Origin of the sequence: Bacteriovorax sp. BAL6_X (genome assembly GCF_000443995.1) — a bacterium.
Lineage (GTDB): Bacteria > Bdellovibrionota > Bacteriovoracia > Bacteriovoracales > Bacteriovoracaceae > Halobacteriovorax_A.
On record NZ_AUMC01000003.1, the window covers coordinates 461,371 to 519,041 of the forward strand.

Consider the following 57,671-nt stretch of genomic DNA (forward strand, 5'->3'; position numbering starts at 1 on the left):
ATCATTTAAAGGCAAAAGAAGAGGGGCGTACCAAAGATATGCTAGATGTTATCGTTCTCACTCGTGGTGGTGGTTCGATGGAAGACCTTTGGGCATTCAACGATGAGGCCCTGGCCTGGGATATCTATAATTGTCCAATTCCAACTATTAGTGCCGTTGGACACCAAGTGGACTTCACGATTTCTGATTATGTGGCCGATCTTAGAATGGAGACACCTTCGGCAGCAGCTGAAGTTCTAACTCAAAAATTTATGGCGTTAGATTCTGACATGAATCGCATTCGTAAGGATTTAAAAGGTGCCATGAATATGGAACTTCGTCGTCGCTATGATATTCTTTCTGAAACGTCACCGAAGAGTTTCCTCATTGCTCTTAAATCGAAAATTTCAGATTATAAACATGAGCTTGAAAAGCTAAATCTAATTAAGAGAAAAGAACAGATCCTTTCTCTTTATGAATATACATTTGAGCTAGATCGCCTAAGCCGTGATCTTGTGAAAGCTATTCAAAATAAAATTGTGAATTATAAAAATAAGAATATGGAATTTGAGAAGATCCTAGGGGCCTTAAATCCAAAAAACGTTCTGACTCGAGGCTATGCTTACACGCAGATTGGTGACAAGGTCATTAGCTCTGCCAAAGACATGGCAAAGCTTGAAAATGTCGATGTGGATATTCACTACGCTGACGGTAAGGTGACTCTTCACAAGGGAGCTAACTAGTGAGTGCATCTCTTGGGTTTCAAGATAGTGAAGTAAATTCACCTAAGCAAAATTTTTACTATCACTCAAATATCGAAATTGATGAAGAGCTAGAGCGCAATTTAAATTATTCTGGATTTAGCTCTAGTGATTATGATTTCGATTTTTCAATTGAATCGAGTATCCCTCTGATTGTTAAATTAGATGATCACATTATTGAAATTGAGACGATTGAAAATCTTAAAGAGCTTCTGCACTTTAAAAGAGAGCTTGCTAGAGTTTTTAAACTAAACTCAAGTATGGCCAGTGCTGATCTCGATGAAATGGAAGTTGCGGGCCTTTATCTTGAGAAGGTATACCAAGACAACGACGAAAATTTCATTCCTGAACTTTTTAAAATTTCAGAAGTAAAAAATGAATTCAATATCAAGGTAATCGATAAGGCCGATTCACATCTTTACCCTGTTAAAGAAGACTACTGCTTTGAAGATACAGCTTCTTATTATCTACTTACGATAAAAGGGGAGAAGGAAGAGGCCCAGAAGGCAGCTCTGGCCATTGCTAATGTGATCCAACTAATTAATGCAAATGAAGAAGAACTCTCAAGTGAACAGCTTGGTGTGACTGACTTGATTAACAAGCTAACTTATCCAGTTGTTATCATTAGTGATGATGGTATCGTACACTATCATAATGACCACTTTCTAAAGCTTGGAATCACACCAAATAATCTCATCAAAAATCTTGAGTCCGGTTGGATTGATATTGATGATCAAAAATATAAGATCCTCTCAAGTACGACTTCAAATCTAAGAACGATCTGCCTTGTAAAGCAGGAATTCAATTATACAAAGTCTCACTCTGAACTTGGCATTATCACAAGCTCCATTGCCCACGAACTCAATAATCCTCTTGCGGGAATTCTTGCGGCCATTAACATGCTTGAGCTTGAAGAGTGGGAAGAAGATGATTTAACAATTTTAAATGAAATGAAGGCGTCAGCAAATCGTTGCAAGAGCCTAATCAATACTTTTCTTGGTTTTGCCAAGGTCAATGATCAGCTAAGTCGTCAAAGTACATTTGAGAGTATCCTTCAACAGGCAATCTCTCTACTGAGCAATCGAAAAATCGAATCGGGAATATCAATTCAAACAAAAATTTCAAATGATCTCAAAGAACATGCCATCAGTGGTGCGAGTCTTCCAATCATTCTCTACTTAATCCTAAGTGAGATGATGACGCTTAAAAATCACGAACTCTTAATTGATGCTAGCTCTAACTCAATCGATTGTAACTTCTATCGTAGTGAACACGACATCATTCTTACGGTAAAGAATCTCAATATCGAAGGACAAAAGAGCAAGATCTTAAACCGCTTAATTATCCACTTACTTGCACTTGAAAATTCACGGGTTGAAATTCATGGGCAGGATATTGTGATTTATAATTTGGTCTAATTAAATAAACGCTTCCGGATAATTATACTTATTCGGATTGGTCTCAATGAATTTATCAAGTTGAGTAAAGAAGAAGTCCTTATTTTTTAGGGCAAAAGAATCCTTAAAAATCATAAGTTCGCGCTCTTGGCGTAGGTTCTTTGCCATATAAAGATTAACAAGGTCTTGTAGCAATTCAGGGAAGTGAATTTCTTTAAGCTTCTGCGCTTTCTTGCGATTAGACTTTGAATTGATATATTGAATTAGTTTCTTGTCGTGACCAGGGTAGCGAAAGATTAGTCCTTGTCTAATGCCTAGGGCGCCAAGAGGGTAGATTGTAAATTGCTCTGGCACAAGGTGATTCATAAGAACGAAGTCAGCTTGCTTGATTTTTTGAAGCTCTTCTTTGTACTCGGCCTTTAGTTCTTCTTTCGTACCGTCTCCAATCAAATTTTGACGAAGCATTGTGATGGCCTCTTCTTGATCGGCTTCATCCATTTTATTAAATGAATGATTAAAGCGAATTAGGGCCTCAAGAATTGGTCCACTAAGTTTAATGGAAATAGTTTGCCATTCGAGATCTTTGATACGCTCGCTAATGAATTGAATTTCATTTTCTTTATTCGTGCACGGAAAAGAGAAGAGGATGATTCCGTTTTGTCCTTTTACTGTAATAACAAAAGGAGCAAAAATCTTTTTCATCTTTGCCACAATCTCATCGTGCTCACTTGTATCTTTTTTAAAGTTACAAAGATCAAGCTCGTAGCGATTCTTAGGGTAGTAAAGATGATTGATCTTCTTAATGTCTTTTTCAATAAAGATATTGAGATAGTTTAAGAAGAGTTGCGCCGTCGCGATAGCATCATCAAGGGCACGGTGTGCCTTTTGGTGAGAGATATTAAAAATACGCGACATATAGTTTAGATTCGAGTTCATTAGAGTTGGAATAAGATACTTTGTCATAAGGTTTGTACATAGACCTTTATTCTCAAGTTGCTTTCTTCCAAGCCTTTCTAACACTGAATTTAAAAATGGAATATCAAATGAAGAGTTGTGAGCGATAAGAACTCGGTCACCAATAAACTCTAGAACTTCATCAATAACTGCATCAATTGTTGGAGCGTCTTCAACTTCATCTTGTGTAATAGAAGTTAGCTTTTGAATAAAGTCTGGGATTTTTCTTTCTGGATTGATGAGGAAGCTTTTCTTCGCTCCTACTTCCAGGTTATCAATTTGGACGAGGCCAATTTCAATGATTTTATCTTTTTTCTGGTTTCCACCAGTTGTCTCTAAATCGAAGACGCAGAAGCTCATGTCTGCTAGCATTTTCTTTGAAGAATATGTTTCCATCAATAATCCATGAAAGCCGAGTATTCACTCGTGGTTAGGTATTGAATAGATTATAGCAAAGATCTCCCCACCGAGGTAGGGAGAAAATATGATTTTTTTATTTGATATTTGAGATAACTTCTTCAAGAAGCTCTAGGAACTTCTTCATAACACGTGCGGCCTCGTGCTTAATATCATCGTGATTTAGTTTAGTATTCTCAATTCCTGCGGCCATATTTGTCACACAAGAGATACCAAGAACATCAAGTCCCATGTGGTTTGCAGCAATACACTCTTGTACTGTCGACATTCCAACAAGGTCTCCACCGAAGTTACGATACATGCGAATTTCAGCAGGCGTTTCATAAGTTGGCCCCATAACACCAACGTAAACACCTTCTTTAAGATCATATGAAATATTCTTTGCCGAAGCATAAGCGATCTCTTGAAGAGCAGGTGACCATGCATATGTCATATCTGGAAAACGAGTTCCTAGTTCTTCAATATTTTCACCAACTAGACAATTTTCGCCTGTTAGGTTTAGGTGATCCTTAATTAGAACAAGCGAGCCAGAGCTGTAGTCTAAATTGATTCCACCAGCAGCATTTGTGATGATTAGATTTTTGATTCCAAGAGTTTTTAAAACGCGAACAGGGAAAACAACTTCATCAAGAGAGTGGCCTTCATAGCGGTGGATACGTCCTTGCATAACTGCAACAACTTTTCCTCCAAGTTCACCCATAACAAGCTGACCTTTGTGGCCAATAACTTTTGTCCTCTTAAAACCTGGAATTTCTTCGTATGGAATTTCAACTTTGTTTTCCAAAAGGTTTGCAAATTCACCAAGTCCTGAACCTAGGATCACTCCAATTTCAGGTGCTTTGTCATACTTGCTTTGAATATAGCTCTTTGATTCTTCTAGTCTCTTAAATATCGCGTGCATTAGATTTCCTTTACATCAAAGATTAACTTGCTTGCTTTAGGCTTAGCAGTTGTTACTTTGATATCTTTCTTTAAGTCAGCAAGGATAGCTTCAACTTGTTTCTTCTGGTTTTTATTGTGATAGATCTCAACAAGAGCTTCACCTTTAGAAACCTTGTCACCAACTTTCTTATTAAGAACAAATCCAACACCAAAATCGATTTTATCAGTTGCCTTTGCACGTCCACCACCAAGGCTTACACAGTGAAGGCCCATATTCTTACAAGCGATAGCTGAAACATAACCATTCTTAGTTGCGCTAAATACAGTCTTCTCTTTTGCTAGTGGTAGGCGAGAGTAGTCATCACATACTTTCTCATCTCCGCCTTGAACCTTTATAAGGTTTTTGAAAACTTTGAGAGCTTTTCCATTATCAATTACAGCTTGAGCTTTCTTTTCACCTTCTTTAAGTGAGTCTGCTTTTCCTGCAATATAGATCATGGCACCAGCAAGCTTAACACTGATATCAGTTAAGTCTTTTGGGCCATTACCTTTTAGTGTTTCAATTGATTCAATAATCTCAAGTGAGTTACCAATATACTGACCAAGTGGTTGGTTCATATCTGTAATCATTGTGATCATACGCTTATCAAAACGTTTTGAAGTATCACGAAGACTCTTTGCTAGTGCTTTTGCATCCTTGATATTATCCATGAATGCACCGTCACCAACTTTAATATCCATAACGATTCCATTAGCACCTTCTGCTAATTTCTTACTCATGATTGAAGCTGTAATTAATGGGATTGATTCAACTGTACCCGTAACATCTCTTAGGCCGTAGATGATCTTGTCAGCAGGAGCGATGTCCTTTGTTTGACCGATAAGTACGATTTTTTCTTTATTAAGTTGTTTCTTAAATTGTTCAAGCGTTAGTGATGTCTTAAACCCTTTAATCGATTCAACTTTATCAACTGTTCCGCCTGTGTGGCCTAGACCACGTCCGGCCATCATTGGAACCTTTACTCCACATGCCGTTGCAATTGGTCCAAGAATGAACGATGCCTTATCTCCAACACCACCAGTTGAGTGCTTGTCGATCACGTTCACGCCTTTGAATTTTAGCGTTTTTCCAGAGTAGAGCATGGCATCTGTTAGAGCTGCAGTCTCTTTCACACTCATTCCATTTAAGTAGATGGCCATAAGAAGTGCAGACATTTGATAATCGGCTACATCACCATTTGTAATTCCATTAATGAACCACTTAATCTCTTCGTCTGTTAATTTTTTACCATCTCTTTTTTTTGAGATGATCTGATATGCGCTAAAATTTTCCGACATAGTATTCCTTTTAAAAATTTAATTCCCTAATAATTTCTGTGCATTTATTGCATCAAATTACTTATGCGTATAGAATAGTAAAAGGGTCATTATAGACACGGCCATTAGAGGTGGCAATGATGAAACTTAATGCGTAGCGCAGGGATTTTAAGGTTTTAGAAATGTTCAAAAAAATTATCATTATATGTTTAGCTCTTACATTTTCATTCTCTTCAGTTGCACAAACAAATTTTAAAGAAGAGGGATTACGCGACTTAACTACAGTTGCGGGACTTGGTCTTGGTGGTGCTATTCTTGGTCTTTCAACATTATCATTTGTTGAGGAGCCAAAAGATCACCTAAAAAATATCCTTGTTGGTGCTGCTCTAGGGATCGTCGTTGGTGTTGGTGTTGTGGCCTATAACCAAGCGGCAAAGTCTCAGGCAACAATTCGCCAAACTGGCTTCCGCGACTTTGATACGACTAGTCGTTTAAATTGGCATGCGTCAAATACGGCACAAGATATCAAAGAGTTTAATGCTGCAAACCCAAATGTTGGTTGGTCGTTTAACTTCTAATTATTCTTTTTTATTGTCCATTTATGCTCAAAGCTATACCCTAAGGCTGTTTTAGAATCTATTTATTTTAGTTATAGGGTATTCCATGGAAAGAGTTATTTCGGCATTTGGTTTAATCGTTATGGTTGGTGTTGCTTTTGCACTATCAAATAACCGTAAGAAAATTAACTGGCGCTTAGTTCTATCTGGCCTAGCTCTACAGATCTTCTTTGGTCTAATTATTTTAAAAACAGACGTTGGTCAAAACTTCTTTGAAGGTGCCCGTGGATTTTTCACAGCAATTCTAAATTACACAAATGAAGGTTCTAGCTTTATATTTGGTCCACTCTCTGATGTACCAAAACTCGGTTTTATCTTCTTTGTTATGGTTCTTCCGACAATTATTTTCATGTCTTCTTTAATGAGTGTATTTTACCACTTAGGTATCATGCAGATTATTATTAAAGCTTTTGCGAAAGTTATGTCAGTTGTCATGGGGACTTCTGGTGCAGAATCTCTTGCAGCTGCAGCAAATATTTTCGCGGGTCAAACAGAGGCGCCGCTTGTTGTTAAGCCACTTGTGTCAAAAATGACGAAGTCTGAGCTTATGGCCCTTATGACTGGTGGGATGGCCACTGTTGCAGGGGGAGTTCTTGCTTCATATGTTGGGTTTGGAATTGATGCTGCTCACTTACTTTCAGCATCGGTTATGTCTGCTCCGGCGGCACTTGTTTGTGCTAAGCTTATGGTGCCTGAGACAGAAGAGTCTCTAACTCAAGGTGATTTAAAATTAGATTTAACAGATAACAGTGTAAACTTAATTGATGCTGCGGCCAATGGAGCAAGTGAAGGTGTGAAGCTTGCTATTAATGTTGGTGCAATGTTGATTGCTATCATTGCTCTTGTGGCAATGTTTAACGGCGCCCTTGGACTAGTAACTGGTTGGTTTGGTTTCGAAGGGATTACTCTTGAGCTCATTATGGGGAAATTATTTTCACCATTTGCGTGGCTTTTAGGAGTTGAATGGAAGGATGCTGAAATTGTAGGAATGCTTCTTGGTAAGAAGTTAGTACTAAATGAATTCGTGGCCTACCTAGACCTTAAAGCAAATATGGGTAACCTATCAGAGCGCTCAATTACTATTGCAACTTACGCCCTTTGTGGTTTTGCCAATTTTTCATCAATTGGAATTCAAATTGGTGGAATCGGTGGGATCGCTGAAAATCGTAAACAAGATCTTGCAAAATTAGGTGTGAAATCACTTATTGCTGGGACTCTTGCATGTTTCATGACGGCCTGTATCGCTGGAATCTTCATTTAATTCTAATTTATTTTAATGATTGATTAGTTGAGTAGGGTAACGCGGAATATTATATCTTCTAGCGCAAAACCTTGCCCACACGTACAATTATTAGTAGGTTAAAGTCTTTGGCTTGAGCGATGCTCGCCGACTTGCCTCGCGTTTTTATTTCGTATTTCGATTTAGTTTAAAAGGAATATATATGTCTAAAGATTTAATTATTAACAAAACAGTTAACGAGTGGCGTGCTGTTTTGATGGAGAATGGTGAAATTCTCGACTTTCTTATGGAGAGAACCAAACCAACTGCAACGCCACACCCACGCCTTGGAAATATCTACCGCGGAAAAGTTTTAAGAGTGTTACCTGGAATGCAGTCTGCATTCGTTGACATTGGTTACTCAAAAGCAGCTTTCCTCTATGTAGACGATGCCTATCTTCCAACTCTTGATGAGCAAAGAGAGATGGCCAAAAAGGCCGAGGTTATTAAAAAAGAAAAGAAAGAAAATGGCCTAGTGATTCCTGATGAATTAGCAACTCTATCTGAGTCAATGGATATGAAGATGCGTCCAGAATCAGCAACAATCGAATCATTTCTAAAAGAAGGGGATGAGATCATTGTTCAGGTTGCCAAAGAGCCGATCTCAACAAAAGGGCCACGTGTTACTCGTCATGTGACAATCCCAGGCCGCTATGTTGTTTATATGCCATTTATTGAGCACACTGGTGTTTCTCGTCGTATCGAAAATGAAGAAGAACGTGATCGTCTAAAAGAGATGCTAGAGACAATTCGTCCAGAAGGTAAGGGTGTTATTGCTCGTACTGTTGCTGAAGGAAGCTCATACAAAACTCTTAAGTCTGACTACGATATGCTGACAAAGATTTGGAAAGAGGTGCAAAAGAAATCTGAAAAAGAGAAAGCACCGGCCCTTTGTTATGAAGACTTAACTTTTATTCAACGAGTTTTAAGAGATATTACGGATGAAGACGTTGATAATATTATTATCGACGATAAAGACGGTGTAAAAGAAGTCGAGAAATTTGCAACGAAGTACCTTCCTCAAATTAAAGGGAAGGCAAAATTCTTTGATGAAACAAATCCGATCTTTGAAAAATTTAATGTTGATATCGAAATTGAAAGAGGACTAAGTAACAAAGTTTATCTTCGTTCAGGTGGTTCTCTAAATATCGACCAAACGGAGGCCCTGGTTTCAATTGACGTTAACACGGGAAAATTTGTAGGACGAAAAACATTAGAAGAAACTATTCTTCGCACAAACCTTGAAGCAGTTAAAGAGATCGCTTATCAGCTAAGACTTAGAAACTGTGGTGGGATTATCATTATCGACTTTATCGATATGGAAAAAGTTGAAAATCGCGAAGCTGTTTATAACTCACTTGTGGACGCTCTTAAAAAAGACCGTTCAAAAACAAAAGTACTTCCAATCTCTGAGCTTGGACTTGTTGAGATGACTCGTAAGAGAACTCGTGACACGCTAACACGTATCATGTGCGAGCCTTGTCCGTATTGTGAAGGAAATGGAATTGTAAAAACAGTTAATACGATTTGTTATGAGATTGTACGTGAACTTGGAAAGAAGATTCGCAACAATCCAGAATCGAAGAAGATATCAATTTATGCTCACCCAGAGGTGACAGCATCTCTTTGTGGTGAAGAGCTTGATATCATCGAAACGATGGAAGAAGTCTTTAGTGTCAATCTTCAGATTCGCTCGGAGAACTCTTACCACGTTGAACAATACGAAATTTTTTAGCCGCCTGGGTGCTTAAGGCACCCATGCTTGCTTTTAGGGTTTAACTGATATGAGAGCACTTCTATTCCCATTACATAAAGTTTCATATCAGGCGATCTTAAAGAAGCCCCTCAATATTTTTGAACCACGCTATATTCATATGATTCACGAAGCAGAGAAGACTAACACTCCCGTTGCTTTGGCCTATGCGACTTTGCAAGATGCTGATGATGAAGCTGATACGATTGCCATCAATCACGAAAAGTATCATGCAGTGAAGCGCATGGTAGGGCTTGGCCGTGTTCAAATTTTACAAAAATCAAAAGACGGCACCATGCTTGTTGTTCTCGAGCCGTTATTTAAGGGACTCATTATGGATGTCTATAATGAAGAGCTTCCGTATAATACCATCGAAGTTGATCCCATTACTGAATTCTTAACAGTGATGCCGGAGCATATGATTTCACTGCAAAGACTTGGCCTACTCTTTCGTCACTGGGCAAAGTCATTCTTTAAGAACCAAGTGGAGTACGATGCCTTGATGGAGGCAACTCAAGACCCCGTCGTTTTAGTTGGTGCCATCACTGAATTTGTTGTGACTTCCCCCGATCTCAAGCAGGGGATTCTCGAAATCGATGACATCAATGCCAAAATCGATGTCCTTCTCGAATGGCTCGACTAGCGGTACGCGCCACCTTTTCGAGAATTCAGTAACTTAGAAGTCTTACTCGACAAAAAATTGAAAAAAATTCGCGTATTTAGCCTATTTTGACTTGAGTTGGGGGATATTATTCCCATACTTAATATATAAGGTGTTGAAATCACGTATTGTGTATTCAGCAGTTCTTACCCAACTATTTGTAATCACGTAAAGGTGGCGCGTACCCGAACTTCCTTTACACAAAGCACAGTTACTGATAGATTAGCACCACATTTGACCGTTAATTTACTCGCTTCCCTGTGGTGGGGAGGCCAATAATAACTATTGTCCAGGAGATAAAGTATGATTTATGAGTTAGCATTAGTAGCTCACGCGGGCGCAACAGAAGATCAGCAAACAGCTCTTAAGAACCTAGTAGCTGAAGTTGCAAAAAATTACGAAGGTGAAGTCCTTTTAACTGATGATTGGGGAATGAGAACATTTGCTCAAACTGCCAAAAACGGTTCAAAAACAGGTAACTACATCTATTTCATCGTTTCAGGTAACAAAGACCTAAACACAGAACTTCAAAGACGTTTCAAAATCAACGAAGACGTTCACAAGTACCTTATCATTAAATTAGCTGATAACAACGAAGCTGCTGAAGCAGTTGTTAAAGGTTACAAAACTCCATTCTCAAAAGCTCACCCAGGTTCACAAACTGATGAACTAGAAAAAGGTGCAGAAAAAGATAAGAGAAGATTTGCTAAGAGAAAGAACTGTTGGTTCAAAGCAAACAGCATCACTGCAGACTGGAAAGATCCAAAGACTTATAACTGGCTAATCAACGAATTTGGTAAGATTCAACCATCAAGAGTTACTGGTGTTTCAACTAAGCACCACAGATGGGCACAATCTGCAATTAAGAGAGCAAGAAATATTGGTCTAGTTTCTCACGTTAGAGGTGACTTCGCTCACTAAGAGTGTTGAGAACTTAGTCTTAAGGGAATTAGAAAAAGATAATGAACGATAAGAAACCAAACACATTTACACTTATCTCAAAAGATAACTTCACAATTGGGAAGTTGCTCTTCTTATGTGTTGTGAGTTTGATCTTAAGCGTTGCTTATCCACTAGGTGTATTTTCACCGCTTCCAGTGGCATTTGCTTTCTTGATCTATGGAAACTTAAAGACGCTTGTGACTTTCGGTGTAACGATTGTTTTCTGCTTTATTGCTGCTCAATCGAGCGACTCTTTCTTAATCCTTGCTAACTCGGCGTATGTTTTATTCTACGCTGTTATCATTGGTTACTTAAGTGCTGCGACTATTTTGCGCAATGAAGATCCTGTAAAAGGACTATTAAAGAGAGGACTTATCTTACTACTCGTAATCTTCGGAATCATGGGGGCGATTGAAGTGATTTTTCCTTCAACAATCTCAACGACGATTACAACTTCAGTAAATGAAGGTTTGTCACAATTAAAGAATTCGCCAGATTATAAAGAACTTATTGCTCGCGGTGGAGAAGTCGCAGCAACTTATCAAAGTGTTTTCGAGAACCCTGATGATATCATTAAGAGAATCTATCAGTGGGGATTCGCTGTTATCTTTGTAAGTACATTCTTTATTCTATGGCTAACGGTTTTCATGCTTTTAAGAAATGCAAAGTTATGGAAAATGCTTCATGGCTACAAATATGGTCTAAAGCACTTTGTGCGCTTTCAAGTGCCTGAGTACTTTGCCCTTATAGTAGTTGTTGGGCTAGCTCTCTTCTTAGGTGGAGAGTATATCGGTGGTGAGATTATTGAGGTTATTGGCCTTAATATCTTACTTTGCTTAGGAATATTCTATTTCTTTCAAGGAATGGGTGTTTACTTAGACTTCTTAAAATATATTAAGGTGACTGGGTTTGTTCGCTCAATTCTTGCGATTATGACTATTTTCTTTGCTCATCGTTTTATTGCGATTGTTGGCCTTTTAGATTATTGGGTCAACTTTAGAAGATTTTTTAAAAATAATAAGGAGATATAAAATGAAAGTTATTCTTAAAGAAACTGTAAAGTCTCTTGGTAACGTTGGTGAGATCGTTAACGTTTCAGCTGGTTATGCAAGAAACTTCCTAATACCAAATGGTGCTGCAGTTCTTGCTGATGAATCAAACACAGCTCAAGTTAAGCACTTTGAAAAACTACTTGCTAAGCAAGTTGCTGCTGATAAAGCAGAAGCAACAAAAGTTGCTGGTACAATCAATGGTCTAAACATTGAACTAATCAAAAGAGTTGGTACTAACGGTAAACTATTTGGTTCTGTTACTACTCACGAGCTTTCTCTTGAACTAGGTAAACTAGGTCACAACGTAGAAAGAAGACACCTTCTTCTTGAAAACCCAATCCGTGCGGTTGGTAGCTACGATGTTAAAGCTAAGATCTTCAATGGTGTTGAAGCTGCTTTTACAGTAACTGTAAAAATGGATCCAGCACAAGAAGAAGAAAACAAGAAAAAAGCAGAAGAGCTAGCTGCAATGAAAGCTGCTCAAGAACTACTTGCTAAAGAGCAAGCAGAAGCTGCTGCTTCAGGTGACACTTCTGGTGAAATGACTGAAGAAGAAAAGTTAAAAATGGAAGCTAATAGAATTCTAAGAAGCTAATTTTTTTCTTATATTAAAGAGGGGGGGCCTTGAGCCTCCCTTTTTATTTCTAATCATATTATGGGGCAGAATATGGTTGAGCAAAACAACTCGAACAACGCAAGAACACTTCCAAACGATACTCTTTCTGAGAAATCTCTACTTTCATGTTTAATTCTAGATAGTATGTCTTTTGACGAAATTTCTGACTTAAAGTTAGAAGGGAAGGACTTTTATAATCCGAAGTATGGAATTGTATTCGATGCCATTAAAGATATGGTTCACTCGAATAACCCAGTTGATTACGTTACAATTTGTTCATACCTTTCAGATCACAATCGCCTGGAAGAAATTGGTGGTCAAAACTTTATTCTCGATATTACTGAAGATCAAGTATCGAGTGCCAACCTTCGCCATTACGCAAAGACTGTAAAGGATAAGGCGTCTCTTAGAGACCTCGTTCGTCAAGCTAGAAAAGTAGCGGACAAAGGTGCAACTTTCTCAGGAAATGCACAAGACTTCATTCAGGAAGTAGAATCAATCTTCTTTGGTCTTACAAACGAGGCCAAGCAAGGAAGTATGGTTAAGCTTAATGAATGTCTAAAAGAAAATATAAAAGAAATTGAAGATACATCTCGCATCGCTGGTGAGATTCATGGTGTACCAACTGGTTATGGTGCTCTTGATAAATTATTACTTGGGATGCAACCAGGTCAGCTCATTATTCTAGCGGCCCGTCCTGCCATGGGTAAGACAGCTCTTGCTCTTAACGTTGCACAAAATGCATGTGAGTTCTCAAAACTTCCTGTAGCGCTTTTCTCTCTGGAGATGATGGCCAAGGAACTTTCAATGAGACTTCTAACTCAACGTGCGAAGATCGATTCGAAAAGAATTCGTACGAAAGAGTTTCTTGAAACAGATTTAAGAAAGATTGGGCAGGGGATTCAGCAGCTTGCTGATATGCCAATTTATATTAATGATAATGCTGGGACGAACCTTCTCGATATTCAGTCTGCTTGTCGTAAGATTAAAGCTTCTGAAGGCCTAGGCTTAGTTGTTATCGACTACCTTCAGCTAATGAGTTCTCACAATAAGATGCTTCCTCGTGAACAGCAGATTGCTGAAATTTCAAGGGGCCTAAAGAATATGGCCAAAGAACTTGAGTGTCCGGTTATTGCTCTTTCACAGCTTAACCGTGGGGTTGAATCTCGACCGAATAAGCGTCCAATGACGTCTGACCTTCGTGAATCTGGTTCAATTGAGCAGGATGCGGATATTATCATGTTCGTATACCGTGATGAATACTATAACCCAGATACAAAAGATCAAGGGATTGCAGAAGTTATCGTTGGTAAAAACCGTGGTGGTGAAGTTGGAACTGCAAAACTAACATTCGTTGGTGCTCACACTAGTTTCGAAAATATCGCTTATGCACAAGACGATGGAAGAAGTTAAGCAATCTGCTTACGCAATCTTTAAACATAAAGAAGGCTTCTTAAAATTTGAGAGGCCTTCAAAATACCTTCATATAACAAATAAGAAAATTTATGACCGCTTAAATGAAACAGAACAGGACTTCTCTGTTACTGTTTTAAAAGAGCTATTAGGGCACTCCTGGCATGTGCAATCTCTTCACTATGAATTAGGCCACTATTTCTTATTAGAAGGCCCATATTTCGAAAATGAAGTTAGTCTTGCAACTCTTATTCATTTTGAAGAGAAAAGCTTTATAGGGCCATTAGAAGGCTTCAAAATGCCAACGGCAATAGTTGAGAAGATTATCTCTAAAGACGAATACGAAAATCTTTTTGATAAGACCTTTGAAAACTTACTGGCAGGAAATTGTTATCAACTTAATCTAACTTCACTTATCGAAATGAAGATCTCAAATACAGACGATCTCATTAATACATTTCTCAGCAAGAAGCTTTTCTCTAAGCTTGGCGAGTTTGCTCATATTCTTAATTTTCCATTTGAAGATCGCCTTGTCATTAGCAACTCACCAGAGTGTCTCTATGAATACGATCAAGCTACAAAGAAGTTAGTAACTAGGCCCATCAAGGGAACAGTTACACAAGAACTAGGTGAAGAATTTCTCATTAATGATGTTAAGAATACAAGTGAACTCAATATTATTACGGATCTTTTAAGGCATGACTTGTCTGCGATCGGACAGAATTACTCAAAAGTAGAGTCACTTCGTGAATTCTTTCGTGTACCAGGGCTTATTCACCAATACTCAAGAATTAGTGTCAAATTAGAAGAATACAACCTATTGTCGCTTACGCAGTCCCTGTTTCCTGGTGGAAGCATCACTGGAGCACCAAAAAAAAGAGTCGTTGAGCTAATCAAACAGACTGAAGAAAAAAACCGAGGGATTTACACAGGTTCTACCATTTTAAATTTTAACACTATCTCTAAAGCATCTATAAATATTCGTACTTTAGATATTGCATCATCTTCTAACCATGCAGTATACGGGGCCGGAGGAGGAATAACTTTACTGAGTGACGCTCAGAGTGAATTCCAAGAGCTAAAAGCCAAGGCTAATAGCTTTCTTAAGGTTTTCTTTAAGGATGTAAAAATCTAATAATTTCTTACATGTTATTTGATACTTTTGACATTCAAATCTATCGCTAGATATGATTTTTTTGTGACAAAGTGAAGCAAAGGATTGCTCCAACATGGATCGTTGAAAATTTGTCGCAGGAGAGGGAAGTCAATGGATATGACAAACAACACAACACAGACAACACAGAACAAAGATACTCACAACAAGGACGTTATGGTGCAATTAAATGATTTAGTTGAAATCTCAGGTGTACCAACTGATTTCATTAAGAAAGAGTTAATGCTTGATGATACTGTTTCAATGGATGAATTGAGATCAAAAATGCTTAAATTTCTCGACACAACTTTTCAAGAGAATGGTGTCGATACTTCTAAAGTAAAATAGTCAGTTAATCTTTTGGAAACATAGGACTTGTTTCTCAATAATCTCCTTAATGCCCTTCTTATTAAGCTTAGGTTTAGCAAGAGGGGCATTTTTATTTCTTCCTCGCTGAACATCTTCAATCGGTAGAAATTTCCACAACTATGCAATTTAAAGTGCTTACTAAATTTTTGTTAAGGTAGTCCGTCTCATTTCCGATACTTAGAATGAAATAGGAAAATTTTCATAGGAATGTTGTATGGATATAGCATCAGTCATAGGATTAGTATTAGCAGTAGGTGGAATCATGGGTTCCATTATGTCAGGTGGGGCAATCTCAATTTTCATTGATGTGCCGTCTGTACTCGTTGTTGGTCTAGGTCTAGTTGGAGTAACACTTTATCGTTGGCCAATGGAAGTCGTAAAAGGTCTTGTTGCAATTGCAATGAAATCAATCTTCTTCACACCAGTTGATCCGAAAGACAAAATTAACAAAATTAAAGAGCTAGCAGAACTTGCCAGGAGAGAATCAGTTTTTGCATTAGAAAAAGCAGAAATTGATGACGCATTTATGAAGAAGGCCATGACTCTAGCTGCAGATAACAGACCTCCTGAAGTCATTGCTTCAATTCTGCAAATGGATATTGATTCAATGGAGTCACGCCATAAGACTGGTGCTGATGTTTTTGATGGTGTTGCAGCCGATGGCCCAGCGATGGGAATGATCGGGACTCTGATTGGTCTGGTACAGATGCTTCAGAACCTTTCAGATCCTTCAGCGATTGGTCCTGCCATGGCCGTTGCCCTTTTAACAACGTTCTATGGTGCTATTATTGCCAACGTTTTTGCAGGGCCTGTTAAGAATAAAATTTCATATCGATCTCAAATGGAGCTTATGTCTATGAGTATCGTTGTTGCGGGAACACTTGGAATTGTAGCAGGTGAGAACCCACGTATGATTATTGAAAAACTTAATTCATTCCTTCCACCAAGTGAAAGATCTGCTTCAGACGAAGGTGAGGAATAAGAATTAGTTTAAACAAATTTATAAAGAGTATTTGAGGAATAAATACTAAGGGTAATCAAGGAGTAAGAAATGGCAGATGATAGTGCTGCAGTAGTTGATGAAGGTGGAAACGCGAAGTGTCCTGAGTGTGTTCCGGGCCTTCCCGGTTGGATGGCAACGTTCTCTGACCTTGTAACGCTTCTACTTACATTCTTCGTACTACTTCTTTCTTTTGCAAAGACTGAAACGGCCAAATATGAAGCGGCCCTTGGTTCAATTCGCAATGCCTTTGGTGGTAACGTTCTTCAACAGGGTGAAGTTATTCAAAAGGGGAAGTCTCCAGATAACTTTCCAACGATGATGGAATCTCAAACACCAATTAAACCTTTTCCTATTGAGTTTTTAACAATGGAAGGGATTCTTGATAAGCACGAAATCAACCGTGGTTCAGAAGAAGTTCTTAAAAATATGCGTCATGACTTAAAAGAATTTAACTTAAGTGAGAACGTAACAGTATATGAACAGGCCGAAGGTATTGTCGTTCGTGTTAAAGACAAGATTTACTTTAAGCGTGGCTCTGTTGAAATTGAATCGACGAAAATAGCTGTTTCATCATATCAACGTATGATTGATCTTCTTAAAAAGCGTAATTGGAAAGTCTTTGTTATGGGTTATGCCGCTCGCGGTGAAGTATCTAATGATGGAAAGAGTGATGCACTTGAGTTATCATCCGCCCGTGCCACTGCGGCCACTAAATCTCTTATTAGAAGAGGAATTAATCCAGAAAGAATTTCAACGGTATTCTATGGTGATACTCGTTTAACTGACCTTCCGGGACGATCTCAAATGGAGATTGATAACGAAAATCGTAAAGTTGAATTTATGATTAGAAAACGTGATCTTGAAGATAATGGCCACAAAGTTGAAGCACAATAAGAATTTTTGTAATCTCACTGAAAAAGATAGTTTAAAGGAGTTCCTTAAAGGGGAGCTCCATTTTTCTAATAAAGCAATTAAGACCTCATATATTTCAAAGGTTGCGCTACAATCTTATCTCGCTCCAAAAAGTGAACTATACCTACCGAGGGATCTTCTAAACCGTTTTCATGTCAATCCTATTTACACTGGGCCGGAAATTGAAGTGATTCATGAGGACGATATTTTTATCGTCTTAAATAAGCCGCAAGCTATTCACGGTCACCCAATGGATTATAGTGAAACAGATACTGTGTTAAATTTCATGCGCTCGCATTTTAATCTCCAAAGTCTCGGAAACTCTCGCTCTGATTATGAGAAGGGCCTTCTGTATCGTCTCGATCAATTAACGAGTGGTGTTCTTATCTATATCAAAGATGAGCTTATTCACGAAAATCTTAGAAACTCCTTTTCTCAAATCGCTAAGGAGAAAACCTACCTCGCTATTGTAAAAGGAAAGGTTAAAGAGAGTATGGATTTAATTGATCGCCTTGTCTCAAGTGGTATCAAAGGTGAGAAGATGATCGTCAATGAAATTGGAGTTGAAGCGACTTTACGAGTTGAGCCTATTTTCTATCATGAAAAGAAGAATCTCTCTTTAGTTAAGATCACTTTAAATGAAGGCCATCGTCATCAAATACGCGTTCAGCTTTCACATGCTGGTTTTCCAATTGTAGGTGACCCTCTTTATAACGATGACTACAACGAGAAAGAGGACAAGCGACTGTATCTCCACGCCTTTCAATACTGCTTAGATGTTAATGGTCATACGACTTGTTTTAAGGCCGAGAAGGCAGATTTATTCTGTGACCTCTTGGACCTGGATAGTCTGATGGATGTGGCGAGCTAGGTTATTCTTATTCTTTAGTGTCTTTAGCTTCACAACATACTTTCCTTCAGAAAGAGATGAGAGAATCATCTTTGGATGAACAAGTTTCACAACAACCATCATCGTTCGCTCAAGACTTTCTTCCATAGCATAACGAGAAATTGAAATATAAGAATTGGCCAAGGCCTTGTACATTTCACGACGTAGAATCTCTTTTTCTGTACCTTCAGGTACGATCTTTTCATCCACTGGTATTGTCACTTCTAGATTATTCTTATTACACTCAATCTTCCAAGAAGGGTGCATATACTTATCAAGACGCACTTTTACTGAACGACATGATGTCGCTAACATACGATCAGCACGCTTTTGGAAAGCTCCGTTCTCTCTTAGCTGAAAGATAAAGATTATAAATATTAATATTCCGAAGCCTAGTACCGGATTCCTAAGTAGTGATTTCAATACCATAGCATTATTATCGCATTAAATTTTATAAAAATCACTAAAGGAAATGAAGGCCATATCCGATAAATATAGTAGGTTATTTAAGGAGCTGTAATGACGTCATTTTCGTCTATGGAAGATCAAAATTTTTGGAATATTTTATTTAATTTAGAAGAAATTAGAAAGCCAATTAGTTTGGTTTCATTCCTAAGAAAAAATCATATTAATCGCGATGAATTTTATATGTTCTATGAGAAGTCTCACTTCTACGGACTATCGATTGACCTACGTCCTAAGGACGATGAGTTCTTACTGATGCCACTTTCATGGCGCAGGGACTATGGTGATATCTTACTTGAAAATACTTCACATCGTGAACTTATTAAAGATATTCAGACCGCTTGTAAAGATGGCCGTGTCTGTGAGTTTACATTCTTAGATCACTCCAAGAAGAAGGTTCGACCGTGGAGGGTTGTTCTTTCCCAAAATCTTTATAAAGTCATTAGTGAAGATGTTGTGACGAAGAAATTAATCACAATTGATATGAACGAAGTTGATGATATTGAATTTCAAGATTTTGATTACGCTTCAATGTATTCAAGATTTGAAATTGAAGAGTATATCAATGCGCTAAGGCATATTGATGGCAGCGACCAGCGTTTAGTTTTAAAGCTAAACTATGGATTTGAGTTAACGCCAATTAGTAATTTAATCTTTCTAGGTCATCCATACTCAACAACGAATCAATATGGGGAAATCATTTGGGCCGCATCTGTTGAAAAGTCTCTTTATTTATTTGATTGGCTATATTCAATGCGCGACCAAATTGAAATTCTTGAACCGAGTTGTATAAAAGAAGAATTTGAGGAGTTTTGCCAGAAAAGAAGAAATGCTGCATAATCCGACGTGAGATGAAAAAGAATAACTTATTTCTGATATCGTTTCTTCCTGCTCTGCTGTACTGGTATCTTGAAGAAACACAGACAGTGGAGATTGCCATTATCGGCGGTCTTTCGCTGGCGATTTTAGAAATCATTTTTGAAAAGGTATTCTTTAAGCATATTCATTCAATTTCTAAATTAAATTTTATCATTATTCTAATTCTTGGCCCAATCTCCTTGATTGGCCATGATGGAGTTTGGTTTAAGTTACAGCCATTCTTTACAGGACTTTTTTTAAGCGGATTCCTTATCTTTAATCTAAATCAGGGCAAGAGTCTTATGCTTACGATGATGGAAGATATGGAAAAGAAGGCCAATGTACCAGAAGAGATAATGACAAAGATTGAGTACCACTTGGCCTACTTTCTTTTATTCAATGGTATTTTTATGGGTTACTTGGCCATCTATGAATCGACTTCACGTTGGGCCTTTTTTAAGTCTATTGGATTCTATATTGTTTTTGCGGTCTTTTTAGTTTTAGAAATTATTTTAATTAGACGTGAAGTAAAGAAGATTATGCTTGAGCAAATGCAGGCCCAAGCCGATATGATTCAAACACACCACGGAGGCCAAATTGACTAAGGCAAGCGATATTGTTGAAATTGAAGAGTTTGATATTTCTCCAGGAAGAACAATTGCAAATCGCTATGTGGTTCTCGAAAAACTAGGTTCGGGATATGAAGGTGAGGTTTACCGCGTAAGGGAGAAACACACCAATATAGAAAGGGCCATTAAGATCTATTTCCCACAAAGAAATAAGAAATTTAAAGTGAGCACAAGATATGCTCTTAAACTTGAAAAACTCAGTCATAGTCCAATTGTGATGGACTGTATTTCACATGAGCTAGTGACATTAAAAGGTCAGAAAGTTGCATGTTTAACTTCTGAGTTTATTGAAGGAGAGATGCTTGGAGAGTTTATCCAAAAGCAAAAAGGTAAGCGCCTTGAGATTTTCTCTGCCATTCATTTGCTTTATTCAATTGTCGTAGGAGTTGAGTCTATTCACCTTGAAGGTGAGTATCACGGAGATCTTCATACTGAAAATATTATCATTCGCCGCTTTGGGTTAGAGTTTGATTTAAAGATTATCGATCTTCACCACTGGGGAGATTCTAAAAAAGATAATCGCGACGAAGATATTATTAAAATCATCAGAATTTTCTATGATATCCTAGGAGGACAGAAGCATTATAAGAAATTATCTCCTTCCATTAAGTACATCATATGTGGACTTAAGCGTGGGATCATTCTTAAACGATTTAAAAATATCAGTATGCTTCGTTACCACCTAGAAACCATGGATTGGTCAGATGCCGTTTAAGAAAATTATTTGTGACATAAATGAATTTGAAAGTGATCTCTTTGATTTTGGAGATTACCGTATTGGTTATTTTATCTCTCGTCATAAGTATAAAGAGGGTGCTGATAATAATGAAGACTCTCTCTTTATTAGTGGAGAGGAGAAGGCTTTTGTCTTTGGTGTTGCTGATGGTGCAGGTGGACACCCTCGTGGACGAGATGCATCTGTTGCTATTAGTGAGGAATTGGCCACTTATAAGGAAAGTATTAATTGTCTTGAGATTATTGAATCGGCCAATCAGAAGGTCAATGATTTAAAGGCCGGGGCAAGATCGACCCTTGCATTTGCTGAAATAAAGAATGACTTTATTCGATTCTTTCATGTTGGGGACTCTGAAATTCTTTATTGGAATGCCCACGGAAATGAAATCTATACTTCAACTCCACACTCTGGTGTTGGCCATATGGTTAAGGCCGGGGTCCTCGGTCAGGAAGAATCTCTTGCTCACCCCGAAAGAAATTATGTGAATAACCTGATGGGGGATGATCTCATTAAGATCGAATCAACATCAGCATCAGCTATTAAGAAAGGTCACACTATCTTAATTGGCAGTGATGGCCTCTTTGATAATATCCCTCACGATTCTCTAACTGAACTTATTGGCCAAGGTATTTTTGATAAATCATTTGAGGCCCTTGTTGAATTCTGTAAGAATCAAACCGAAGATCGCTGGCTCAAGTACGATGATACGTCTTTTATTGTGATTCGAAAGATTAAAGCCTAGTCTAAGTAATTAAAATTAATAATCGGGTGCCAAATCAGGTGCCATGCACGTTTGGTTTCGCAAGTGCGTAACCAAACGTGCATGGCACTTAGGCTTATATTTTACTCCTAAAACGTTCCTGCGGGATAACTTCCAAGTATCTTAATATCATTGGCATCGCGCTTTAATTCCTTAAGGCATTCTTGTACTTTTTTATCATGAAGAGCACCCATGAAATCAACATAGAAGATATACTTAAATGGTTGATGAGGAATAGGACGAGACTCTAGTTTTGTTAAGTTGATATCGTAGCTTGCAAATACTTGAAGACAGCCAAGAAGAGCACCAGGGTGGTGTTTCGTGGTAAAGGCAATTGATGTCTTTTCTTTTCCTATTCCTGTTGGAATATTCTTTTCTTTTACAAAAATGAGAAAGCGTGTGTAATTATCTGCTTCATCTTGAATTTTTTCTTGGATGATATTGAGACCGTAGTACTCAGCACACAGGCGTGATCCAACGCAGGCTTCATTATTTGATTTTGACTCTGAAATGATTTTAGCAGAGCCTGCCGTGTCGAATTCTGCAACAGGCTTAAGGTTATGCTTTTTGAAATGCCCATGGCATTGGGCCAAAGCAATCGGGTGTGAATAGACAGCGTTAATGTCGCTTGTCTCCACACCCGGATTTGCCATGAGGCAATGGTTAATTTCTAGGTAGAGTTCGCCAATGGCAAAGAAGTCATGTTTAAAAATTAAATCCATATTGATATCGACGTTTCCGACGATGCTATTTTCGATAGGGAGGATGGCACAAGCGACTTCTTCATTTTCAAGGGCGCTACATACGTCTTCACTTAGGGCGATTCCCACAGCTTCAACATCTTTACCAAAGTATTTATAAAGGGCCTCTTCCGAATAAGAGCCTTTAGTTCCTTGAAAAGCTACTTTCAATCTTCAAGCCTTTTTATTACTTTATTAAATGATTGGAGAAAGTCCTCACGAGTTTGCTTGGCATATTGATTATGCTCATTCATATCAGCGAATAACTCCCATGAATCATTTTCGACAGTCTTTAGAATTTTTAAAAGTCTACGGTAACCTTTTGTGTCGATCGGAAGTTTTTTCGCATCCATATCCATTAGCGTTCTTCCAATCATGTGAGTGAGTAGAAGAGAGTGGGAGATCTGTTTATCGTGCTCGGCCGCAGTTGTCTCTATTACCTTGATTCCATGAAAGCGCATAAAGGCACAAATCTTTTGATAGTATTTATCTTCAATGCGAACAGGGCAAACAGCTATTTTGGTCCCAAATAATGTTTCACCAGCTGAATCTGGCCCAAACATTGGGTGAGTAGCAAGAATACTCACTGTTTCAGGAAGATGCTTCTTCATAACGTTGACAGGCATCTCTTTTACGGAACAAACATCAACAATTAGTGCATCTTTAGATAGCAGTGGTGCGATCTCTTCAATAACAGATTCAAATTTATTCATTGGAACAAAAGGAATGACGATTGGATTTTTACAAACTTCTTCAAGAGGCTTGAAGTGACACCCCATGGCCTCAACTTCTGCTTTTACACTTTCGTTTATATCATAAATTTCAACTGTAAAATCTTCTTCTAGGTATTTTGAAATTAATTTTCCTAAACGTCCGAACCCAATAATTCCAACTTTCATTAACAAAGAACCTTTTTTATATTTTTGTAAGCTTGTTCAATTCGTTCTACTGAATCAGTAAATGCGAGACGGATATAATCATCTTGTCCAAAGAACTTTCCAGGAACAAGGGCAACGCCAGCTTCTTCAATTAGCTTTTGCACCATCTCAACTGAGTCATTCACAATACCTTTCTCAATAAATGGTTTGATATCAAGAAAAAGGTAGAAGGCACCTTGAGGTTGAGTTACTTTAAAGATTTGAGAGAATAACTCATAAGCACGTTCTTTACGTACCGTCATTGTCTCTAACATATCTCCAATGATTTCATCACTATGCTCGATGGCATTGATGGCACCATATTGTGTAAATGGTGGAATATTTCCACATAGATGGCCTTGGAAGCTATCTACTTTCTTAATGAACTCTTCCTTGGCAATCATGTAACCGACGCGAAAGCCTGTCATACAAAATGATTTTGAGAAACTTTGAATCGAAATTGATCGATCGGCAATTTCTTTACCAAGCATAAGAGGTGAGACGAATTCACAGTCATAAGTAAGAGCTTCATAGGCTTCATCACTAACGATAATCAAATCGTGTGCAATGGCCATTTCTCCAAGTTTTGTTAGTTCTTGCCTTGTATAAACAGCACCAGATGGATTATTTGGTGTGTTGATATAGATTGCTTTTGTTCTTTCTGTAATTGCATTTTTGATTGCATCCAAGTCTAGGTGAAAATCTTCTTGTGAATTAACAAAGACTGACTTTCCTCCAGCAAGCTTGATACTCTCTGGAATTGTGACCCAGTATGGAATAGGAACGATAACTTCATCGCCCTCATCTAGTATTGACTGAAATGAATTGAAGATAATTTGTTTTGAGCCGTTTCCAACTAAGATATTTTGAGGTTTTATTTGAGTCTTACAACGATGATTAAAGTAGCTTGCAATGGCCTGCCTTAATTCAGGCTCACCACTGACAGAAGAGTACTTAGTTTTCCCTTTCTTAAGGGCCTCATAAATTGCCTCAAGAATGCTTTTCTTTGGCAAAAAGTCAGGCTCACCAATATTAAGACCGATGATGTCCTTTCCTTGGCTTCTAAGGTTCGTGATTTGTGCCGAGATCTGGATACTACCAGACGGAGCAATTCCCTCTACTCTTTCAGATACTTTCATAACTTTATTATATCACTTTTATGATTCTTTTTTAAAATCATTCATCATACGAGTTTGTTCTCTAACAGATTCAGTGTGGATTGCATGGTAAAGCTCTTCAACAAATCTGCGATCTAGTGAAAGCTTTTCTCCCTTAGCAATACGATCATTCATTAGAGCATCCATTCTTCCAACTTGAAGTGGAGTGACGTTATTTGCACTCTTCAGAGCTCCAATTTGTTTAACGATATTCATACGCATATGCATGAATTCAAGGATATCATTATCAATTTGATCGATTTTATTTCTAAGCTTGTTTAGTTCATCTTCAAAACCATCATTATGCCCAACGGCATCTCTAACTTGAAGGTGAGTGATGATTTCGTGAAGCATCTTTGGTGTAACCTGTTGAGCAGCATCACTAAGTGCTTTTTCTGGAGTGATATGAGTTTCAACCATCACACCGTCCATATTCATATCCATGGCCTTCTGACAAACTTCTCCAATTAGATTTCTGTTACCGGCAATGTGTGAAGGGTCACAGATAATTGGAAGGTCCGGCATTAATCTTTTAAGTTCGATTGGAATGGCCCAGTATGGCTTATTTCTGTACTTTGTTTTTTCTGCACTTGAAAAACCTCTGTGAATTGCAGCAAGTTTATCTAGGCCTACATTTGAAAATCTTTCAATTGCACCCATCCAAAGCGCAAGATCTAGGTTGATTGGGTTTTTAACCATGACTGGAATATCCACACCTTTAAGGGCTTCAGCGATTTCTTGAACAGCAAAAGGTGAAACCGTCGTACGTGCTCCAATCCAAAGAATATCCACATTGTGCTTTAGAGCTAATTCAACGTGAGAAGCATTAGCAACTTCTGTTGTAATAGGAATATTAAAATCTTTTCTAACTTGTTCCATCCAAGGAAGGCCAACTAGTCCTACACCTTCAAATGTATTTGGGCGAGTTCTTGGCTTCCAGATACCTGCACGAAAGGCGTCCACTTTGCCATTTTCAACTAGCTCTTTTGCAATCTGATAAACTTGCTCTTCACTTTCTGCTGAACATGGCCCAGCGATAACAAGAGGCTTTTCATCAATTTTAATCCAAGAGTTTAGTGGCGCAATTTTCATGTGATATCCTTTTTTAGGCTTTCTTTTTTGGTCAAGTATTAAGATAAATTTATATTACTCAATACAATACTATTCAAGTCTTTAACTCATCGAAATTGACTTATATTTTCTTAATTTATTCAGGTTTTATTTGTTGTAAATGGAATTATTTGCTTAGGGAAAGTTATGGGCCAAAATATCGCTAAGTATATCAGGCCCACCATAAGAATTATGGAATATAAATTGCTGAGTTCTTTTCGTTCTCTTTAACTTCAAGACGTGAAATCCATACGCGACCGTCAGTTTTCTTCTTAATAAGTTCAGACATTTTTTCGTAAACGAATTCTGCCGTTCCTTCCATTCCTGCATTTGGAAGAACGCGAAGTTGAACGACACCTGCTTCATCAAGTTTTTTAAACTCTTCCATAAATGGATCATCTTGTGATGCAAGAAAAGTGTGGTCGAACATATCATCAAGCCAGGCCTTTACATCTTTAAGATCACCGAAGTCCATAACCCACATTTCCTTTGTCAACTCTGAGCATTCAAATTCAAAGTGAAATGAGCGAGAGTATCCGTGAACAAAGCGACAGTGAGAATCTGCTTTCCATTGGCGGTGTGTACATGGGAAACCATAGAAGTGTTTTGTTGATTTGAAAGTGGCCATAATTATCTCCGTTTAAGTACCTACACACTAGCATAGATCGGCTAATCATGGCCACATGATCTAGTCCCAGAAGGGACTATAACTTGATAGTTTTGATATCTTCATTAAGTTCTTTAGTAGCTTTTTTGGTAAAGATGAGGGTAGGGGAATACTTTAAAGCTACACCCAGAACTAGAAGAGTTTGGATAATGAAGATATTGCGATTAATATCCTGTCCTCCTTCTGCTGCCACGAGATTTCCAGCAGAGGGAAACCATCTTAAGGCAATAAAGTAAATCGCAACTGGTAAGAGCATATTCACTAGACCATTGTAGACTCTCTCTTTTGAGTTCTTAGGGGGATTTAAGAACTCATTTAATAGAGCGAATCCTAAAGATAGTAGAGATAGTGCTGTAAATACCACGCTCATTACAGGGTTTTGGAAAACTTGAATGGATAAGAGTGCCAAGACTCCAAAGAACATATAGCTCAGTAAGCGATACTTCTTGCCCTTGTCATCCTTTTCCGAAAAGAAATCCACTAAAAAAACTAAATTGAATACTGTGAATACGATTGTTATTGTCATGCCCTGCATATCGGGGCTTTTGCCAATGTCTAAACTTAAGAAAATGCTAAAAAAGGCTAAATCCTCTTTAACAAATTGGTCTAAATAAGCTACGCTCTGTCCATGACGAATATCATAAGTACACAGGGTTTTATTATTCAAGATCAAGTTATTGATCAGGCCAATCATATGGAGCTTATCTTTTGGATTAAAACACCAGAAGATGTTGTTAAGGTTATTATTTCAAACGAGCGCCCTCTCTTTTTTATTGAAAGTGATGCCAACTTAAATATTAGCTTTCAAGGAGAGAGAAAGAAGTTAAACCTAAAGGCCTTCAATGGTAGAACCTTAGATGGTATTTATTTTAATCGTCATAAAGATCTCATGGATACAAGAGAGCATTTTCATAAAAATGGAATCCGTACCTATGAAAGTGATGTTAGACCAAATGAACGGTTTTTGATGGAGAGATTCATTAATGGTGAAGTTCTAATTCAAGGACAAGCTCAAGTGATGGGGAATGTACGTGTTTTTCATAACCCACAAATGAAGGCCCTGGGAATTCACGAGTCTGCACAAAAGTCTACGCCTAATTTTAATATTATGTCCTTAGATATTGAAACGAGTATGGGAAATGACCTTTACTCAATTGCAATTCATCAAATAGGTGATCGCGATATTAAAAAAGTTTATATGGTTGATGAAAGTGGCCAGTACTCAAATGATGAGTTAACAACTTTCTATCGCAGTGAAAAAGAGTTAATGATTTCATTCATTAACGATTTTCCTAATTATGATCCAGACTTTATTGTGGGCTGGCACGTTATTGGTTTTGATCTAAAGTTCTTAGAACGCAAGTGCCAACAATTTGGTATTAAATTTAATCTTGGGCGCGATGGCTCTCAAGTTCGTTTGAGAGAAAGAAAGGGCGCAGGTTGGTTTTCAACGATTATTGGTCGCCAAGTCATCGATGGTCCTCCAACTTTAAGAGCAGCTTTTTATCAATTTGAAAACTTTAAGCTTGATACTGTTGCTACTGCCGTTCTTGGTGCTAATAAAGATATAACTGAGACAGGAATGGATAAAGTTGAAGAGATCACAAGACGCTTCTTAGAAGAGAAGCACTCTCTTGCAAAATATAATATTCTCGACTGTACTCTCGTTCTTGATATTTATAAGAAATTAGAAATTATAGATCATCTTTATCGCCGTGTACAACTTAGTGGAATGCTTATTGATCGTCTCTCTGGTTCAACTCGTGCATTTGATCATATCTATCTACCTCGACTTCACCGCAAGGGATTTATTGCAGGAAATACCTTAGATATTGATAAGGAAAGTGCATCTCTTGGTGGACTGGTTATTGAAGGAACCAAGGGATTACATGAAAACGTTGTGGTTCTAGATTTTAAGTCACTGTATCCAACGATCATTAAAACTTTTAAAATAGACCCTCTTTCTCGTTTAAAAGGTGATGTAAATTCAACAATTCTTAAAAATGGTGTTGCCTTCTCTAAATCGGAGCATATTCTTCCTGAGCAAATTGACTTTCTTTTAAAACAGAGAGAAATTGCAAAGACGAGACAAGATAAGAACTTATCACAAGCAGTAAAGATTTTAATGAATTCATTTTACGGTGTGATGGGATCTGGTGGTTGTCGCTTCTATCATGCGGATCTTGCAACCTCGATAACTTCAACAGGGCAATGGCTTTTAAATGAGTCTATGAACTATGCCCGCTCACTTGGTTATGAAGTTGTTTACGGTGATACTGACTCTGTTTTTATCAAACTAAAATTCTTAGAAACTTCTCAAAAGGATAAAGCTGGTACAGAACTAGCACGTAAAATAACAACTCATTTAACAGAATTGATTGAAAGAGATTATAATCTTGAGTCACATCTTGAAATGGAATATGAAAAGTGTTTTAAAAAGCTTTTTATTCCCGAATCACGAAGTTCTGAAGTAGGGGCGAAGAAGCGCTATGCCGGTATTTTTGATAACGGTGAATTGTATTTTTCTGGAATGGAATTTGTTCGCTCCGATTGGACGAAGGCCGCAAAGAGTTTTCAATATGAGATTTATAAAAGATTCTTTAATGCGGAATCTTTAAATGAATATATTAAGAATTATGTAAATGATCTTAAATGTGGCCTATTTGATAAAGAACTGATTTATTCAAAGAGGTTATCAAAAGATATTAGTGAATATACAAAGACAAACCCTCCTCATGTAAAGGCCGCAAGGTTATTACAAGAAAAGGAGCCTGATAAGAATATCAGAAAAATCGACTACTTAATAACGATGCATGGCCCAGTTCCTCTGGACTTTGCTCCGAAAGATATCGATTATCAACACTATATTGATAAACAACTGTCTCCAGTGGCAACAGATGTGCTAAAATTTATGGGTATCTCCTTTGACGATATTGTCATGGGTTCACAAATGAGTTTATTTGAATGAGTGATCAAGAATATACTGTACCAAAAAGAAGCTATAAGAAGAACTGGGCCTTCATGGGCTCTGCTTTTTTTATTATGGCCATTTTCTACTTATTTTTTAAACGTGACTTCTACTTATATGTCTGTGAACAAGAGAATAATGCCCCGGCCTGTTTCTTATTATCTGATATTTATCAGGATGACGGGGAGCATGCAAAGGCGCAAAAATATCTTGAGCTATCTTGTCAGAATAAATACGAAATTGCTTGTACTAAGCTGGGGAAGGTAATTCCGGCCACTGTTGTGAAATAGTCTCCCTTTTATTTCCTTACCATCGCTTGAACTTTTTTTGCTTCTTATATATTCTATTGAGCAGTTCAAAGGGGTTCTGTTTTGATTCGAACATTAATTGATATTTATATTTTTATTCTCATTATTGATGTGATTATTTCTTATATTCCTCAATATAAGTCACATCCAATTTGTGTAAGAATTAAGCAGCTCTCAGACTACACGTGTGGACCCGTTCGTCGTATGTTACCTGAAATGGATATACCTTTTGATATTTCTCCCATGATCGTCATTTTATTTTTAAAGATTTTTGTCGCAGTTTTTTAGTTTCTTTGTAATTTCAAATTCTTGCCAATACGTATCAAAAGTTATTAAACTATAATCATATGTATTGCCTATGGAGGGGTTAGTGCACAACGAGTTTGATTTTCTTACACAAGAGACTTTTAATCTAAATACACAAGATACTTTTTTGGCCGATGAGGATTTTCGAAATGAATTTCTTTTTGGCTCAGATAGTTTAGAGTCTAAATCAGAGTCGAGAGCTGAATATCCACAAACTCCTGGCTTTGTTTACAATATCGTTAAGAGTAGCTCAACATTCTCAATTCGCGGTGTAATTTCGGACAATATAGGTGAAACATTCGAGTTGGCCAACTCAGGTGATCTGACAACGCTAAAGTCATTAAGAATCGATGAGAGTGAAGTGGCCGCAACTCTTTACTATGAAATATCAAACTTAGATCTTGCCCAAGTTATTTACGATCAAATTTTTAATAAGCGCTTCCCTTTAGAGGAAGACTTAATTTGCAATATCTCTGACCCTGGCTTTAGCTGGTGGTATCAAAGAAGTGATGATGCTATTCGAATTAACTTCAAAAGCCATAAGCTTGAGGGCAGTGGAGAAAGACTGAAATTAGGACCTATTGGTGATGTTTGTATTGCAAGTATCCTATTTACACGTCTGGAAAATGCCATTGAAGAGAAGATGAGTCTCTTAGAATTTAGCATCTCCGAAAAGCATTTTATTATTAAACCAAAAGATCGCTTTCACCGAGTTTTTGAAGAATTGTCTCGTATTTTTGAAGAAGGAGAGCTTGATAACAATGCTCAAATTCTTAGAGGACTAGACGACACTTTAAAATTATATCTAATTGAGTTGGCAACAATCAGAAAGTTTTGGCTTCATATCGAAGCTTTAAATACAAATTTTGATTATTCAACAACTCAGAATCTTCTGTCGTAGTCGTTAATAAAACGGCCGAAACGCCTTTGTGCGACTCGTCACGACAAGTTTTCCGTGAGAAAACTACTTGTGCGAAATTTTGAAACGCATTAAAATATTGATATTGGGAAAAAAAGTATTCATGAGGAATGCTTCGCAAAAAACAGGATGTAAGTTTGCAGTTTTCACTAGGAAGAAATCGTGGACCTTCTGCGTCAGGGTCTGCATCGAAGACTAATAGTAGTTCAGAGCAAAATTCAAGAAGTGCAGCAATGCAAAAGGCGATTGAGAGAAATCGTGCAAAGATGGCCTCTAGAGGCACTTCTAGATCGATGGGAACTCCACCTCCAACTCCTGGTGCATCAGCGACAGCTCGTCCAAGACCAAGACCGATGTCTGCTCCATCACGTGATGAGGGAGAGTCTAGTGAATCGGGCTCTTCTGTTTTAGCAAAACTTCGTGCTCAACGCGCTCAACGAGAGGCCAGTGGTAATCCAAAGCCGGCCGCTACACCATCTCCCTCTGCTTCGGTAAGTGGGACGCCAACAAGAAAACCAATTACTCAAGCTGATAATATTGAGATGTCTTCTCCGCTAAGAAAGAAGGCGACTGCGCCGGCAGCTGTTAACTATGCTGATCAAACTCCGGCCAAAGCAATCACCAAGGCCAAAGCGGCCGTTAGTGCAAAGAGAAAAGTTAAATCTAAATCAAAGAAGAAAGGTGAGCTTACACATTGGGGTGTGAAGCTTTGCTGGGGGTTTTGCTTATTCCTACTTGGACGTTTAGTATTTTCTCAAGGTGGAGTTATTGAGTACTTTGATAAGAAGTCTACACTTGATCAAGCCTATCATGAAGTAACTTTACTTAAAGCAGAGAATGATGGCCTAATGAAAGAACTGGATCTAATTAGAAATAATCACCGCTACAAGAAAAAGCTTGTGCGTGATCACCTTGGTTATATCGCACGTGATGAATATCTTATTTTATTCCCAGAGACTTCTGAAACTTCTGGGGCAGGGCTTTCTTCCATTTAAGTTGGGAGCCCTTGGAAATTCCATACTTCTTTGCCATTCTGGCATGTAGTTCTAGTACAAATTGGGCCTGATAAACCTTTGTCGTGGGTATGAGTTGAGGTTTATTACGACTCGGATAATTGGGTAGTGTTTCAATTGCTACTACTTTAAAATTCTTATCTAAAAAAATAATATCGAGATCAAAATGAGTATCAGGCATCCAAAACTTTAGGGGCATCTCTTTTGGATAAACAAAGACAAGGCCTTCATTCTTTTTCATTTTGCTGGGCTTGAGTCCACTTAATCCCTGTTGCTTCTCTTCTTCTGAGACGGCCCAAGAGACTTTTATCTCACTATTCTTTGGTGTGATTAGGATTTTCTCAGGCCACTTCTTATTTATGAATTGAGCATGGGAACTTGTGCCTAGCGTTAATGTAAGAAAGACAAAAAATGTACTGAGAATATGTGAAGAATTTGTTATAAATTTCATACCAAAAAACTATATATCAAGAGGATTAGCATGTCACAGATTAAGGGTTTGATGAGAACTCACAATTTAGGAGAATTAAGGGCCGAGCACATCGGAAATGAAGTAACACTATGCGGTTGGGTAAATAAAAACCGTGACCTTGGTGGTCTAACTTTTATCGATTTACGAGATAAGTTTGGTGTAACTCAACTTAACTTCACAAACTTCAAGGGCGATGCTGATCTTCTTAAAAAATGCCACCTTGAATCAGTTATTAAAGTTGTTGGGACAGTTGCAGGCCGTCCTGAAGATGCACTAAATAAGAATATGCCAACAGGTGAAGTTGAGGTTCATGTAACAGACCTTCAAGTTCTATCTGAATGTGATATTAACAATATTCCATTTCTTCCGTACGGTGCTACGGAAGCAACAGAAGATAATAAACTTAAGTATCGCTACCTAGATCTTAGAACAAAGAAGCTTCAAGATATTTTAAAGCTTCGTTCTAAAATCACGCTAGACGTAAGAAATACAATGAGTGCAAATGACTTCATCGAAGTTGAGACGCCAATTCTTTATAAGTCGACACCTGAAGGTGCTCGTGACTATGTTGTTCCATCTCGTGTTCACCCAGGGCATGTTTATGCACTTCCACAGTCACCACAAACGCTAAAGCAGCTTCTTATGATTGGTGGAACAGATAAGTACTTCCAAATCTGTAAGTGTTTTCGTGACGAGGACTTAAGAGCTGATCGTCAGCCTGAATTTACTCAAATCGATATTGAAGTTTCGTTCGCTACTGAAGAGTATATGAAAAACCTTGCTACAGATCTTATGAGAAATATTTTTGAGCTTGGTGCTGACTTTGAAATTCCTGTGATGAATTATAACGATGCCATGAGAGACTACGGTTCGGATAAACCAGATGTACGTTTTGGTTTAAAGCACCATGTTGTTTCAGACATTTTTAAAGATACTGACTTCGGAGTTTTCAAATCAGCTATCGAAAATGGTGGCATGGTTAAGACGATGTTCGTACCTGCTACGATGGGAACTTTCTCTCGCAAGATCCTTGATGGATTTGTTGATGTGGTTAAGCCATTTGGTGGAAAAGGTGTGGCCTTCTTTAAAGTTGAAGAGGGGAAAGCATCTGGTGGTATTTCAAAATTCATCACTAATGAAGTTCTGACTTCACTTTCTAATCTTTCTGACCTAGATGGAGATGCTGCAAACGGAACATGGCTATTCTTTGCTGACCAAGAGGGAATTGTACACGATAGTGCAGATGCTCTTCGTCGTCACCTAGGACGCGAACTTGGTCTTATTAAAGATGGTTATGCATTCCTATGGGTAAATGACTTCCCATGTTTTGAAACAGATGAAGAAAGGTTTTATGCAAAACACCACCCATTCACTTCTCCTAAGATTAGTGAAATGGATAAATTCATGAATGAAGAAGTTAATGTGAATAATAAAACTCTTCGTGACCTACCTGCTCAAGCTTACGACCTTGTTTGTAACGGATACGAGCTTGGTGGTGGATCGATCAGAATTCACAACGGTGCAGTTCAAGAGAGAATGTTTGAAGTTCTTGGAATGAGTGAAGAAGAAGTTTCTAGTCAATTTGGATTCTTCGTAAATGCACTTAAGTACGGAACTCCTCCACACGGAGGGATTGCTCTAGGTCTAGACCGTATCACTATGGTTAAGGCCGGAACTGATAATATCCGTGACGTTATCGCCTTCCCAAAAACAACGACAGCAAGTGATATGATGTCGAATGCACCATCAGTACCTGCAAAAGAGCAGACTGATGAATTACACTTTGGTTTCTTAAAATAAATTTTAAAAATATAATAGGTCCTCCGACATGGAGGACCTCCTTACCAATTTAATCGTCCTGATTAAATATTGCCGAATAGAGCGTGAGAAAATAGTGAAGAAGTGATTCTTAAGACAAAGAGTATGGAGAAGCCAAAGGCCAGTATTAAAGAGCTTTACGGCGATATGTAAGTTCTTTGTTGCACGAAATCATAGGGGCAGATACAATAGAATATTATGGCCCTAAGTTTAGAAAAAACTTTTATTAAAACGACAAAGAATAAGATTAAAAATCGTATTGATAATTCTGATGAGTCTTTGCTTGAGATTATCCTTGATCATAAAGAGGAGCGTTCTCGTCGTACTCAAAAGGGTGAGAATAAAGCTTGTGTGAAAAGACCATGGGATTCAGGTGATAGTTCTCAGCGTGATCTCTTTAATGGAAGTAGCGAAGGATATAATAAGTCTAAGGTTGCAAATAAAACGGTCATGAAGCCGTATCAAAAAGAGAGTGAGGGCAGTCGTTCGAATAAGTCTGCAAGCTGTGACGAAAAGCTAAAGTCACGAGTGCTTAGTCGTGCTAGCGAGATCTTCGCCAACCTTGATCTTTAGTTTTAGGGGCGCGGGTACCAATCGAGAATTCAAATACATAGAAGATATAATCGTATCTTATTCGCAGTTTTTCATGAAAATTTTATGAATTAGCTTCAAAGAATCGCTTTTTGTAGAGATTTTTTTAAAAATCAGTGAATTTTAACAAAAATAGTTAACTAAGTACTGGAATTCTCGATTGGTACCCGCGCCCCTAACCGCTAACCGAATAGGCTGATTTGTTCGATCTCGTCGAGAGGTTTTGCTTCAGCCTGAATTTCTGCAAGTGCATAAGCGAACTCTTCAGTACTGATTACATGAGTTTGTGAGATGAAATCTTGCACACCCTTCTGATCATGCCTTAAGAAATTGATCACTAGAGGTAGGAAGAAAAGAAGATTAGCGAAAACATAACCAATTGATCGACCAAAGCAATCAAGAGCACTTAATGGCTCAGTTACATCGTTTGACTTCACAACTTTTAGCTTAAAAAATGCTTTCCCTAGAGTCTGTCCATTTCCTAAGTAGTAAGAAAAGAAGAAGTAGCTAAAGAACATGATTGCAAGTGATAGCTGTGTCGTTTGGCTTTGAAAGGCCATCGATGAAACTTTTGGTGAAGTTGAAATATTTGAAATGAAATTATTTACAAATGATAGCCAAATAAAAGTGAGCGCCTTATTTGCGAAAACAACAAGATAGATATCTAAGATGAAAGCATAGAATCTCTTTCTAAGACGGTCTTGTCGAACCTTCTTAGCTGCTTTGCTCTTTTTATAGTAGTCGAAAATTTCAGATAGCTTATTATTCGTGCTCATACAGTATTTATCGGCATGAACAGGGGAGATTAAAAAAAAGGCGCTTAAGAAAGCGCCCTTGGAAATTATTTCTAGTTTAAAGTAATTTGATCAACTAATTCATTTAGCTTATTTAAGGCCTGAATTGGAGTTAAGTTGTTGATATCAACTTTTGATAAGTGATCTTCAACTTGTTTTAAGTACTCAGGTATTTCTGCAGGTGTTTGTACACTAAAGAAATCTAGTTGTTCGCTATGGTCACTATCAAGTAGTGCTTGAGATACGCTTGATTCCTTTTCCATGCTCTTAAGAATTGATTGTGAGCGCTTAAGAACAGTTGGAGGAAGCCCCGCAAGCTTCGCAACATAAATACCAAATGATTGTGAAGCCGCTTGTTCAACAAGACGGTATAGGAATTTTACATTTCCTCTATGGTTCTGTGTTTCAACTGTAAGGTTCTTTGCCTGTGGGTAGCGATCCGCAAGATCAATTAACTCATGGTAGTGAGTTGCAAAGAGACAAAGTGCTTTTGTATTTTCAATGAAGTGCTCAACCAGTGCCCATGCGATTGAAAGGCCATCATAAGTAGAAGTTCCGCGACCAACTTCATCAAGAATAATAAGAGACTTATCTGTTGCGTGTCTTAGGATCTCTGCTGTTTCGGCCATCTCAACCATGAAAGTCGATTGACCTTTTAAGATATCATCACTTGCGCCAAGGCGACTAAATAAGAAATCGCAAATACTAACCTTTGCGTTTTCAGCAGGAACGTATGAGCCAATTTGAGTGAGAAGTTGGATAATGGCAATCTCACGCATAACAGTTGTCTTACCGGCCATGTTTGGACCTGTGATAAGACCAAAGTATGTTTCATCATTAAGTTTTAAATCATGTGGAATAAACTGGTCCTTGATGGCCGCTTTTATTAGTGGGTGCCATGCACCTCGAATATCCATGTCACGAGACTTATCTGAAATTGTAGGTCTTGAGAATTCTTCGTTACGAGCAATCCAAGCTAGAGACTGTAGAGTATCTGTTGCCGATAAGATATTTGCTAGTGTTTGAATGGCCAAGCTAAGATTTGTAATCTGTTTGATTAGACCTTTAAAGATTTCTCTTTCTAGTTTTTCAAGCTTCTCACGAGCAACAACAACTTCTTTTTCAAATTGTGTTAACTCTTCAGTCGCATATCTTTCTGAGTTAACAAGAGTTTGTCTGCGAATAAAGTTTTCAGGAACCTTATCAGTATGAGTCTTTGAAACTTCAATAAAGTAGCCAGCTACGTTATTTGATTTAATACGAAGCTTTTGAATTCCTGTTTCCTCGCGGTAGCGATTTTCTAGTTCAACGAGGGCCTGCGCCGTATTTTGTGACATCTTTGCAAGGTGGTCACGAGTTTCATTTGCACCTTCTTTGATTAAGTTTCCTTTATCAAGGTTGGCACCTATTTCGTCATTAATAGTCTTCTTAATTTCATCACGTAGAGAGAATAGCTCTTTCTTAGCGTTTTCTTCTAGGTCTGTGAAAACATTTGTCGGAAGTTTATGAAGTGAGTTTATTAACTCTTCAAAAACATCAACAGCACTTGCTATGTTGAGAAGGTCCCCTGCATTAGCACGATTTGTTGCGGCCTTTGCTAGAATTCTTTCAAGGTCACGAACATTATTAAGTGCCTCGCGAGTGTCTTGTAAAAGATCATCATTCTTTAAAAAGAATTCAATTGTATCAAGACGATTTGTGATCTCTTTCTTATCTGTTAATGGACTTGTAAAAACTGTTTTAAGCTTTCGAGAACCCATTGAAGTCTTTGTCTTGTCCATGAAGCCAAGAAGAGAGTCTTTATATGTCTCACGTGACTTTGGAAGAATTTCAAGTCCTGTAAGAGTTGGGATTGTGACTTTCATTGCACCTGTGCGATCAGAGAGACTGAAAGCATGAAGGTGAGTGAACTCTTCGTGGTTTTGAGTTGAACAAATATAATATGAAAGCGCTCCAATTGGACTAAGAACTGTTTCATTCTCTTTTAAGAGTTGATCACGCTTATAAGTTGGAATTAATTTTTCAAGATAAACACTTGAGTACTTCTCATCAAAGTACTCCTTAGAGAGGTGAGTAACAAGCGTTCCGTTGTGCTCATTTAGCGTTGTCACACTTTCATACTTATCCCATTGACCTAAGTAAGTAATAAACTCTTTTGGGTGAAGAACACGAATCTTTTCAATGAAGTCTTCAAAGCTATCAAGAATGAAGCCTTTGAAAAATCCTGTTGTAAAATCAATGGCAACGATTTCAAAACGGCCATGAACTTCATTGCAGGCGATAATGAATTGATCTTCTTTTGAGTCGGTCTTATCAAGATCGTATGGCATACCTGGAGAGACAACTTGAGTTACCGCTCTCTTTACGATCCCTTTTGCTTCTTTAGGGTTTTCTACTTGTTCACAAATTGCAACTTTCAAACCTTCGCTTGAAAAACGATCAATATAAGTTGCGGCAGCATGGTGTGGAATTCCGGCCATTGGAATTTTATGGTCTCCAAGCTTTCCTCTGTGAGTGAGAGCTATATTTAAAATCTTTGAAGCGTTTATGGCATCTTCAAAGAAAACTTCGTAAAAGTCGCCCATGCGAAACATTAGCATGTGGTGGCGATACTGAACTTTTATCTCGTGATATTGGGTCATCATTGGTGTAAGCTTAACGCCTTCGGCAACGATTTTTTCAATCTCTAAAGTCATATTATTGATTCCCTTAAGTGTTGTGAATTCTTGAGCGATTAACTCTACCAAATGCACTACCATTGGAAAAGACTTCAATACTTACAATTGGCATGACGCACTTATTTGTCGTAAAATAGAAGGACGTAAATAGCTGATTATTTACATAAACTGAAGGAAGCTCTTTTTGCTAAGCGTTGGACAGCAACTGTCAATTTGGTTATTTCTCATTGGCATCGTTTCATCTACATTTTTTGGTCTCTTTAGTCGTTACGAAGAAAATGAATTCGACCAGTCGATATCGGATCTTTTAAACCAAGACATCTATTCATATTTTAAAAATGTGAAATATTTTAAAATGGCAGACAAGGACGCGCGCTATCACTTAGAGGCCGCAGAGGTTTCACAAAACTTAACAACAGACGTGCTTATCCTTACAGAACCTAATGGTGTTCTTATCAATGATCACCAAGCAGACCCAATGTACTACGATGCCTACACTGGTGTTTTAAATGCAAAAGAAAAGTACCTCTCTCTAAGAGGAAAGGTGGTTCTTAGAAATCGTAATATGAGTATTAAGTCTGAAAGTATGAATTATTCTGATAACTCTCAAATCGTAAACTTTCGTGGTAAGGCCCAGTCAATTTCAAAAGACTTTGACTCTGCTTATGAAGTCGCGGTAAATGCAGATGAGCTAAGTTATAACCTCGTGTCTGAAGTTGGAACTTATGATGGAAATGTTGAGGGAAGAGTGCAGAGAGTGAGGGCCTATGAAGACTCAGTTAAGTTTTTTGCAGACTCATTAGTGGTTGATAAGAGCAATCGCAATGCCAACATGAGTGGAAATGTAAAATTTCAGAAATCTCAACTACTTGCAAGTGCCCGAAATGGCGAAATCTATCTAGATAACTACAATAAAAAACTCAAGTATTATGCACTTTATGACGATGTGGTCATTGAGGAAACTGTTTCTCCAAAGGGACAAACTCCTTTTAAAAGAAAAGCTTTCAGTGAGAGGCTTGAAGGGTATATGGCAGAAGATAAAATTGTTCTGCTTGGCCTTCCAAGAGTTTATCAAAAGAAAGACGTTTTAAAAGGAAACACAATTGTTCTTAGGCGAGACATCGAGACCATAGAAGTTGATGATGCTAATACGAACTTTAAAATAAGGTAATAGCAGCATGGTTGAAGAAATCGCACAATTATCAGCTCATGGTTTAAAGAAAGTCTACGGCGGCAGAGAAGTCGTTAAAGGCGTAAGCATCGATGTTAAGCAAGGAGAAGTTGTAGGACTACTCGGCCCAAACGGTGCAGGTAAGACAACATCGTTTTATATGATGGTAGGACTGGTCAAGGCAGATGAAGGAAAAATTGATTTATCTGGCGAAGACTTAACTGAACAACCAATTCATATTAGGGCATTAAAGGGTGTCGGCTATCTTCCACAAGAAGCAAGCATCTTTAGAGATTTAACGGTTGAGGCCAATATCTTTTCGGTTCTAGAAAACCGAGACTTACCAAGGGCCAAGAAGAAGACACTTCTTGATAACTTGATAGCAGATTTTGGACTTGGACATATTAGAAAATCTCTTGGTTCAGCTCTTTCCGGTGGTGAAAGAAGAAGAGTTGAGATTGCACGAACATTGGCACTTGAGCCTAAGTTTGTTCTTCTCGATGAGCCTTTTGCAGGAGTTGACCCATTAGCAGTTAATGACATTCAAAATGTTATCAACAGCTTAAAGAGAAGGAATATCGGTGTACTGATCACCGACCACAACGTAAGGGAAACATTAGGAGTAGTTGATCGAGCGTTTATTATGAGTAGTGGAGAATTACTTGTAAGTGGGACACCGGATGAAATTGTAAACAATGAAAGAGCAAGGAAGTTCTATCTTGGTGAAGAATTTAGAATGTAGCTAGACCTAGGCAAATAGCTGGTCTGGTTACTAAGAAATAAGGAACCAATATGGCCACAAAACTTTCACAAAATCTCAGTCAAACTCAACAGCTCGTGATGACGCCACAGCTTCAGCAGGCGATTAAATTACTGACATTAAGCCATTTAGAAATGACAGATGTTATCGCTAAGGAGATGGTGGAAAATCCAATGCTGGAAGAGTTTTCACCAGGTGAAAGTGATTACAAACTCGATAAGTTAGAAAATCAAACAAAAGAAGCCAAGGCCGATGATTTTAAAGAAGAGGCCATGATGAGTAGTGGCGACGATATGGATTGGCAAAAGTATGTCGATAGTTATAACTCGACAACTTATGAGCCAAATATGGCCGCGCCATCTCTAAGTCCAGATGATATGCCTAATTACGAGAATATGGTTTCCAAGGGAGAGTCTCTGGCTGAACACCTCGAGTGGCAACTTCGTATGGAAGCTTTAAGCGATATTGAAATTGACTTTGCTATTGAGGTTATTGGGAATATTAACGATGATGGATACTTGTCGTGTCCATTTGATGAACTAATTGAAAAAACAAAATTAGAGCGTGAGCACTGTCTTGATATTTTAGAAGTTGTTCAGCGTCTGGATCCTGTTGGATGTGGTGCTCAAGATCTTGTTGATTGTCTTTTAGCGCAAGCAAGAATTGCAGAAGAGCGTTCACCACTTCTAGAAAAACTAATACGTTTCCATTTAACGAATCTAAAGAATAGAGACTTTAAAAAGATTATTGCGGATACAGGTGTATCGGAAGAGCAGATCATTGAAACAGCAAAACTACTTCATAACTTTCATCCAAAGCCTGGTCGCCTTGTTGGTGGTGGAGATACTCACTATGTCACTCCTGATGTTTTTGTTGTTGAAGTTGGAGGAGAGTTCGTTGTTCAGGTTAATGACGATGGTGTACCAAGATTAAGAATTTCTAAAATGTATCAGGATATGCTTAATCAAGCAGAATCCCTAAAAAATAAAGAAGCTAAAGAGTTTGTAGAAGAAAAACTTAAGTCGGCTTTATGGCTAATAAAGTCTATAAATAAGAGACAGCGAACAATTGATCTTGTGGCAAAGTCAATTGTGAAAAAGCAGCAGCAGTTTTTTAAGAAGGGTCCGAAATTTTTAAAACCAATGGTTCTTAAAGATGTTGCTAATGAGCTGGGAGTTCACGAGTCTACAGTTTCTCGTGCTACTTCAAATAAGTATATGCACACACCAATTGGTCTATTTGAATTGAAGTACTTTTTCAATGCGGGAATTGGTGGAGACAAAGGTGGAATCGACGTTGCAGGTGAAGTTCTTAAACTAAAAATTAAAGAACTTATCGACAATGAAAATGAGAAGAAGCCTTTGTCGGATCAGAAGATTGCCGACCTTTTGAGCCAAGAAGATGTGAAGGTTGCGAGACGTACGGTCGCTAAGTATAGAGAAATGCTTGGGATTTTGTCGTCATCAAAAAGAAAAGTAAAATAGCTCGATATTTTGGAGAAACTGCCGATAGGTTTATTCAAGATACTATACACATAGAGGAGAACGTATTTTATGAAAGTAACAGTAAGTTTTAGACACCTTGAGCATACGCCAGCACTTGATGAGAGAATCCAAGAGAAATCAGCTAAAATTGCCAAGTACCTTGATGGAAATCTTCATCTGAAATGGAGTTGCGAAGTAAGGGATGGTCGCGAGCATTACGCTGAGGTCGAAGTAATTGGACCTAAGTTTGACTATCATGCAAAAGCTCACTCAGATAGCCTATATAAGACCATTGATCTTGTTGTTGCTAAGATTGAAAAGCAGGTACAGAAGAAGAAAGAGAAAATGCTTAATAAGAAAAAGATGCCACATAAAGATATGGAAATCCTCGATCCTAATGATGCGTGGATGGACTACGACGATATGGCGTCTTAATTACTTAATATAAACATACTTTCTGTATATAAAGTCACATAAAGCCTTCTGTAATGGAAGGCTTTTATTTTGCCTCCGGTACTGGTATGCTTGCTGGTCAAGAAAAGGAGACAAAATGAAGTTAATTATTTCAATTCTGATCACATTCAGCGCACTTTCATATCAAGAGGTCTCTTCACATACGAATTTCTATAAGAAGATAGTTGAGTATACGAAGAAGAATAAACTTAAAACAAGCGATGTCCTTGTTGTTTACGATATTGATAATACACTTCTAAGGTTTAAAACGAGTTTTGGAAGTGACCAATGGTATGGTTGGCAAAATGACCAAATAAAGAAGGGCTGTCCTGTTCACTGTATTGCTAAGTCTGTTAGTGGACTGTTGGATTATTCATATAAAGCGACTTTTATTTCTGACATGATTCTTGTTGAAAAAGAAATTCCAACTCTAATTGAAAAGCTGCAAGAGTCTGGTTACGGTGTTTCTTCAATTACTTCAAGAGGACCAGTTAATTACCCTGCTACAATTCGCGAGCTTAATAAGAGTGGAATTGATTTTAAAAAGTCCAATGCTCCAAGGCTTCCCTTTATGACAAAACTTTACGGAAGAGAAGTGCGCTATGCTGATGGTGTTTTTATGACTTCTGGCCTTAATAAGGGAAAAATGCTGACTCACTTAATTAACCGACCTGGGCTTGATAAGAAGTATAAAGCAGTATTCTTCTTAGATGATCGTCTAAAACACATGAAGACAATGGATAAAGAATATAAGAATAATAAGGCCAATAAGCTTCCGGTATTTGCCTATCGTTTAACGACGACAGATGCCATTGTGAAAGAGTTTAATGAGTCAGATAAGAAACTTGAGATTCGCATTGGTGAAGAGTTTAAAGAATTAATTAAAAATCTTAATTAAAATATAAAAGCCTTCGTAATGAAGGCTTTTATATTAATATGAGTTGTGCAGACAGCATTCATTCCAATCGTTGTACAAGTTGTTCTAAAGCTACCGTGTTTTACAGGGGAGCGCTTAAGCTCCCAATTATCTTTGATATATTTCTTTGAGGCTTTCTTGTATCTTTTTCCATCAGAAGACTTAATTGAAAAGAAGCCAAAATTGAAAATGACACCCTTTTCCTTTCTCATTGTTTTGTTCGTTTGATACCAGATATTTACTTATAGAATTCACGTAAGAAATCTTTCAGAATTTTCTGCTCTACGGAACCTTTTGTTCTTGCTGGAGCGGTAATTCGGACATTGAGTTCAATTTCATCCTTACTTGTGAAGTTGATTTGAACACGAGGTTTTAAGATCGGTGTTTCTAAGTGAGATTTAGTGAATAGCTTGTTTAAGACAACTTGGGCCTGCTCAAAATATTCAGAACAGTAGAACTCAGATCTCTCAAGAAGAATTTTCTCTGCTTTTTCCCAGTCACAATCAGGAGAGAGGATCACTTTAAAAGTATGGAGAACGAAGCTCTTGAGAAATGATTCGTTAGTCACTCGGTTCGTTAAAAATGTTGAGTTGGGTATGATAACTGAGCGTCCCGTATAATTATGAGATGTCTTATTTGGTCCAACCTCTAAAAGAGTTGTCGTAAATAGATCGCGGTCAATCACACTTCCACGTTTTCCTTCGATCTCAATAGTATCTCCAATGATAAATCCACCAGAGAAAGTTTTGTAAATACCACCCATAATATTTAGTGATACTTCTTTCGTTATTAGTACTATTGCAACCATGAGGGCCGCAAGAGAGAAGGCGAGATTCTTTAGTTCTGTTGAATAGATATAGAGGGTAATAAAAACGAAGATAATCGTTAATGAAATATTTGTATTAACGACGTAGCGTCTTTTGGTTTCAATATTAATACTGCTTGTCTTCTTTAAAATGAAAGAAAAGATATGATTTGTTATATAAAACAGAATCAGCACAAATATTACATATACCGATTTCTTAATATCACCCTGTGTGTCGACGAATATATTATCTAAAGTCATAGCGAAATTATAAGGCCAAATAGCTGATTTCCAAACGATTTTATGCGTTAAAAATGTCGAATATTAAAGACATATTTAGATGTGCCATGCTAGACTGAACTAATTCGTATATTCAGATTAAATTGCTAAGTAAATATTAAACGTTGAATGGGATTTATAACATATGTTAAATGTTTCCAATATTTCAAAAATTCAAAGTAGTGAAACACTATATAGTGGTGGAACCTTTCAAATAAATCCTGGTGAGAAAGTTGGGCTTGTTGGTCCAAATGGTACAGGAAAAACAACTCTTTTTCGTATGATCATTGGTGAAGAGAAGCCTGATGAGGGACAAATCTCTTTTCCTGATAAGCTTCGTTGGGCCTACTTCTCTCAAAAAGTTGGGGAGATGGCAGGTCAGACTGCTAAGGAAGTTGTTATGTCTGGTGACGTAAAGATTTCTGAACTAGGGGCCAGGCTTAAAGAGTATGAAGAAAAGCTAGTAGACTGCGCTAATATGAGTGAAGACGAAATGAATGATGTCCTAATGAAAATGGGTGATGTTCAGTCTGAGTTTGAAAAGCGTGGTGGATACGATTTAGAAACACGCGCAGAAGAAGTGCTAACTGGTCTAGGAATTATGCCAGTTGATCACAATAAGATGATCGAAGACTTCTCTGGTGGATGGAAGATGCGTATTGCTCTTGCCCGTGTTCTTGTTATTAATCCTGAACTTATCTTAATGGATGAGCCTACCAATTACCTTGATATGGAATCTATCCTATGGCTTGAGGAGTGGTTAAAGAATTTCAAAGGTGGGATCTTTATGACAACCCACGATCGTGATTTCATGAATAACGTTTGTAATAAGATTATTGAAATTGCTCATAAGAGAATTACGACTTATACGGGAAATTATGACTTCTATGAAAAGGAAAGAGACCTACGTCGTGATCAACTAATTGCTCAAGCATCTCGCCAAGCCGATATGCTAGCAAAAGAAGAAGAGTTTATTGCAAAATTTAAGGCACGTGCCTCACATGCTGCTCAAGTTCAATCGCGTGTAAAAAAACTTGAAAAGATTGATCGTATTGAAGTTCCGGCCGAAGAAGAAACAATTAACTTCCAATTCCCAACGCCTCCAAGGGGTGGGGATGATGTTGTTATTATCAAAGACCTTTCAAAATCATGGCCACTGTCTGATGGAAGTGCACATGAGGTCTTTCATGGCCTATCTACAACAGTTAAAAGAACAAATAAAATAGCAGTTGTTGGAGTTAATGGAGCCGGTAAGTCGACACTTTTAAAATGTATTACTGCTCATACGCAGCCAACTGCTGGTAGCGTTGCTATTGGTCCAAGTATTAAGATCGGATACTTCTCTCAGTATTCACTTGAGGTTTTAAATCCTGAAGCAAGTGTTTTTGATGAAGTAAGAAAGGATCTGCCGACGGCAAGTGATGGCTATATTAGAAACCTACTTGCGGCCTTCTTATTCAGAGGCCAAGACGTTGATAAGAAGGTTAAGTACCTATCTGGAGGGGAGAAGTCTCGCCTTGTGATGGCCGTACTTCTTTCACAAAATAATAATTTCTTAGTTCTAGATGAGCCGACAAACCACCTTGATATTAAATCAAGAGAGGTTCTTCTAGATGCACTAAAGCGATATGAGGGAACAGTGATGTTTGTATCCCACGATAGGCACTTTCTGAGCGAATTAGCAGAAAATGTTTATGAAGTGGATAAGGGGGAAGTTCGCATCTTCCCGGGTTCATACGTTGAATACATGGAGAGACAATAATGATTAACTTGCAGAATACGGAAGTGCAGTACTTACTACTGTTCACAATTCTTCTCATTCTTCCAAAACTTTTACTTCGCTTTCAAATTCCGATTGGTATTTCATCAATCTTTTTAGGAATTGGAGCAGGACTTGGCCTAGGCTGGTTTCAAGGTGATGACCTTCTTCTTATGCTTTCTCGTCTAGGGATCACTTCTTTATTCTTATTCGCAGGCTTTGAAGTTGAGTTTGAAGAACTTAAGCAAAACTGGAAGGAACTTTTAGGAGGTGTGGCGCAGACAATGTCGATAACACTCGTTGTGGCATTTGTTATTCACTTATTCTTCTCAATTGGTTTTCGTGCAGCAACTTTAATTGCTCTAGGGATTATGACTCCTTCAACTGGTTTTATTTTAAACTCTCTAAAGAATTATGGATTTAGTGAAGGGCAAGAGTATTGGATTCGTTCAAAAGCAATATCTAAGGAGATCTCTGCCATCTTACTGCTATTTATTACTCTTCAGTCGGAGAGTTTAGTAAACCTTGGTAGTTCTACCCTTATTTTAGTTGCCCTCAGTATTTTCTTACCTCTATCTTATAAATTATTTTTCAAATATATCGCTCCATATGCCAAAGATTCAGAAGTTGGGTTCTTAATTCTTACCGCCCTTATTTGTGGTGTTATTACAAAGAAGATTGGAACATATTATCTTGTTGGTGCCTTCCTAGTTGGATTTATTGCTTCAGAATTTAAACACTTTGGAAAGTCTGAAAAGTCGGAAGAAATTCTTAAAAATCTACAGATGTTCTTTTCTTTCTTTATTCCATTTTACTTTTTTAAGGCAGGTGTAGGTTTTACTGAAGATCTATTTACACTGGAAGGGCTATATATTGGATTGGCCTTTTTAGGGATCTTTATTCCACTAAGAATTTTTAATACATATTCAAATATGAAGTTCTTTATGCAGGATTTTTGGCCAGATCGTAAAGAGATTACGGTTTCATTACTACCAACGCTTATCTTTGGTTTAGTCATGGCCCAAATTGCTAAAGAACGCTTTCAGGTTCCTTTAGAAATTATTTCTGGTCTGGTTATTTACACACTTGTTTCAAGCGTTATTCCGGCCTTCATATTTAAAAAAGTACCACCAGAAAACTATTAGAAATACATGGTTGCGCCTAAGATGAATTGATGATTCATCGGGCGCTCTCCAGTTGCTTCTACGCTATCATCTAAGATAAACTCCATACCTAATTGATATAAACCATTAGTAAAAATATAAGAGCCTAGTATCTTTGACATCTCGTAGTCTTCAAGGCCTTTATCATCTGATACCTGCCAATTATAACCAAGCATTACTTGATGATAAGTATTAAAACGCCAACCAAGAATTGCTTCAATATTTTCTGAAGTCACAAATCGTCCATCAATTAGTTCAAGATCCTTAGTGTCTCCGTAAATTGCAGCAAGAAAGAGATGGTCAAAGTAGTACTGTATTCCAGCTGTTACTGACAACTTAGCATGTTCGATTCCGTTATTATTTGAATTGAGATTGATTGCCGCGAGACCAATTTTAAAGTCTTTATTCAAATAGCGAATTGAGGCAGCAATTGAATGTTCAAGAGTAAGGATAGAATCATTTATACCATCTCCGTTGGAGTCGTAGTCAGAACTCTCATCTCCTGTAAACTTAGTTTGTGCTCCAAAGTGAATATTACCAAGTTTGTAGCGTACCTCTAGTAGATCAACACCGCGGGAGGTCCCAATGATTTCACTATTGGCCGTGTAGGTAGAGGAGGCAAAAGCCCCCGTTACCATAAAAATGTCAGTCATTCCCGTAATGTCATACCAGACAGACCAGTTCTTCCCAAGAGTTGCATATAAATCTCCTCTCTCTATCCAAAGATATGCAAGCCTCGTTGAGAAGGGCCGGTCGCTAGTATTGTCAACTTGAAAGCGTCCCGTTGTGTTTGGGATGCTTTGAATATTTTGACTCGTATTACTGGTATTGATTCCAAACTCAGCACGAAGTCCTGTGGTGAACTTCTCGAAGAGGTCATCTCTCTTATACTTAAACCCGAATCGAGAAGAGTTATTATTTAATGATTGGGCCCCATGTTGACCAATGGCCGCCATAGAGATTTTTCCGTAAAGCTCAAAATTATCACCGAGGTTCTTTGCTGTAATAGAATTAGAATAAAGAAATGAACTCGCACATAGAGAAAGCGCGAGAGACTTTCTTAAACTTAAAACCCACATAGATCCTCACTCAAATCAGAAATCAATAAACTTATTTTAGTGAGGTTCTATGCGAAATTTTAACTTAAAAAAGGTAAAGATTAATTAGTGACCACATCCGCCTTCACCATGTGGGTGACCATGAGCAACTTCTGTTTCAGTCGCTTCTCTAACTTCAGTAATTTCGATATCAAAGTTAAGATCTTCACCTGCAAGAGGGTGGTTACCATCTAAAGTAACTTCATCGCCTTCAATTGCAATTACTGCAAATGGAGGAAGACCTTGATCTTGGTTAACTTGAAATACGTCACCGATATTTAATTGTGCATCTTCTGGAAATTGTGAGCGTTGAACAGTGATTACTAATTCATCATTTTTGTTACCGTACGCGTCAGCAGCTGGTACATTGATAACTTTTTTATCACCAATATTCATTGCGACGATCTCTTTTTCTAGACCTGGAATGATTTGACCAACACCTTCTAAGAAAACTAGTGGACCATGTTCAGCAGAATTGTCTAAAACTTCGTTCTTTGAGTTCGTTAATGTGTAGTGAAATCCGATAACTTTTGGCATAATAGGGCCCTCTAATTGTTGATTATTAATATAGTAAATAAAGTTCAACACTAACAAGCTAGATGATTAAAGGCAAATAAAGAATGAGTGAATTAGTAAATCAAAAATATATTCAAAAGATTAATGATTTTCTTACGCAAACCGTTGATTTAATTGATAGAGTTCCCGATTTGAATGCTGCAGCATTGGCCGATATTGCAGCTAATATAAAGGCCTTAAGAGATGAGTCTCTTAACTGTAAAGAAGATGATCTGCCTGGAATTATCCAGCAAATGAACCTTCTTAATCAACTCGCTGATCGCTATGAACAACACCAAAGTTTACCTAATGCTGAATCTCCATTCTTTGGTCATTTTAAAATAAAACAAAATGGTAAACTTAAGGATTTTCTCATTGGCCACACTCCTTTTTCACATAAGGAATTAAAGTTTAAAATCATCGACTGGAAGAAGTCTCCTATGGCACGTATCTTTTACCAATACGGAGAAGGTGATGACTTTGACTTCGATTTAGATGATCGAATTATTGAAGGCCATATATTAGAGAAATCAATTTTAACAGTTAGAGAAAAACAATTGGTTAGAATTGACCGAGAAGGTAATACTAATGTACTTAGAGAAGGTGAATGGATTTCCCTTAATGAATCAGCGCAAAAACTTGCAGGTGGTGAAGGAAGTGCTAATCAAAGTCTTGGTAGTGGCCGAACAGGCTTTGATGGCCCTGAAGTTATCTCTCTACTAGATAAAACTCAGTATGACCTTGTTAACCAAAGTGCAAAGAAACCTCTTCTTATCACTGGTGGGGCCGGTTCTGGGAAGACGACAGTTGCTCTTTATCGTATTGCAAAGCTTTGTCGTGAAGATGGCATTCGCCAAGAAGAGGTCATGGTTATCGTACCAAATAATGGTCTTGTGAAATTGTCAAAAAAGCTTTTAGTTGAATCACAACTTGAGAAAGTTCGAGTTTCAACACTTGATGATCTAATTAAAAAGATTGTCTTTCAAAATATGCGCTCGGTTCCTAAGAAGATTGAAGACAATCCACTCGATTCAATTGCAACAATTAAAAGAAATCCAAAACTTCTAGAGTTAGTGGATGAATATCTAGCTGCAAAAGAATTGAGTATTGAAAAGAAACTTAAAGGAACAGATCTAGAGTTTTTTACAAAGAATCGTACACGTCCTCTATACGTACGCGTGAAGAATCTTTATGAGAATACACGTGATCCGCTTTTAAAAGTTGAAGTGAAGAAGATCTTAAATGGCTTCAAGAATGTAAGAGAGGAGCTATTAAATATCTTCTCTGATTCAAAGCTTATGGAGAAACTACCAGAGATGACAAATCGTATGGTAACGACTCACATGTTAAATGACTTAAAATTCTATACGGCGAAACAAATTCAAGGCCTTGATAAAGACTCTGATTACGCCAATCATGGGCAAGACCTTTCAGGTTTTGTCGATAAGTATGATCTTCCATTATTTAATTATTTAATTGTTAAACAATTTGGTCATCTTAAATACTTTGGCCGTGAGTTTAAGTCTTATCGCCATATCTTCTTAGATGAGGCCCAAGAATTGTCGAAGTCAGAGCTTGTTATGTTAGGGCAAATTAAACATCAAGACGGTAACTTCACAATTGCAGGTGATAGTGTTCAACAGATTGATAGCACATTTGAGTTCACTTCATGGCATGATGTTTGTCATACACTTGAACTTGATGTGGATGATATGCAAGTTGAAGAACTTAATGTTTCATATCGTTCTCCAAAAGAAATTGTTTCTTTTGCTCACAAGGTCCTTGGGCCACTGGCGCCAAAAGAGCTGCCAGAGTCGAAGAGAGATGGTGGACCAATTATTGAAACGTCGGTTCAACACCTTGAACATGCTTCGATGCTAATTAGTAGCGCGTTGGTTGAGTTAATGAATCGTGAGCCAAAAGCATCAATTGCAATTATTTGTTCAAAAGAGAGTATTGCAAGAGAGCTATATTCTGAAATTGAAGAAGTTGGAAGTATTCGACTGGTTCTTGACGAGAATTTTTCTCTAAGGCCAGGTGTTGATGTGACAACTGTTGAGCAAATTAGAGGTCTTGAATTTGATTACGTTATAATTCCTGACTGCGATAAGGACCTTTATCCTGCAAATAATACAGCAAGAAAAAGGCTACATCTTGCTGCGACAAGAGCAATTCACCAACTTTGGATTCTATTCAAAGATAAGACACTCATTGCTTAATTTGAATTAGAAGGAAGTTGATTTGAAAAATTTTGGTTATGTCTCGCTAGGCTATCTGTCACTTGTGGCATTAAGTCTTATTGATAATGGACGCGGAAGTGTCTATCCTGAGCTTTTGCAATATTTTCAAATCAGACCGGATAAGGGATCGTTAATCTTTTCCTTAATGTCGATCACTTCTTTTATTGCTTATTTGACTACGTCTTTTTGGTTACCAAGTTTTGGTCCGGTAAAGGCAACTCGTATGGCGATGGTCATGATGGGAATAGGGACGTTTGGAATTGGGCTTGGTGGAGACTTTCTCAACTTTGACTTGAGTTTATTCTTTGGTGCCTGGGCCGGATTTGGCTTTGGGATTACTGGAATTACAATGAATTTCATGGTTGATAATGGAGCGCCGGCCGAGCATAAGAGGCGCTACTTATCAGGACTCCACGGGGTCTACGGAGTGGCCTCATTAATGGCGCCTCAAATTCTTTCTCTCTTTTACTTTTTAAATTCAGATTGGATTCACTTCTTTAAGTTCTTACTCATTCCATGTGCTTTAGTTTTTATCTATTCTTTCTTTGTGGATGATACACACCATGAAGAGATAAAAGAAAATCATGGATCAATGCCTTATGCTTTCTTTATGAATCTCATGATTGGCCTATTTGCAGGCTTCTATGTTGCTTCTGAGATTATGCTTTCGTCGCGACTAAAATTTTATTTGGTGGAGGCCCATGAGTATTCAGATATTCTCGCTAATAATTACTTATCTTACTTCTTTCTGTTCTTAATGTTAGGAAGATTAGGGTTTGCCTTCTTAAATATCAAATTATTATCGAATCATTTGATTTACATTTCACTGATCACAAGCCTAATTTGTTTTAGTTTAGGACAAGTTCATCATATATTTTATCCGATGACCGCTTTATTTATGTCTTTTTGTTTCCCTGTTATTGTTGATTGGGTTTCAAATAACTTTCCAAAGAAGAACCATGTCGTTCTTGCTCAAACCATGAGTTATATCGGTGTAAGTATCGCGATTATGCACTTTATCTTTGGTGCTATTGCTGACAACTACGGTGCAAAGAATGCGATTAATTTCTTTTATATTTTAAATATAGGTTCAATAATTTTCTTTACCATCGCAATTGCAATGGTAAAGAAATATCATCAGAAATCTAGCTTGTAGCCTAGGAAGTAACTACGGGCCATTGTTCCGTAGTAACGAATATTCTCATAATCTTTATCGAGAATATTTATTATTTTAAAATTAAAGTTTTGATATTCGTAGTTGATATTACCAATCACATAGGAAGGCATGGTTCCAAAATCCTCTCGTTTTCCTACGTATTGCCACCAGTTTGTAATTCTTTGGTTATCATTGATTTGATAGCGGAACTCAAGGCTTGCCAGTGCCTCTGGTGTTCTTGCTAGTTCAGAATTAGTTATTTTATTTGTGGCCTTCTGAATTGTAACTGAAGTTGTAACATCAAAAGAGTTTTGGAATTCTTTATTAAAATTGAATTCGATTCCTTGGATTTGTGACTTTGCAATGTTTACGTAACCCATATTAATTGTATCGTAATCAATTTGATTCTTTAATTCATAATTGAATACAGTAAGTTCTGCTTGATAAGTAATTTTCTTATACGAAAGAGTTAGTTCACTATTGATACTATCGGTCGGGTCAAGCATTTCAAGTTGATTGGCGATTTGATAAAGCGTAGGAAGTTTGTAACCACTTGATAAATGTCCTTTAAGTGATAAATCTCTTGTGAAGTTATATCCAACTCCAAGGCTTGCAATAGTATTAAAATTAAATGTTGAAAATTTGTCGAAGCGTAGCCCAATATCAGAAAACCAATTATTATATGCATAATTGAATGTTGTATAGAGTGAGAACAACTCACTATAGTTACCAAGAGTAAGATCATCTTGCTTAAGGTATTGAGCACCATAGAATGAATTTAAGTTCTTTGAAAATTCATAAGTTGCATCGAGTTTTATATCTAATTCTTCACCCCTAAATAGAGGAGTGAAACCTTGAGGGTCTTCTCTTCTGATTGTAGAGTACCTAATACTAGGAGTTAGAGTAAACCTTTGATCTACACTATTATAATTAAGACTAAGAAAGTTATTGTATTGATTATATTTATTTAAATCATTATCAACTATATCAATTGGGTTAAATGGTGGCGCAAAATTGAAACCATCAATTTCAATTTCTGAGTCGATAAGTTGAGCTTGGTAGTTTAATTCCAACTGATTACTTATGAGGTAGCTTGTATTCAAAGAGAAGCTAAGGTTCTTATAAGAGTCAGCTTCTGCATTTGTTAGCCTGTCCTCATTGACTGAAGAGTATCCATCAGATTGTAGGTATGAAAAATTAATTCCATAACTTAATCTTTCCATATGCCCACTCATTTGGGCCGCAAGTTTGGCCGTATTATAACTACCATACTCAGCACTGGCCCTTGAACTCTTGATCCCTTTTTTAGTATTGATTTTTAACACCCCACCGATTGCATTAGAGCCGTAAAGAACCGACTGACTACCTTTTAGGATCTCTATACTTTCAATATTATCCAAGTTGATATGATTAATTTGGTAAGAGTTATTGATATCAGTTGGATCTGTAAGTTCGATATTATCAATGAGTACCTTTGAAAAGCCTGTCGGTAAACCGCGAAGTCGCAAGCTTGAAGCAGAACCGATTTGGCCTGTCTGGCCGATAAAGATACTTGCCTTACTTTGTAGTAGTTGTTGCAATGTTGTTGCATCACTATTTTCTATCTCTTCTTGAGTGATAATAGTGACGGCACTAGTTACACGTTCAGAACTTGTCTCAAGCTTTGTGGCCTTAATAGTAATTTGTGCGATTGATATTAGTGGTAGAAATGCAGTGGCGTAATAAAATAGTGTTTTTATGATCTTCCTCCGAGACATAGAAATATTGAAGGGCTCGGACTCTAACCGTTGCGGGACAGTCTCTGAATTTCACAGAGTTCACCTTTTATGCTGTATTTGATAGCAAAGATAGTTACAGGAAGCCCATTATCTGTCAATAAACAGATCGTGGGCCGAGATAAGTTAAAATATTAAATATTGTGGTAGTACTGTGAATCGACAACACTCTTATACACCTTAGGATCTTTCTCCTTCAAATCTGAAAGAATGATCATATCAGGGGCATCAAGATCGTTGGTATGGGTGTGTATCTGGTACTTAAAGAGCCAATTAAATAATATTCTATGCTCGAGGTATACCATAAACTCACACACAATAAGGATAATTGGTGCAATAAGATACGAGTTACATAGAAATAGCTCAAAAAATAGAATGTTAATGGCCAATGGTGCAGTTATTACGGCCGTTAGTGGAACGAAGAGATTAAGTAAGAACATCGTTCCTAGTACAATTTCAAGGGCCTTAATCATGTAGTACAGGTAGCCAGTATCCTGTAGGGAATTGATAAAGGCCAAAGCTTCAGGTGTAAATTGAGATTCTGTGAGCAGGCCAAGACCTGGTGTGACTCCGGCCAAGAGTAAGGTCGCTCCCATGAGAATTCGCGCACCTACAAATAAGAATTTCTTTTTATTCTTCATACAACCTCCAAATATGATCACTTGTGATTATATGGTTGAAGGGGCAAGCAAGTATGGAATTAATGTTAAAGAAACTTAAAAGTTCATCTTGATGCTACGGCATCAGACATTTCTTATTTTACAGATAAAATGATTATCCTTTTCCACAATGATATTTTTTGAAAACGGAATTCGAATTCGCATAAGGGGATCAAAGATAACAAATGTATCAATATCCATCTCATTAAAGTCTATATCGATATCTCTAAGCTCTTTTCCGAGAAAACGTTGTTGGTCTTCACGATCGACACTTGTAAGTATGGCACGATTGTTTTGGTCTTCAAGGAATTCTGTATAAGCTAGGCCCATAAAAGGAGTATTAATATTGATATCTGCTATAGCCAATTGCTTGGTGAATTTTTCATTTCTTTGGCCGCTATAGAATTGATAGCCTTGTTCCTTTAGTTTAATTACGACCTTATTACTTAATTCATTGTTATATAGCCTAACAAGCTTCATTCCCATATATCTAGCTTGGAGTGAAATAATTTCTTCAGGGATTCCCGTGTAACCAACTTCATTGGCCTCTTTTGAAAGTAGGGTAATGAGAATAATTTCATTCTTTGAACAACCGTTTTTTATTAAATGTTTTAAGCAACTTAGAGAGCTTAAGCCTCCACTCCAAAAGAGTGCCTTCTTATTTTGCATGAATAACTCTTATCTTTTGATTAATAATAATTAATAACTGAATATTTTTACGTGTCTTTTTTTACCTCAAAAACATGGACTTGTTCAATGGAATAAACTTCTCTCAAGTATAGCTTTAGAGGAGAATAAATATGCACGCTTTTGACAATGACAAGGCCCAAGTAGAAAAACAGCTAAGCTTTCGAAATTTATCTCTCGACCAAGAGAAGCGAGTCGCATTTGTTGATGAGCGCAAGGTCGAATTAACCAAGACTGAATATAAAATTCTATACTTTCTGCTAAGTGGTGGAAAAAGGATCTATCCACGTGAGCAACTAGTTGAATATATTTGGGGCGATGTGGAAGTAGCAAATAAAACTGTCAATACTCACCTTACTCATCTAAGACATAAAACAAAAGGTGTTGACTTTAGAATACGTATTAATCGAAATAATCAGGTTTGTTTGCACGACCTCTAAAATAAATACGTCAAATAGTCGAAATCATTAGCCTAAATAAACTTATTTTTGTTAGCGGCGATAAGATTTGTAACTTATTGATTTTACAACTTGAGAAATATCTTGCTTCCACTTAACCTAGTTCATTAAGGGGTGAGGAGTCAAAAAATATGTCATTTGTTTATCAAAATGAGTGGATTGGATTTCGTAACTTACGAATTAACACCAACACGAAGGCCGTCTTTGTCAATGAAGAAGAAATCTCTTTAACAAAGACTGAGTATAAAGTTTTAAGCTTTTTAATCTCTAGCCAAAAACGTATTTATACTCTTGAGGAGTTGGTATTAGGAGCGTGGGGCCCTGTTGTCGTCACAAATAAGACTATCAATACGCACTTATCTCATATTCGGGCAAAGATTAAGGGCGTTGATTTCAAGATCAAAATCAATCGTAATGGCCAAGTTTGTATTAACGACTTATGAGTCGATAAATAATTCATAGGTCTTCATTATCTCTTTAATTTCTTTCAGTTAGAGCTATAATCGCCTCTACCTTGAAGAGATTGATATGATTAAACTGAATTTAGAATATGCGTCTCGTGAAGACATACTCAATGCTCAATTATGGGAGCTTGATATTTGCTTTGAAAAAAGTAAGTTTGCACATTGTCTTGATCAGCTAGTACATGAGTTAGACGCTAAGAAGCTTCTTGTCAGACCAAAGGTTTGGCTAAGTGATGAGTGGTTCTGTCCGGAAGCAATTTCTGGAATTGCTATACCTTTCTCTCTAATGCATCCAAAACTAATTGAGCTAGAAAAAGAATTTACTGGATTGTGTGAAGGTGAAGACCATGACTGGTTTATGAAACTTATGAGACATGAATGTGGCCACGTTATGGATAATGCCTATTTTCTAAAAGACGAAAAGAAACGTAAAAATATCTTTGGTGATCACGATAGATCTTATCCTTCTTCATATGGGCCAAGAAAATTCTCTAAAAAGTATGTTTATCATCTCGAAGACAATTATGCTCAAGCGCACCCAGAAGAAGATTTTGCTGAGACATTTTCAGTTTGGCTTACTCCGCGTTCAAATTGGAAGCGTATTTATGAGAGTTGGCCAGCACTTAAAAAGTTAAATTATGTCGATCACTTGATGAAATCATTAAGCAATAAGAAGCCTAATGTTGTTTGTTATAAAGAGGTTGATAGTATCGATGAAAGCGAATTAACAGTAAGAGAGTACCTACTTAAAAAGAAAAGAAAGCTTCGCAAGACTTCGCAGGCACGACGAAGTATCCAACATATTCAACAATATCTTAGTAAGAATGAAACGACCGGCATTGCACTCGATAAAATCATAGGTAGCTTGAGGAAGGACCTCGTGAGGGATATCTCCTTGCTGACAAAAGAATATCAATATAAAATAGAATCTGTTGTAAATGATCTGGAAGGTATATCAAATAAGAAGAAACTTATGATTCCAGAAAAGTGCGGTCCTCAAATCATTCATGAGATTGTTCTATCACATGCTGATAAATATTTTAAAGAGGGGCGTGACAGGATAGTCATGTGAGCCAAAAAGTAAAAATTAATAAAAAAAAGAAGAGAATCTTAGTTCTTGTTCACTCGGATCTCATCCCTCCTGAAAATATTTCTAAAGAAGATAAGCAAAAAGAAGAATTTGAATTTAAGCCGTGGATAACAGAATTCAATGTTATATCAACACTTAATGAACTTGGCCATGAGACTAAAGTCGTAGGTGTCTATTCTGATCTTTTACCTCTAAGAGAGGCCATCGATGAATTCAGACCACATATTGTTTTCAATCTTTTAGAAGAGTTTGATGGCAAGGTCCTATTAGATCAAAATGTCGTTTCATATTTAGAATTACTAAAAGTTAAGTACACAGGCTCCAATCCACGAGGATTGATGATTGCTAGAGACAAGGCCCTGGCAAAAAAACTTCTCTCTTATCACCGAATTAAAACTCCGGGGTTTCAGGTTTTTACAAGTCGATCT

Annotated in this window: 59 protein-coding genes and 1 riboswitch (2 of these 60 only partly in view); of the genes, 39 read left to right on the plus strand and 20 right to left on the minus strand. The window is 37.5% G+C overall.

Annotated features, from left to right (window positions below):
- Positions 1 to 722: the 3' portion of an exodeoxyribonuclease VII large subunit gene (gene xseA / locus M902_RS02305; RefSeq protein WP_021266109.1), read on the plus strand. Its footprint begins 577 nt before the window's first position; 722 of the gene's 1,299 nt are visible here — the last part of the coding sequence; the start codon falls outside the window, past its left edge; its stop codon occupies positions 720 to 722.
- Positions 722 to 2,158 (plus strand): histidine kinase dimerization/phospho-acceptor domain-containing protein, encoded by a 1,437-nt coding sequence (locus M902_RS02310; RefSeq protein WP_021266082.1) that lies wholly within the window; start codon positions 722 to 724, stop codon positions 2,156 to 2,158. The genes xseA and M902_RS02310 overlap by 1 nt, the downstream gene beginning before the upstream one ends.
- On the opposite strand, the gene M902_RS02315 is transcribed toward M902_RS02310, so the two are convergent.
- From M902_RS02315 to M902_RS02325, 3 genes are all read right to left on the minus strand, one after another.
- Positions 2,159 to 3,487, minus strand: a complete 1,329-nt coding sequence (locus M902_RS02315) for a PolC-type DNA polymerase III (protein WP_021266309.1) — start codon at positions 3,485 to 3,487, stop codon at positions 2,159 to 2,161.
- 97 nt (positions 3,488 to 3,584) lie between these two features.
- Complete coding sequence (locus tag M902_RS02320) at positions 3,585 to 4,409, minus strand: purine-nucleoside phosphorylase (RefSeq protein ID WP_021265842.1); 825 nt, start codon at positions 4,407 to 4,409, stop codon at positions 3,585 to 3,587.
- Complete coding sequence (locus tag M902_RS02325) at positions 4,409 to 5,728, minus strand: thymidine phosphorylase (RefSeq protein WP_021266379.1); 1,320 nt, start codon at positions 5,726 to 5,728, stop codon at positions 4,409 to 4,411. The genes M902_RS02320 and M902_RS02325 overlap by 1 nt, the downstream gene beginning before the upstream one ends.
- Before the next feature lie 161 nt (positions 5,729 to 5,889).
- Here M902_RS02325 and M902_RS15665 point away from each other — a divergent pair, with 161 nt between their 5' ends.
- The 13 genes from M902_RS15665 to M902_RS15670 all read left to right on the plus strand — a co-directional run bounded on the left by M902_RS15665 (position 5,890) and on the right by M902_RS15670 (position 18,348).
- Positions 5,890 to 6,285 (plus strand): hypothetical protein, encoded by a 396-nt coding sequence (locus M902_RS15665; RefSeq protein WP_021266111.1) that lies wholly within the window; start codon positions 5,890 to 5,892, stop codon positions 6,283 to 6,285.
- An 85-nt stretch (positions 6,286 to 6,370) separates the two neighbouring features.
- Positions 6,371 to 7,585: a NupC/NupG family nucleoside CNT transporter gene (locus tag M902_RS02335; RefSeq protein WP_021265782.1), complete on the plus strand. Its 1,215-nt coding sequence runs from the start codon at positions 6,371 to 6,373 to the stop codon at positions 7,583 to 7,585.
- A 181-nt stretch (positions 7,586 to 7,766) separates the two neighbouring features.
- Positions 7,767 to 9,338 (plus strand): Rne/Rng family ribonuclease, encoded by a 1,572-nt coding sequence (locus tag M902_RS02340; RefSeq protein ID WP_021266295.1) that lies wholly within the window; start codon positions 7,767 to 7,769, stop codon positions 9,336 to 9,338.
- A 49-nt stretch (positions 9,339 to 9,387) separates the two neighbouring features.
- On the plus strand, positions 9,388 to 9,999 hold the full coding sequence (locus tag M902_RS02345) for an LON peptidase substrate-binding domain-containing protein (protein ID WP_021266011.1): 612 nt from the start codon (positions 9,388 to 9,390) through the stop codon (positions 9,997 to 9,999).
- Between the two features lie 321 nt (positions 10,000 to 10,320).
- Positions 10,321 to 10,938, plus strand: coding sequence for a 30S ribosomal protein S18 (gene rpsR, locus M902_RS16290; RefSeq protein ID WP_021265803.1), 618 nt, complete (start codon positions 10,321 to 10,323; stop codon positions 10,936 to 10,938).
- A gap of 41 nt (positions 10,939 to 10,979) precedes the next feature.
- Complete coding sequence (locus tag M902_RS02355; RefSeq protein ID WP_021265789.1) at positions 10,980 to 11,990, plus strand: DUF2232 domain-containing protein; 1,011 nt, start codon at positions 10,980 to 10,982, stop codon at positions 11,988 to 11,990.
- Between the two features lies 1 nt (position 11,991).
- Positions 11,992 to 12,606, plus strand: coding sequence for a 50S ribosomal protein L9 (gene rplI, locus M902_RS02360; protein WP_021265893.1), 615 nt, complete (start codon positions 11,992 to 11,994; stop codon positions 12,604 to 12,606).
- 60 nt (positions 12,607 to 12,666) lie between these two features.
- Positions 12,667 to 14,040, plus strand: coding sequence for a replicative DNA helicase (gene dnaB / locus M902_RS02365; protein ID WP_084710421.1), 1,374 nt, complete (start codon positions 12,667 to 12,669; stop codon positions 14,038 to 14,040).
- Positions 14,015 to 15,175 (plus strand): chorismate-binding protein, encoded by a 1,161-nt coding sequence (locus M902_RS02370; protein ID WP_084710422.1) that lies wholly within the window; start codon positions 14,015 to 14,017, stop codon positions 15,173 to 15,175. The genes dnaB and M902_RS02370 overlap by 26 nt, the downstream gene beginning before the upstream one ends.
- 132 nt (positions 15,176 to 15,307) lie before the next feature.
- Positions 15,308 to 15,541, plus strand: coding sequence for a hypothetical protein (locus M902_RS02375; protein WP_021266251.1), 234 nt, complete (start codon positions 15,308 to 15,310; stop codon positions 15,539 to 15,541).
- Between the two features lie 235 nt (positions 15,542 to 15,776).
- Positions 15,777 to 16,544: a motility protein A gene (locus M902_RS02380; protein WP_021266056.1), complete on the plus strand. Its 768-nt coding sequence runs from the start codon at positions 15,777 to 15,779 to the stop codon at positions 16,542 to 16,544.
- A gap of 69 nt (positions 16,545 to 16,613) precedes the next feature.
- Positions 16,614 to 17,459 (plus strand): flagellar motor protein MotB, encoded by an 846-nt coding sequence (locus M902_RS02385; RefSeq protein ID WP_021265738.1) that lies wholly within the window; start codon positions 16,614 to 16,616, stop codon positions 17,457 to 17,459.
- Entirely contained in the window at positions 17,434 to 18,348 is a 915-nt protein-coding gene (locus tag M902_RS15670) for a pseudouridine synthase (protein ID WP_084710423.1), read from the plus strand. The genes M902_RS02385 and M902_RS15670 overlap by 26 nt, the downstream gene beginning before the upstream one ends.
- Here M902_RS15670 and M902_RS02395 read toward each other — a convergent pair.
- Positions 18,298 to 18,795, minus strand: coding sequence for a hypothetical protein (locus M902_RS02395; protein WP_156979694.1), 498 nt, complete (start codon positions 18,793 to 18,795; stop codon positions 18,298 to 18,300). The two genes, M902_RS15670 and M902_RS02395, sit on opposite strands and share 51 nt — an antisense overlap.
- A gap of 90 nt (positions 18,796 to 18,885) precedes the next feature.
- Between M902_RS02395 and M902_RS02400 the strand changes: the two genes are divergently transcribed.
- From M902_RS02400 to M902_RS02415, 4 genes are read left to right on the plus strand one after another with little or no spacing between them, the layout of a single operon-like run.
- The gene (locus M902_RS02400; RefSeq protein WP_021266384.1) at positions 18,886 to 19,671 is read left to right on the plus strand and encodes a WYL domain-containing protein; all 786 of its coding nucleotides are present in this window, start codon (positions 18,886 to 18,888) and stop codon (positions 19,669 to 19,671) included.
- An 11-nt stretch (positions 19,672 to 19,682) separates the two neighbouring features.
- Entirely contained in the window at positions 19,683 to 20,294 is a 612-nt protein-coding gene (locus M902_RS02405; protein WP_040313765.1) for a septation protein IspZ, read from the plus strand.
- Entirely contained in the window at positions 20,287 to 21,033 is a 747-nt protein-coding gene (locus M902_RS02410; RefSeq protein WP_021266293.1) for a protein kinase, read from the plus strand. Before M902_RS02405 ends, M902_RS02410 begins: the two co-directional genes overlap by 8 nt.
- A complete protein-coding gene (locus M902_RS02415) occupies positions 21,023 to 21,796 on the plus strand; it encodes a PP2C family serine/threonine-protein phosphatase (protein WP_021266069.1) in 774 nt (257 codons plus the stop codon). Before M902_RS02410 ends, M902_RS02415 begins: the two co-directional genes overlap by 11 nt.
- 107 nt (positions 21,797 to 21,903) lie before the next feature.
- Here M902_RS02415 and pheA read toward each other — a convergent pair whose 3' ends face one another.
- The 6 genes from pheA to M902_RS02445 form a co-directional block, all read right to left on the minus strand.
- Complete coding sequence (gene pheA, locus M902_RS02420; RefSeq protein WP_021265960.1) at positions 21,904 to 22,725, minus strand: prephenate dehydratase; 822 nt, start codon at positions 22,723 to 22,725, stop codon at positions 21,904 to 21,906.
- On the minus strand, positions 22,722 to 23,453 hold the full coding sequence (locus M902_RS02425; RefSeq protein WP_021265822.1) for a prephenate dehydrogenase/arogenate dehydrogenase family protein: 732 nt from the start codon (positions 23,451 to 23,453) through the stop codon (positions 22,722 to 22,724). The genes pheA and M902_RS02425 overlap by 4 nt, the downstream gene beginning before the upstream one ends.
- On the minus strand, positions 23,453 to 24,610 hold the full coding sequence (locus M902_RS02430) for a pyridoxal phosphate-dependent aminotransferase (RefSeq protein ID WP_021265942.1): 1,158 nt from the start codon (positions 24,608 to 24,610) through the stop codon (positions 23,453 to 23,455). The genes M902_RS02425 and M902_RS02430 overlap by 1 nt, the downstream gene beginning before the upstream one ends.
- A gap of 18 nt (positions 24,611 to 24,628) precedes the next feature.
- Positions 24,629 to 25,720, minus strand: coding sequence for a chorismate mutase (locus tag M902_RS02435; RefSeq protein ID WP_021266441.1), 1,092 nt, complete (start codon positions 25,718 to 25,720; stop codon positions 24,629 to 24,631).
- Between the two features lie 208 nt (positions 25,721 to 25,928).
- On the minus strand, positions 25,929 to 26,366 hold the full coding sequence (locus M902_RS02440; protein ID WP_021265715.1) for a 6-carboxytetrahydropterin synthase: 438 nt from the start codon (positions 26,364 to 26,366) through the stop codon (positions 25,929 to 25,931).
- 76 nt (positions 26,367 to 26,442) lie between these two features.
- Positions 26,443 to 26,931 carry a hypothetical protein gene (locus M902_RS02445; RefSeq protein ID WP_156979695.1) on the minus strand — a complete coding sequence of 163 codons (489 nt, stop codon included), beginning with the start codon at positions 26,929 to 26,931 and terminating at the stop codon, positions 26,443 to 26,445.
- A gap of 102 nt (positions 26,932 to 27,033) precedes the next feature.
- On the opposite strand from M902_RS02445, the gene M902_RS02450 reads away from it, so the two are divergent.
- The 5 genes from M902_RS02450 (at position 27,034) to M902_RS02470 (ending at position 31,901) form a co-directional block, all read left to right on the plus strand.
- Positions 27,034 to 29,373: a DNA polymerase II gene (locus tag M902_RS02450; protein ID WP_021266284.1), complete on the plus strand. Its 2,340-nt coding sequence runs from the start codon at positions 27,034 to 27,036 to the stop codon at positions 29,371 to 29,373.
- On the plus strand, positions 29,370 to 29,663 hold the full coding sequence (locus M902_RS02455; protein ID WP_021265708.1) for a hypothetical protein: 294 nt from the start codon (positions 29,370 to 29,372) through the stop codon (positions 29,661 to 29,663). Before M902_RS02450 ends, M902_RS02455 begins: the two co-directional genes overlap by 4 nt.
- 81 nt (positions 29,664 to 29,744) lie before the next feature.
- The gene (locus M902_RS02460; protein ID WP_021266446.1) at positions 29,745 to 29,969 is read left to right on the plus strand and encodes a YggT family protein; all 225 of its coding nucleotides are present in this window, start codon (positions 29,745 to 29,747) and stop codon (positions 29,967 to 29,969) included.
- An 82-nt stretch (positions 29,970 to 30,051) separates the two neighbouring features.
- Complete coding sequence (locus tag M902_RS02465) at positions 30,052 to 30,888, plus strand: hypothetical protein (RefSeq protein ID WP_021265970.1); 837 nt, start codon at positions 30,052 to 30,054, stop codon at positions 30,886 to 30,888.
- A 155-nt stretch (positions 30,889 to 31,043) separates the two neighbouring features.
- Positions 31,044 to 31,901, plus strand: coding sequence for a septum formation initiator family protein (locus M902_RS02470; protein ID WP_040313772.1), 858 nt, complete (start codon positions 31,044 to 31,046; stop codon positions 31,899 to 31,901).
- Here the strand turns inward: M902_RS02470 and M902_RS02475 are convergent.
- Complete coding sequence (locus M902_RS02475) at positions 31,846 to 32,370, minus strand: DUF192 domain-containing protein (protein ID WP_040313774.1); 525 nt, start codon at positions 32,368 to 32,370, stop codon at positions 31,846 to 31,848. The two genes, M902_RS02470 and M902_RS02475, sit on opposite strands and share 56 nt — an antisense overlap.
- Before the next feature lie 30 nt (positions 32,371 to 32,400).
- Between M902_RS02475 and aspS the strand changes: the two genes are divergently transcribed.
- On the plus strand, positions 32,401 to 34,191 hold the full coding sequence (aspS, locus tag M902_RS02480; protein WP_021266235.1) for an aspartate--tRNA ligase: 1,791 nt from the start codon (positions 32,401 to 32,403) through the stop codon (positions 34,189 to 34,191).
- 216 nt (positions 34,192 to 34,407) lie between these two features.
- Complete coding sequence (locus M902_RS02485) at positions 34,408 to 34,782, plus strand: hypothetical protein (protein ID WP_021266333.1); 375 nt, start codon at positions 34,408 to 34,410, stop codon at positions 34,780 to 34,782.
- 200 nt (positions 34,783 to 34,982) lie between these two features.
- Here M902_RS02485 and M902_RS02490 read toward each other — a convergent pair whose 3' ends face one another.
- Together M902_RS02490 and mutS are read right to left on the minus strand one after the other, a co-directional pair.
- Positions 34,983 to 35,576: an RDD family protein gene (locus tag M902_RS02490; RefSeq protein WP_021265860.1), complete on the minus strand. Its 594-nt coding sequence runs from the start codon at positions 35,574 to 35,576 to the stop codon at positions 34,983 to 34,985.
- A gap of 71 nt (positions 35,577 to 35,647) precedes the next feature.
- Complete coding sequence (mutS, locus tag M902_RS02495; protein ID WP_021266360.1) at positions 35,648 to 38,341, minus strand: DNA mismatch repair protein MutS; 2,694 nt, start codon at positions 38,339 to 38,341, stop codon at positions 35,648 to 35,650.
- Positions 38,342 to 38,456: 115 nt separating this feature from the next.
- Here mutS and M902_RS02500 point away from each other — a divergent pair, with 115 nt between their 5' ends.
- The 5 genes from M902_RS02500 to M902_RS02520 all read left to right on the plus strand — a co-directional run bounded on the left by M902_RS02500 (position 38,457) and on the right by M902_RS02520 (position 43,038).
- The gene (locus tag M902_RS02500; RefSeq protein WP_021266123.1) at positions 38,457 to 39,443 is read left to right on the plus strand and encodes an LptA/OstA family protein; all 987 of its coding nucleotides are present in this window, start codon (positions 38,457 to 38,459) and stop codon (positions 39,441 to 39,443) included.
- A gap of 7 nt (positions 39,444 to 39,450) precedes the next feature.
- The gene (gene lptB / locus M902_RS02505; RefSeq protein ID WP_021265816.1) at positions 39,451 to 40,185 is read left to right on the plus strand and encodes an LPS export ABC transporter ATP-binding protein; all 735 of its coding nucleotides are present in this window, start codon (positions 39,451 to 39,453) and stop codon (positions 40,183 to 40,185) included.
- 50 nt (positions 40,186 to 40,235) lie between these two features.
- On the plus strand, positions 40,236 to 41,687 hold the full coding sequence (gene rpoN / locus M902_RS02510) for an RNA polymerase factor sigma-54 (RefSeq protein WP_021265891.1): 1,452 nt from the start codon (positions 40,236 to 40,238) through the stop codon (positions 41,685 to 41,687).
- A gap of 69 nt (positions 41,688 to 41,756) precedes the next feature.
- Positions 41,757 to 42,122 (plus strand): ribosome hibernation-promoting factor, HPF/YfiA family, encoded by a 366-nt coding sequence (gene hpf / locus M902_RS02515; protein ID WP_021266419.1) that lies wholly within the window; start codon positions 41,757 to 41,759, stop codon positions 42,120 to 42,122.
- A 115-nt stretch (positions 42,123 to 42,237) separates the two neighbouring features.
- Positions 42,238 to 43,038, plus strand: a complete 801-nt coding sequence (locus M902_RS02520) for a DUF2608 domain-containing protein (RefSeq protein ID WP_021266219.1) — start codon at positions 42,238 to 42,240, stop codon at positions 43,036 to 43,038.
- Here the strand turns inward: M902_RS02520 and M902_RS02525 are convergent.
- Both M902_RS02525 and M902_RS02530 read right to left on the minus strand, forming a co-directional pair.
- The gene (locus M902_RS02525) at positions 43,035 to 43,268 is read right to left on the minus strand and encodes a hypothetical protein (protein WP_040313777.1); all 234 of its coding nucleotides are present in this window, start codon (positions 43,266 to 43,268) and stop codon (positions 43,035 to 43,037) included. The genes M902_RS02520 and M902_RS02525 overlap by 4 nt on opposite strands.
- A 26-nt stretch (positions 43,269 to 43,294) precedes the next feature.
- The gene (locus M902_RS02530; RefSeq protein WP_021265911.1) at positions 43,295 to 44,122 is read right to left on the minus strand and encodes a mechanosensitive ion channel family protein; all 828 of its coding nucleotides are present in this window, start codon (positions 44,120 to 44,122) and stop codon (positions 43,295 to 43,297) included.
- 163 nt (positions 44,123 to 44,285) lie between these two features.
- Between M902_RS02530 and M902_RS02535 the strand changes: the two genes are divergently transcribed.
- Together M902_RS02535 and M902_RS02540 are read left to right on the plus strand one after the other, a co-directional pair.
- Positions 44,286 to 45,902 (plus strand): ABC-F family ATP-binding cassette domain-containing protein, encoded by a 1,617-nt coding sequence (locus tag M902_RS02535; protein WP_021266432.1) that lies wholly within the window; start codon positions 44,286 to 44,288, stop codon positions 45,900 to 45,902.
- Positions 45,902 to 47,044: a cation:proton antiporter gene (locus M902_RS02540; RefSeq protein WP_021265806.1), complete on the plus strand. Its 1,143-nt coding sequence runs from the start codon at positions 45,902 to 45,904 to the stop codon at positions 47,042 to 47,044. Before M902_RS02535 ends, M902_RS02540 begins: the two co-directional genes overlap by 1 nt.
- Here M902_RS02540 and M902_RS02545 read toward each other — a convergent pair.
- Positions 47,041 to 48,141: a porin gene (locus M902_RS02545; RefSeq protein WP_021265737.1), complete on the minus strand. Its 1,101-nt coding sequence runs from the start codon at positions 48,139 to 48,141 to the stop codon at positions 47,041 to 47,043. The genes M902_RS02540 and M902_RS02545 overlap by 4 nt on opposite strands.
- 84 nt (positions 48,142 to 48,225) lie before the next feature.
- Positions 48,226 to 48,696: a peptidylprolyl isomerase gene (locus M902_RS02550; RefSeq protein ID WP_021266290.1), complete on the minus strand. Its 471-nt coding sequence runs from the start codon at positions 48,694 to 48,696 to the stop codon at positions 48,226 to 48,228.
- Positions 48,697 to 48,779: 83 nt separating this feature from the next.
- Here M902_RS02550 and M902_RS02555 point away from each other — a divergent pair, with 83 nt between their 5' ends.
- Together M902_RS02555 and M902_RS02560 are read left to right on the plus strand one after the other, a co-directional pair.
- The gene (locus M902_RS02555; protein ID WP_021265901.1) at positions 48,780 to 50,933 is read left to right on the plus strand and encodes a UvrD-helicase domain-containing protein; all 2,154 of its coding nucleotides are present in this window, start codon (positions 48,780 to 48,782) and stop codon (positions 50,931 to 50,933) included.
- Positions 50,934 to 50,955: 22 nt separating this feature from the next.
- A complete protein-coding gene (locus M902_RS02560; RefSeq protein WP_021266401.1) occupies positions 50,956 to 52,110 on the plus strand; it encodes a sugar MFS transporter in 1,155 nt (384 codons plus the stop codon).
- Here the strand turns inward: M902_RS02560 and M902_RS02565 are convergent.
- The 3 genes from M902_RS02565 to M902_RS02575 all read right to left on the minus strand — a co-directional run bounded on the left by M902_RS02565 (position 52,092) and on the right by M902_RS02575 (position 55,213).
- Positions 52,092 to 53,867, minus strand: coding sequence for a TonB-dependent siderophore receptor (locus tag M902_RS02565; RefSeq protein ID WP_021266454.1), 1,776 nt, complete (start codon positions 53,865 to 53,867; stop codon positions 52,092 to 52,094). The genes M902_RS02560 and M902_RS02565 overlap by 19 nt on opposite strands.
- Positions 53,823 to 53,945, minus strand: a riboswitch (adenosylcobalamin-variant (AdoCbl-variant) riboswitch). It overlaps the preceding gene by 45 nt.
- Positions 53,946 to 54,019: 74 nt before the next feature.
- Positions 54,020 to 54,526, minus strand: coding sequence for a hypothetical protein (locus M902_RS02570; protein ID WP_021266329.1), 507 nt, complete (start codon positions 54,524 to 54,526; stop codon positions 54,020 to 54,022).
- 102 nt (positions 54,527 to 54,628) lie between these two features.
- Positions 54,629 to 55,213 carry a lipoprotein gene (locus tag M902_RS02575; protein ID WP_021266320.1) on the minus strand — a complete coding sequence of 195 codons (585 nt, stop codon included), beginning with the start codon at positions 55,211 to 55,213 and terminating at the stop codon, positions 54,629 to 54,631.
- 131 nt (positions 55,214 to 55,344) lie between these two features.
- Here M902_RS02575 and M902_RS02580 point away from each other — a divergent pair, with 131 nt between their 5' ends.
- The 4 genes from M902_RS02580 to M902_RS02595 all read left to right on the plus strand — a co-directional run.
- Positions 55,345 to 55,671, plus strand: coding sequence for a winged helix-turn-helix domain-containing protein (locus M902_RS02580; protein ID WP_021266424.1), 327 nt, complete (start codon positions 55,345 to 55,347; stop codon positions 55,669 to 55,671).
- Between the two features lie 149 nt (positions 55,672 to 55,820).
- Positions 55,821 to 56,132 carry a winged helix-turn-helix domain-containing protein gene (locus tag M902_RS02585; protein WP_021266496.1) on the plus strand — a complete coding sequence of 104 codons (312 nt, stop codon included), beginning with the start codon at positions 55,821 to 55,823 and terminating at the stop codon, positions 56,130 to 56,132.
- Positions 56,133 to 56,217: 85 nt separating this feature from the next.
- Complete coding sequence (locus M902_RS02590; protein WP_021265811.1) at positions 56,218 to 57,225, plus strand: putative zinc-binding metallopeptidase; 1,008 nt, start codon at positions 56,218 to 56,220, stop codon at positions 57,223 to 57,225.
- Positions 57,222 to 57,671, plus strand: the 5' portion of a protein-coding gene (locus M902_RS02595; RefSeq protein ID WP_021265896.1) for an ATP-grasp domain-containing protein. 585 nt of this gene lie beyond the right edge of the window; the window shows 450 of its 1,035 coding nt (coding positions 1-450); its start codon is at positions 57,222 to 57,224; its stop codon lies beyond the right edge, outside the window. The genes M902_RS02590 and M902_RS02595 overlap by 4 nt, the downstream gene beginning before the upstream one ends.

Coding starts and splice junctions, on each gene's coding strand:
- M902_RS02315 (WP_021266309.1), bottom strand. CDS start 3,487: ATGGAAACATATTCTTCAAAGAAAATGCTAGCAGACATGAGCTTCTGC.
- M902_RS02320 (WP_021265842.1), bottom strand. CDS start 4,409: ATGCACGCGATATTTAAGAGACTAGAAGAATCAAAGAGCTATATTCAA.
- M902_RS02325 (WP_021266379.1), bottom strand. CDS start 5,728: ATGTCGGAAAATTTTAGCGCATATCAGATCATCTCAAAAAAAAGAGAT.
- M902_RS15665 (WP_021266111.1), top strand. CDS start 5,890: ATGTTCAAAAAAATTATCATTATATGTTTAGCTCTTACATTTTCATTC.
- M902_RS02335 (WP_021265782.1), top strand. CDS start 6,371: ATGGAAAGAGTTATTTCGGCATTTGGTTTAATCGTTATGGTTGGTGTT.
- M902_RS02340 (WP_021266295.1), top strand. CDS start 7,767: ATGTCTAAAGATTTAATTATTAACAAAACAGTTAACGAGTGGCGTGCT.
- M902_RS02345 (WP_021266011.1), top strand. CDS start 9,388: ATGAGAGCACTTCTATTCCCATTACATAAAGTTTCATATCAGGCGATC.
- rpsR (WP_021265803.1), top strand. CDS start 10,321: ATGATTTATGAGTTAGCATTAGTAGCTCACGCGGGCGCAACAGAAGAT.
- M902_RS02355 (WP_021265789.1), top strand. CDS start 10,980: ATGAACGATAAGAAACCAAACACATTTACACTTATCTCAAAAGATAAC.
- rplI (WP_021265893.1), top strand. CDS start 11,992: ATGAAAGTTATTCTTAAAGAAACTGTAAAGTCTCTTGGTAACGTTGGT.
- dnaB (WP_084710421.1), top strand. CDS start 12,667: ATGGGGCAGAATATGGTTGAGCAAAACAACTCGAACAACGCAAGAACA.
- M902_RS02370 (WP_084710422.1), top strand. CDS start 14,015: ATGCACAAGACGATGGAAGAAGTTAAGCAATCTGCTTACGCAATCTTT.
- M902_RS02375 (WP_021266251.1), top strand. CDS start 15,308: ATGGATATGACAAACAACACAACACAGACAACACAGAACAAAGATACT.
- M902_RS02380 (WP_021266056.1), top strand. CDS start 15,777: ATGGATATAGCATCAGTCATAGGATTAGTATTAGCAGTAGGTGGAATC.
- M902_RS02385 (WP_021265738.1), top strand. CDS start 16,614: ATGGCAGATGATAGTGCTGCAGTAGTTGATGAAGGTGGAAACGCGAAG.
- M902_RS15670 (WP_084710423.1), top strand. CDS start 17,434: ATGGCCACAAAGTTGAAGCACAATAAGAATTTTTGTAATCTCACTGAA.
- M902_RS02395 (WP_156979694.1), bottom strand. CDS start 18,795: ATGGTATTGAAATCACTACTTAGGAATCCGGTACTAGGCTTCGGAATA.
- M902_RS02400 (WP_021266384.1), top strand. CDS start 18,886: ATGACGTCATTTTCGTCTATGGAAGATCAAAATTTTTGGAATATTTTA.
- M902_RS02405 (WP_040313765.1), top strand. CDS start 19,683: ATGAAAAAGAATAACTTATTTCTGATATCGTTTCTTCCTGCTCTGCTG.
- M902_RS02415 (WP_021266069.1), top strand. CDS start 21,023: ATGCCGTTTAAGAAAATTATTTGTGACATAAATGAATTTGAAAGTGAT.
- M902_RS02425 (WP_021265822.1), bottom strand. CDS start 23,453: ATGAAAGTTGGAATTATTGGGTTCGGACGTTTAGGAAAATTAATTTCA.
- M902_RS02430 (WP_021265942.1), bottom strand. CDS start 24,610: ATGAAAGTATCTGAAAGAGTAGAGGGAATTGCTCCGTCTGGTAGTATC.
- M902_RS02435 (WP_021266441.1), bottom strand. CDS start 25,720: ATGAAAATTGCGCCACTAAACTCTTGGATTAAAATTGATGAAAAGCCT.
- M902_RS02440 (WP_021265715.1), bottom strand. CDS start 26,366: ATGGCCACTTTCAAATCAACAAAACACTTCTATGGTTTCCCATGTACA.
- M902_RS02445 (WP_156979695.1), bottom strand. CDS start 26,931: ATGACAATAACAATCGTATTCACAGTATTCAATTTAGTTTTTTTAGTG.
- M902_RS02450 (WP_021266284.1), top strand. CDS start 27,034: ATGACGAATATCATAAGTACACAGGGTTTTATTATTCAAGATCAAGTT.
- M902_RS02455 (WP_021265708.1), top strand. CDS start 29,370: ATGAGTGATCAAGAATATACTGTACCAAAAAGAAGCTATAAGAAGAAC.
- M902_RS02475 (WP_040313774.1), bottom strand. CDS start 32,370: ATGAAATTTATAACAAATTCTTCACATATTCTCAGTACATTTTTTGTC.
- aspS (WP_021266235.1), top strand. CDS start 32,401: ATGTCACAGATTAAGGGTTTGATGAGAACTCACAATTTAGGAGAATTA.
- M902_RS02485 (WP_021266333.1), top strand. CDS start 34,408: ATGGCCCTAAGTTTAGAAAAAACTTTTATTAAAACGACAAAGAATAAG.
- M902_RS02490 (WP_021265860.1), bottom strand. CDS start 35,576: ATGAGCACGAATAATAAGCTATCTGAAATTTTCGACTACTATAAAAAG.
- lptB (WP_021265816.1), top strand. CDS start 39,451: ATGGTTGAAGAAATCGCACAATTATCAGCTCATGGTTTAAAGAAAGTC.
- rpoN (WP_021265891.1), top strand. CDS start 40,236: ATGGCCACAAAACTTTCACAAAATCTCAGTCAAACTCAACAGCTCGTG.
- hpf (WP_021266419.1), top strand. CDS start 41,757: ATGAAAGTAACAGTAAGTTTTAGACACCTTGAGCATACGCCAGCACTT.
- M902_RS02520 (WP_021266219.1), top strand. CDS start 42,238: ATGAAGTTAATTATTTCAATTCTGATCACATTCAGCGCACTTTCATAT.
- M902_RS02525 (WP_040313777.1), bottom strand. CDS start 43,268: ATGAGAAAGGAAAAGGGTGTCATTTTCAATTTTGGCTTCTTTTCAATT.
- M902_RS02530 (WP_021265911.1), bottom strand. CDS start 44,122: ATGACTTTAGATAATATATTCGTCGACACACAGGGTGATATTAAGAAA.
- M902_RS02535 (WP_021266432.1), top strand. CDS start 44,286: ATGTTAAATGTTTCCAATATTTCAAAAATTCAAAGTAGTGAAACACTA.
- M902_RS02540 (WP_021265806.1), top strand. CDS start 45,902: ATGATTAACTTGCAGAATACGGAAGTGCAGTACTTACTACTGTTCACA.
- M902_RS02545 (WP_021265737.1), bottom strand. CDS start 48,141: ATGTGGGTTTTAAGTTTAAGAAAGTCTCTCGCGCTTTCTCTATGTGCG.
- M902_RS02550 (WP_021266290.1), bottom strand. CDS start 48,696: ATGCCAAAAGTTATCGGATTTCACTACACATTAACGAACTCAAAGAAC.
- M902_RS02555 (WP_021265901.1), top strand. CDS start 48,780: ATGAGTGAATTAGTAAATCAAAAATATATTCAAAAGATTAATGATTTT.
- M902_RS02565 (WP_021266454.1), bottom strand. CDS start 53,867: ATGTCTCGGAGGAAGATCATAAAAACACTATTTTATTACGCCACTGCA.
- M902_RS02570 (WP_021266329.1), bottom strand. CDS start 54,526: ATGAAGAATAAAAAGAAATTCTTATTTGTAGGTGCGCGAATTCTCATG.
- M902_RS02575 (WP_021266320.1), bottom strand. CDS start 55,213: ATGCAAAATAAGAAGGCACTCTTTTGGAGTGGAGGCTTAAGCTCTCTA.
- M902_RS02580 (WP_021266424.1), top strand. CDS start 55,345: ATGCACGCTTTTGACAATGACAAGGCCCAAGTAGAAAAACAGCTAAGC.
- M902_RS02585 (WP_021266496.1), top strand. CDS start 55,821: ATGTCATTTGTTTATCAAAATGAGTGGATTGGATTTCGTAACTTACGA.
- M902_RS02590 (WP_021265811.1), top strand. CDS start 56,218: ATGATTAAACTGAATTTAGAATATGCGTCTCGTGAAGACATACTCAAT.